The sequence below is a fragment of the Segetibacter sp. genome (assembly GCF_025963695.1).
Taxonomy (GTDB): domain Bacteria; phylum Bacteroidota; class Bacteroidia; order Chitinophagales; family Chitinophagaceae; genus Segetibacter.
The window spans coordinates 1-55353 of the sequence record NZ_JAOQAH010000051.1; the positions used below are offsets into that span (position 1 = coordinate 1).

38 protein-coding genes are annotated in these 55353 nt (G+C 39.8%); 16 read left to right on the forward strand and 22 right to left on the reverse strand.

Annotated elements, in window-relative coordinates:
• The coding region (locus JWR87_RS08690; RefSeq protein WP_297818387.1) for an ABC transporter permease at nucleotides 1-540 on the reverse strand (540 nt) is incomplete at its 3' end.
• A gap of 936 nt (nucleotides 541-1476) precedes the next feature.
• Between JWR87_RS08690 and JWR87_RS08695 the strand changes: the two genes are divergently transcribed.
• Nucleotides 1477-1602: a hypothetical protein gene (locus JWR87_RS08695; protein ID WP_297818389.1), complete on the forward strand. Its 126-nt coding sequence runs from the start codon at nucleotides 1477-1479 to the stop codon at nucleotides 1600-1602.
• The gene (locus JWR87_RS08700) at nucleotides 1592-2002 is read left to right on the forward strand and encodes a putative toxin-antitoxin system toxin component, PIN family (protein WP_297818392.1); all 411 of its coding nucleotides are present in this window, start codon (nucleotides 1592-1594) and stop codon (nucleotides 2000-2002) included. The genes JWR87_RS08695 and JWR87_RS08700 overlap by 11 nt, the downstream gene beginning before the upstream one ends.
• A 53-nt stretch (nucleotides 2003-2055) precedes the next feature.
• Here the strand turns inward: JWR87_RS08700 and JWR87_RS08705 are convergent, their stop codons facing one another.
• The 4 genes from JWR87_RS08705 to JWR87_RS08720 all read right to left on the reverse strand — a co-directional run bounded on the left by JWR87_RS08705 (nucleotide 2056) and on the right by JWR87_RS08720 (nucleotide 6973).
• Nucleotides 2056-4479 carry an ABC transporter permease gene (locus tag JWR87_RS08705; RefSeq protein ID WP_297818394.1) on the reverse strand — a complete coding sequence of 808 codons (2424 nt, stop codon included), beginning with the start codon at nucleotides 4477-4479 and terminating at the stop codon, nucleotides 2056-2058.
• Between the two features lie 249 nt (nucleotides 4480-4728).
• A complete protein-coding gene (locus JWR87_RS08710; protein ID WP_297818396.1) occupies nucleotides 4729-5406 on the reverse strand; it encodes an ABC transporter ATP-binding protein in 678 nt (225 codons plus the stop codon).
• Between the two features lie 33 nt (nucleotides 5407-5439).
• Entirely contained in the window at nucleotides 5440-5640 is a 201-nt protein-coding gene (locus JWR87_RS08715; RefSeq protein WP_297818399.1) for a hypothetical protein, read from the reverse strand.
• A 67-nt stretch (nucleotides 5641-5707) separates the two neighbouring features.
• The gene (locus JWR87_RS08720; protein WP_297818402.1) at nucleotides 5708-6973 is read right to left on the reverse strand and encodes an HlyD family efflux transporter periplasmic adaptor subunit; all 1266 of its coding nucleotides are present in this window, start codon (nucleotides 6971-6973) and stop codon (nucleotides 5708-5710) included.
• A gap of 528 nt (nucleotides 6974-7501) precedes the next feature.
• Between JWR87_RS08720 and JWR87_RS08725 the strand changes: the two genes are divergently transcribed.
• The gene (locus tag JWR87_RS08725; RefSeq protein ID WP_297818405.1) at nucleotides 7502-8899 is read left to right on the forward strand and encodes a sigma-54 dependent transcriptional regulator; all 1398 of its coding nucleotides are present in this window, start codon (nucleotides 7502-7504) and stop codon (nucleotides 8897-8899) included.
• A 128-nt stretch (nucleotides 8900-9027) separates the two neighbouring features.
• The gene (locus JWR87_RS08730; RefSeq protein WP_297818407.1) at nucleotides 9028-10371 is read left to right on the forward strand and encodes a HAMP domain-containing sensor histidine kinase; all 1344 of its coding nucleotides are present in this window, start codon (nucleotides 9028-9030) and stop codon (nucleotides 10369-10371) included.
• A 124-nt stretch (nucleotides 10372-10495) separates the two neighbouring features.
• Here JWR87_RS08730 and JWR87_RS08735 read toward each other — a convergent pair whose 3' ends face one another.
• Both JWR87_RS08735 and JWR87_RS08740 read right to left on the reverse strand, forming a co-directional pair.
• Nucleotides 10496-13003: a TonB-dependent receptor gene (locus JWR87_RS08735; RefSeq protein ID WP_297818410.1), complete on the reverse strand. Its 2508-nt coding sequence runs from the start codon at nucleotides 13001-13003 to the stop codon at nucleotides 10496-10498.
• Nucleotides 13004-13963: 960 nt separating this feature from the next.
• Complete coding sequence (locus tag JWR87_RS08740; protein WP_297818413.1) at nucleotides 13964-17086, reverse strand: SdrD B-like domain-containing protein; 3123 nt, start codon at nucleotides 17084-17086, stop codon at nucleotides 13964-13966.
• A 1045-nt stretch (nucleotides 17087-18131) separates the two neighbouring features.
• Here JWR87_RS08740 and JWR87_RS08745 point away from each other — a divergent pair.
• From JWR87_RS08745 to JWR87_RS08765, 5 genes are all read left to right on the forward strand, one after another.
• Nucleotides 18132-22775 carry a T9SS type A sorting domain-containing protein gene (locus JWR87_RS08745; protein WP_297818416.1) on the forward strand — a complete coding sequence of 1548 codons (4644 nt, stop codon included), beginning with the start codon at nucleotides 18132-18134 and terminating at the stop codon, nucleotides 22773-22775.
• Nucleotides 22776-22903: 128 nt separating this feature from the next.
• Nucleotides 22904-23152 (forward strand): hypothetical protein, encoded by a 249-nt coding sequence (locus tag JWR87_RS08750; protein WP_297818419.1) that lies wholly within the window; start codon nucleotides 22904-22906, stop codon nucleotides 23150-23152.
• A gap of 293 nt (nucleotides 23153-23445) precedes the next feature.
• Nucleotides 23446-24267 carry a purine-nucleoside phosphorylase gene (locus JWR87_RS08755; RefSeq protein WP_297818422.1) on the forward strand — a complete coding sequence of 274 codons (822 nt, stop codon included), beginning with the start codon at nucleotides 23446-23448 and terminating at the stop codon, nucleotides 24265-24267.
• 129 nt (nucleotides 24268-24396) lie between these two features.
• Nucleotides 24397-26463 carry a putative porin gene (locus JWR87_RS08760; RefSeq protein ID WP_297818424.1) on the forward strand — a complete coding sequence of 689 codons (2067 nt, stop codon included), beginning with the start codon at nucleotides 24397-24399 and terminating at the stop codon, nucleotides 26461-26463.
• A gap of 251 nt (nucleotides 26464-26714) precedes the next feature.
• Complete coding sequence (locus JWR87_RS08765; protein ID WP_297818427.1) at nucleotides 26715-27194, forward strand: TlpA disulfide reductase family protein; 480 nt, start codon at nucleotides 26715-26717, stop codon at nucleotides 27192-27194.
• Nucleotides 27195-27312: 118 nt separating this feature from the next.
• On the opposite strand, the gene JWR87_RS08770 is transcribed toward JWR87_RS08765, so the two are convergent.
• The 5 genes from JWR87_RS08770 to JWR87_RS08790 form a co-directional block, all read right to left on the reverse strand.
• Nucleotides 27313-28509, reverse strand: coding sequence for a hypothetical protein (locus JWR87_RS08770; RefSeq protein ID WP_297818429.1), 1197 nt, complete (start codon nucleotides 28507-28509; stop codon nucleotides 27313-27315).
• 73 nt (nucleotides 28510-28582) lie between these two features.
• The gene (locus JWR87_RS08775; RefSeq protein ID WP_297818431.1) at nucleotides 28583-29422 is read right to left on the reverse strand and encodes a GMP synthase; all 840 of its coding nucleotides are present in this window, start codon (nucleotides 29420-29422) and stop codon (nucleotides 28583-28585) included.
• A 70-nt stretch (nucleotides 29423-29492) separates the two neighbouring features.
• Nucleotides 29493-29990 carry an OsmC family protein gene (locus tag JWR87_RS08780; RefSeq protein WP_297818433.1) on the reverse strand — a complete coding sequence of 166 codons (498 nt, stop codon included), beginning with the start codon at nucleotides 29988-29990 and terminating at the stop codon, nucleotides 29493-29495.
• Between the two features lie 247 nt (nucleotides 29991-30237).
• On the reverse strand, nucleotides 30238-31494 hold the full coding sequence (locus JWR87_RS08785; protein ID WP_297818436.1) for a TRAFs-binding domain-containing protein: 1257 nt from the start codon (nucleotides 31492-31494) through the stop codon (nucleotides 30238-30240).
• Between the two features lie 1141 nt (nucleotides 31495-32635).
• A complete protein-coding gene (locus tag JWR87_RS08790; protein WP_297818438.1) occupies nucleotides 32636-32878 on the reverse strand; it encodes a hypothetical protein in 243 nt (80 codons plus the stop codon).
• Nucleotides 32879-33077: 199 nt separating this feature from the next.
• Between JWR87_RS08790 and JWR87_RS08795 the strand changes: the two genes are divergently transcribed.
• The gene (locus JWR87_RS08795) at nucleotides 33078-33392 is read left to right on the forward strand and encodes a hypothetical protein (protein WP_297818440.1); all 315 of its coding nucleotides are present in this window, start codon (nucleotides 33078-33080) and stop codon (nucleotides 33390-33392) included.
• Nucleotides 33393-33424: 32 nt separating this feature from the next.
• On the opposite strand, the gene JWR87_RS08800 is transcribed toward JWR87_RS08795, so the two are convergent.
• From JWR87_RS08800 to JWR87_RS08815, 4 genes are all read right to left on the reverse strand, one after another.
• Nucleotides 33425-33856, reverse strand: coding sequence for a hypothetical protein (locus JWR87_RS08800; RefSeq protein ID WP_297818442.1), 432 nt, complete (start codon nucleotides 33854-33856; stop codon nucleotides 33425-33427).
• A 107-nt stretch (nucleotides 33857-33963) separates the two neighbouring features.
• A complete protein-coding gene (locus JWR87_RS08805) occupies nucleotides 33964-36063 on the reverse strand; it encodes a TonB-dependent receptor plug domain-containing protein (protein WP_297818445.1) in 2100 nt (699 codons plus the stop codon).
• A 588-nt stretch (nucleotides 36064-36651) separates the two neighbouring features.
• Nucleotides 36652-38241 carry a PAS domain-containing sensor histidine kinase gene (locus JWR87_RS08810; protein ID WP_297818448.1) on the reverse strand — a complete coding sequence of 530 codons (1590 nt, stop codon included), beginning with the start codon at nucleotides 38239-38241 and terminating at the stop codon, nucleotides 36652-36654.
• Nucleotides 38238-39527: a competence/damage-inducible protein A gene (locus JWR87_RS08815; RefSeq protein WP_297818452.1), complete on the reverse strand. Its 1290-nt coding sequence runs from the start codon at nucleotides 39525-39527 to the stop codon at nucleotides 38238-38240. The genes JWR87_RS08810 and JWR87_RS08815 overlap by 4 nt, the downstream gene beginning before the upstream one ends.
• A 54-nt stretch (nucleotides 39528-39581) precedes the next feature.
• Here JWR87_RS08815 and dacB point away from each other — a divergent pair, with 54 nt between their 5' ends.
• The gene (gene dacB / locus JWR87_RS08820) at nucleotides 39582-40958 is read left to right on the forward strand and encodes a D-alanyl-D-alanine carboxypeptidase/D-alanyl-D-alanine-endopeptidase (protein ID WP_297818455.1); all 1377 of its coding nucleotides are present in this window, start codon (nucleotides 39582-39584) and stop codon (nucleotides 40956-40958) included.
• 122 nt (nucleotides 40959-41080) lie between these two features.
• Here the strand turns inward: dacB and JWR87_RS08825 are convergent, their stop codons facing one another.
• On the reverse strand, nucleotides 41081-42805 hold the full coding sequence (locus JWR87_RS08825; protein WP_297818458.1) for a M14 family metallopeptidase: 1725 nt from the start codon (nucleotides 42803-42805) through the stop codon (nucleotides 41081-41083).
• A 30-nt stretch (nucleotides 42806-42835) separates the two neighbouring features.
• Between JWR87_RS08825 and JWR87_RS08830 the strand changes: the two genes are divergently transcribed.
• Nucleotides 42836-43525 carry a response regulator transcription factor gene (locus JWR87_RS08830; RefSeq protein WP_297818461.1) on the forward strand — a complete coding sequence of 230 codons (690 nt, stop codon included), beginning with the start codon at nucleotides 42836-42838 and terminating at the stop codon, nucleotides 43523-43525.
• A gap of 100 nt (nucleotides 43526-43625) precedes the next feature.
• On the opposite strand, the gene rpsT is transcribed toward JWR87_RS08830, so the two are convergent.
• The 5 genes from rpsT to JWR87_RS08855 form a co-directional block, all read right to left on the reverse strand.
• Nucleotides 43626-43886, reverse strand: coding sequence for a 30S ribosomal protein S20 (rpsT, locus tag JWR87_RS08835; RefSeq protein ID WP_297818464.1), 261 nt, complete (start codon nucleotides 43884-43886; stop codon nucleotides 43626-43628).
• 150 nt (nucleotides 43887-44036) lie between these two features.
• Complete coding sequence (locus JWR87_RS08840; protein WP_297818466.1) at nucleotides 44037-47291, reverse strand: T9SS type A sorting domain-containing protein; 3255 nt, start codon at nucleotides 47289-47291, stop codon at nucleotides 44037-44039.
• A gap of 219 nt (nucleotides 47292-47510) precedes the next feature.
• Nucleotides 47511-47924, reverse strand: coding sequence for a thiol-disulfide oxidoreductase DCC family protein (locus tag JWR87_RS08845; RefSeq protein WP_297818469.1), 414 nt, complete (start codon nucleotides 47922-47924; stop codon nucleotides 47511-47513).
• A 94-nt stretch (nucleotides 47925-48018) separates the two neighbouring features.
• A complete protein-coding gene (locus tag JWR87_RS08850) occupies nucleotides 48019-48729 on the reverse strand; it encodes a YebC/PmpR family DNA-binding transcriptional regulator (RefSeq protein ID WP_297818471.1) in 711 nt (236 codons plus the stop codon).
• Nucleotides 48730-49016: 287 nt separating this feature from the next.
• Complete coding sequence (locus JWR87_RS08855; RefSeq protein ID WP_297818475.1) at nucleotides 49017-50705, reverse strand: amino acid permease; 1689 nt, start codon at nucleotides 50703-50705, stop codon at nucleotides 49017-49019.
• Between the two features lie 290 nt (nucleotides 50706-50995).
• On the opposite strand from JWR87_RS08855, the gene JWR87_RS08860 reads away from it, so the two are divergent.
• From JWR87_RS08860 to JWR87_RS08875, 4 genes are all read left to right on the forward strand, one after another.
• Nucleotides 50996-52252, forward strand: a complete 1257-nt coding sequence (locus tag JWR87_RS08860; RefSeq protein ID WP_297818478.1) for a dicarboxylate/amino acid:cation symporter — start codon at nucleotides 50996-50998, stop codon at nucleotides 52250-52252.
• Between the two features lie 5 nt (nucleotides 52253-52257).
• Nucleotides 52258-52953 carry a VTT domain-containing protein gene (locus JWR87_RS08865; protein ID WP_297818481.1) on the forward strand — a complete coding sequence of 232 codons (696 nt, stop codon included), beginning with the start codon at nucleotides 52258-52260 and terminating at the stop codon, nucleotides 52951-52953.
• Nucleotides 52950-54176 (forward strand): MFS transporter, encoded by a 1227-nt coding sequence (locus JWR87_RS08870; protein WP_297818484.1) that lies wholly within the window; start codon nucleotides 52950-52952, stop codon nucleotides 54174-54176. The genes JWR87_RS08865 and JWR87_RS08870 overlap by 4 nt, the downstream gene beginning before the upstream one ends.
• Nucleotides 54177-54529: 353 nt before the next feature.
• Nucleotides 54530-55353, forward strand: an 824-nt coding sequence (locus JWR87_RS08875) for a glycosyltransferase family 9 protein (RefSeq protein WP_297818486.1), incomplete at its 3' end; no start/stop codon positions are given.

Consider the following 55353-nt stretch of genomic DNA (forward strand, 5'->3'; position numbering starts at 1 on the left):
GGTTACTTTTGCAGGAAAAGCATCTCCTGTCAGCAGCAGGGTTTGGCCCATTGGGTCAGCTTTGCCAAAATACTTTTTTGCAGCCGTTTCTGAGAATACAATACTAAACTGCTCTTTTAAAGCTGTAGTCGGATCTCCTTTTAATAGCTTAAAATCAAACACTTTAAAAAACGCAGAGTCTGCCCATGCAGTGTTTTCTTCCTGAAATTTAATGTCTCCTTTTCTTACCAGCATATTGTCATTACCAAGCACCCGTACAAACGATTCTATTTCAGGAAACTCATCTTTTGCATTTGGGGCCACTGCCCATGCAGGGCCTCCCGCATTAATTACCTCAGTAGGTGTTTTTATATCACTTACTACCCTGTAGATACGATCGGCTTTGGTATTAAATGAATCATAACTCAGTTCGAAGCCAACATATAGATAAATTAAAAAGCATGCAGTCATACCGACTGCTAACCCCATAATATTTATAAGCGAAAAGGCTTTGTGCCGCCACAGATTACGGAAAGCAATTTTAAAATAGTTTTTGATCATATGTTGTGTTTAAGAGTTGTTTTGCGACCCACATTTGTTTTTTATAGTGTCATCGTTGCGTCACATTACGTTCATCGTGGTAACCGTTAGGCAGCTTTAGTTTCCCCTAAAACATGCTGCATGTTGATTTACAGTATAAGTGTGCGACGCAACCAAGGTTATATTCTTGTACGAAAGCCCACTTCATAAAAAAGTTCTTATTTTCTTAATCATCCCTAAAACATCGTATAAATACTGGTTCTGGCTATTCGGTTCTCAAACTCTTCACAGGGTTTGCGATTGCTGCTTTTATTGCCTGGTAGCTAACAGTTACAATGGCAATGATTACCTATACCATTCCCGCCGGCGCAACACAATCTTTTTTAGCATAGGTCATTTAATCAATAAGAAAGGAATATTGATACTTTCTACATCATCTTCTGGTGGGGCAAACGTGCAGCTGCTGACAAATGCAGGAGCTTTATTTGTCATTTATATCGTATAGACATTCCTTTCTCAGCTTATTGTTGAGCACACCTCATACAACGGAAATATAGGTTAGCGTTCCTTTAATTTTTGCTCCAATAGTATTAAAGGTTAATGACGGATGTTGCCGGTATATGATCAATGTTAATGGTTGAAAGGCGTCTTAAAATAATTCGTAAACAAACATGTCAGCCACTCAATACTGATTGTTTTACTGGTCGTTTTTCGAACTTAGCTTTTTGGTTCTTCACTCTACATTGTTGTGTCACTGACTTGTACTTTTTGCTATATGAGCATCAAAGTCTACTTCCAAATTGGTCATCCTAAAAACATATTTTGTAAATGTGGTGGTAATCTAATTATCGAAAGATGGAACGAATTGTAATAGAAGTAAATGATGCTACGGCTAAAAAATGGCAGGATATTTCTCCTGAAATTAAGGGGCAGCTTGAGCGAAATATTGAAAAATAAATGGAAATTCTTTGCCGTGGCGTGAAAGAAGATGAGTTTATGGCCCTGCTTGATAAAATCAGTGATGAAGCAGTAAAAAACGGTCTTACAGAAGAAATTCTTGAAAAATTGCTGAATGAAAAATAACCTGGTTGTTATTAATGCCAATACATTAATCAGTGCTTTTTTATTCAAATATTCTAACCCAAGAAAAGCGTTTGAAAAGGCTATTAAAAAAGCAAAAGTTTCTGCAAGCCTTAACACGTATGATGAATTCAGTGAAGTTTTATTACGCCCAAAGTTTGATAAATATATTTCTGCCGAAGCAAAATTATTAGCATTAAAGTATTTTAGAGAACTAGCAATCTTTGCTGAAATATCAGAAACGGTTGCAGTTTGCTGCGATCCAAAAGACAAGAAATTTCTTGAGCCAGCCACTTCTGCAAATGCCTCTTGCATTATTAGCGGCGATAAGGATCTACTCGTACTGCATCCGTTTAAAGGCATTCCCATTTTTAACGCAATTGATTTTATTAATAATTTTTAACGGTCAATTTTAATATTTCCAGCAAATCTGTTGCAATTCAAAAAATCCCGGTTCTATTCGCTTCTCAAGCTTTTTACAGGATTTGAAATAGCTGCTTTTGTCGCCTGGAAACTAATGGTAACAAATGCGATCACTGCCGACAGAATAGCCGCAACTATAAATACCCACCAGGGAATATTAATACGGTAAGCAAAGTCTTCAAGCCATTGATGCATGGCATAGTAGGCCACGGGAAAGGCAATAATTGCTGCTACCAGCACCAGTTTTAAAAAATCTTTTGACAGTAAAGCGACTATGCTGCCTATGCTTGCACCTAATACTTTTCTGATGCCTATTTCTTTTACCCGTTGGGTAATGGCAAAAGCTGATAAACCAAACAAGCCAAGACATGCAATGAAAATAGCTATGGCGGCAAACACGGTAAAGATGGTTCCCTGCTTCAACTCTGCTTCATATAATTTGCCGAAATTCTCATCAAGGAAGGTGTATTGAAAAGGAACTTCAGGCAAATATTTTTTCCAGATTTGCTCGATGTAAGCTACACTTGAACTGATGTTTTGACCAGTTAACTTTATAGACAATCGGCCGTAATTAGGTACTGCAGGATGGAAGAGCACAAGAGGAACGATCTTTTGATGAAGCGACTCAAAATGAATGTCCTTCATCACGCCAATTACCTCTCCATTTATGTTGCCATACCTGAAAGGCCTGCCAATAATATCGTGAGGATTTTTAATGCCTAGCGAAGCCAGGGAGGCTTCATTCAAGATAAAAGAACCGGTATCATTTGTGTATGCACGCGAGAAATTTCTTCCGGCAGCCATTTTTATTCCGTAAGCCGGTATAAAGTCAGCATCTACAGCCAGGTTTTTAATTGTTGTCGTCACCGGCATCATAGAGTCTCCAACGGCTGCAGACGCATCGCGCGAATCTAGCAACCGACCCGAAGGTATGCGTGAAGAACGGGCAGCTTCTTTGATTGCAGGATTTTGTAATAAATCGTTTCTAAAGCTTTCGAATGAGTCGTTCAACAACGGGTTACTTCTCATCGTTATCATGTAGTTTTTATTGTAACCCAAATTTTTTTGTTGCATGTACTTCAATTGTTTAAAAACAATAGCAGTACTAATGATCAAAATAATGGAGATGGAAAATTGTGTAACAACCAATACTTTTCTAAAAGAAATATTAGCCGAACCAACTTTAAATAAGCCTTTTAAAACCTGGATTGGTTTAAAAGATGACATGAACAAAGCAGGGTAAATGCCGGATAGAATTCCTACGATAAAAGGTACGAGCGTTAACGGTACGAGCACCTGCCATTTTAGTAACATGCTCAACGATAACTCCTGGCCGGATAAAGCATCTAGTGCCGGCATGGCAAGTCTTGCAAGAACCAACGCGAGTATAAGCGCCACCCATGTAAGCAGAACTGACTCAAAAAGAAATTGGGCTATTAATTCACGCTTTTGTGCACCTACTACTTTTCTAACCCCGATTTCCCTGGCCCTTAATGCTGATCGGGCAGTAGAAAGGTTCATATAATTAATGCAGGCAATCAACAGAATAAATAAAGCGATAACAGAAAAAATGTACACCCGTTTCATATCTCCGTTCTGCTCAAGCTCAGAGTCAAGATGAGAGTTTAAATGGATGTCAGTAAGCTTTTGAAGAGCAAGCGCAGTACCGGCTGACGTTTTTTGTTTCCCATTATTATCCATTGGCATCACCTTATCAATAAAAGCAGGAAACTGTGCTTCCATGCTTTTTGTATTGTAATTTTCGGGAAGCAGCAAATAGGTGTAGAAAGAGTTGTTACCAAAGTTGGTTTGTAAGTTTCTTTCTCCGTAAATGGCGGTGTCTTTTAAAGTGCTGAAGGATAATAGATGATCCGCATGCCAGTGACTGTTGGATGGAAGTTTTTCAAAGATGCCTGTTACCTTAAACTGGAATTGCTTATCAAGCCCGATAACTTTATTGATTGGATCTTCGTTTCCGAAATATTTTTTGGCAACATCAGGAGTAAGCATGATGCTGAAAGGATCCAACAATGCTTTTGCCGGATTGCCTCTTAATACTTTAATATTAAAGAATGAAAACACATTTTCATCCGCATACATTCCATTGTTCTCGTTAAATATCTTGTCTTCGTATTTAAAAGTGCTGGTACCGTCAGGTAGTAAACGGGTAACTTTTTCAATATCAGGAAAGTCATTTTTTAAAAGCGGACCGAAAGGCGGAGCGACTGCACCAAGATTTAAGGAAACATCTCCGGATGGCCCAAACCACGAGCGTGTTACCCGGTAAATTCTGTCCGCTTTATCATTGTACTTGTCGAAACTTATTTCATTTAAAATATATGTTAGTATCAACAGGCAGCAGGCGAGGCCGACTGTTAGCCCAAACAAATTAATAGCTGATATAAACTTGTGTTTCAACAAGTTTCTAAAAGCTATTTTAAAATAATTACGGATCATAATCGATGTTTTAACCTTTCCCTCCTCATCTGGTTACGGAAAGGAGGGGCTTTTAGAAAAAGCTTGATGAGGCACTTTTGGTGCTGTAACGTTTGCTGTGCGCTGCTCTAAGTTGTAACGGTACAAGTGTGCGACGCAACGAATGCGTAATAATGATTCAGTTGCCAGGTACAAAAAAAGATCTCTTGTTCTTAATGACTTATTAACAGAAGACCAATGACTTGTTTCATTCTCCCCTTCGGGCCGGCGTTACACCATGATGTTTTCCAACACAGTTTGCCCATCCAACATGCGGATAATGCGATGGCTATAACGGGCATCGTGCTCCGAGTGCGTAACCATTACTATCGTGGTTCCGTGTTCGTTAAGGTCTGTAAGCAATTGCATTACTTCGTTACCATTAGATGAGTCAAGGTTACCTGTAGGCTCATCGGCAAGTATCAGTTTCGGGTTATTTACAACCGCCCTTGCTACCGCAACACGCTGTTGTTGTCCGCCCGATAACTGCTGAGGATAGTGGTTGCGACGGTGCATGATCTGCATCTTATCTAACACAGCTTCCACACGCTGTTTTCTCTCAGGCGCTTTTATGCCCAGGTAAATCAAAGGAAGTTCAACGTTTTCGAAAACTGTCAGCTCGTCAATCAGGTTAAAACTTTGAAACACGAAACCGATATTGCGTTTGCGCAATTCAGCGCGTTTACGCTCGTTGAACTTTGCCACTTCTATTCCATTAAAAAGAAAGCTGCCATCATCAGGATCATCTAATAATCCAAGTATATTAAGCAAGGTAGATTTGCCGCAGCCTGAAGGTCCCATCACAGCCACAAATTCGCCTTCCTTTACTTCAAAAGTTAGTTTATTAAGGGCCACCGTTTCAACGTTTTCGGTACGGTATACTTTTTCAAGTTGCTTAATCCTTATCATATTTTTTGTGGTTTGAGTTGTACTGGTTTTGGTTTAACGAAATCTAAATGCAAGTATATCGAGTGGATGAATTTGAAATTCGACCTCCTTTTGGGTTTGTATTTCATACGTGGCAGAAACGTACGTTTTGCTGATATTTGGGGCTTTTACCAGGCAAATGCAACTGTTAGGAGTGGCAGAACTAAAGCCAAATAATAATACAGCAAGTAGCAAATTTGTAAACAGCTTTTTCATGATGTTGTGTGGTATTGTACCCCTTGTAAGAGTTTGATTTTTAGTTTTGGTTTTCCTCAAGGTTGCTTTATTGCGGGTTACCAGCCTTTAAAATCAGTTCCTGCATGTTTCCGTAATTCTCGTAGCTGGATGTTATTACTTTATCTCCCGGCTTTAATCCTTGTAAAACTTCATAGTAATCCGGGTTTTGTCTTCCCAGCTGTACATCAATCTTGTAAGCCACGTTGCCATTTTCTGATACTTTAAATATCCAGTTGCCCCCGGTTTGTTGAAAGAAACCTCCCTTAGCAAGTAGTATTGCCTGTGTTTCGTCTCCAAGTGCAAGCCTGATTTGCAGGGTTTGTCCGCGGCGTATTCCCTGTGGAACAGCTTCGGTAAATTCCATATCTACCTGAAAGCGACCGTTGGTAACCTGCGTATAAACCTTTTTTATTTTCAGCTTATATGTTTTGTCCGACAAGGTAAAATCGCCCATTAAGCCAGGAAATATTCTTGAGATATAATGTTCGTCAATATCAGCTCTCACTTTAAAGCCACTCGTAACGTCCAATTGACCAAGTCGTTCACCTTTGTTTTTATTCTGACCAATTTCCGCATCCAATGAAGTTAATTGTCCATCTACCGGGGCGCGAACAATTAGGTCGCCTACTTTTTTACGCATTACATTCAGCGCATTTTGAGATCCCTCGTACGATTGCCTCGCTTGTGTTAACTGTTGCAGGTTCGATGAAGAGTCTTGCTTAAGAATAGTCATCGTCAGGCTTTTCTTCTGAGTGTAATAATTATAGTTATTTTCTGCTTGCTTAAATTCCTGCAGCCCAATAGCCTTTTGTTCGTACAGGTGTTTGTTCAGCCTGTATACGCGTTCTGCCTCCTTCAACTGGCTTTCCACATCTGTCATCTGGTTCAGTTTATTCACTGTGTTTTGCTGTGCCGCATTTCTCGAAATTTGCATTTGAGTAAGCAGGTTGTACACGTTCGTTTGCTGCGTTACAAGGCCGAGTTGAAGGTCAGTATTTGAAAGGCGTAAAATGGGCTGGCCTTTCTTCATTTCTGTACCATCGTCCACATATTTTTCTTCCACCCGTCCGCCTTCCATAGCATCAAGGTAAATTGTTGTAACAGGCAACACAATTCCGTTTACGGGTATAAACTCCTGGAAAGAACCTTTTTTAATTTCAGAAATGGAGATTCTTTCTGTATCTACGTTTAACCTGCTTTTGCCCGATGTGAAATATAAACTTGCTGCTATCAATCCGCACACTGCCACAATACCTGCGATTGTTAGAATTCTTTTAGTTCCCCACTTTTTTTTCTTAATAATTCTATCCACTTTCTCGATTATTTTTTAGTTAGTACGATCGTTATTGTTTGCCAACACTTGTTCTTTACGCGGCCGCCGTTGTGTCACTCACTTGTACTAAATTTCTTTATGCGCCTTTTACATTGCCGGCCTCTTCCGTTTGCCTGTACAAAAACTCCTGATTGCATATACTCTGCAATAGCGTGCCGATTCCGTAACTGTCTGATATTCACCTTGCTTCAAATCTTTTGTCAACCATCTTATGTACGCTTGTGTTACAATAAGTGTTCGCTTTTGATACACCCCTTCAGACTTTGTTTTAGGTAGTTATTTAGTTATTACTGTCTTAAGTATGTGGTATGTTAGTAGTACCGCCTAACGCCATTGCAGCAGAAAGCGTTGAAGTTTAAAATAAAGTCGAAAGGGATTTTAAAATGGCGCTGCCGGGTTAATCATGGTGCTCTATAATCGTTGGAAGCTTTCAACATTTCACCTATTATAATTTGTTAGTAATGAAAAGGTTATTTAATAAAATTTAAGAAAAATCCTATCGAATTTATGGTAAACTTGCAGTCAACAAACCAAGGCAACTTCAAAGACATGCTGCTCAAAAACGCTTCGATATTAATCATTGATGATGACCCCGATGTTCTGACTGCAGTAAGGTTAATGTTAAAGACCCAGGTAAAGGAAGTGCTTACCGAAAAGAACCCTGAAAACCTGCGCGCCATACTTGCCAAACAAACTTTTGATCTTATCCTGCTTGACATGAATTTCACAAGCTCGATCAATACTGGTAACGAGGGGTTGTTTTGGCTAAAAAAAGTGAAGGAATTTAAGTCTGATGCAGAAGTCATTATGATTACAGCATATGGAGATATTGATCTTGCGATCCGTTGTTTAAAAGAGGGCGCTGCGGATTTTGTAGTAAAGCCATGGCACAATGAAAAGCTGTTGGTAACTATAAAAGAGGCTCTTAATAAAAAGACCACCGGCAAGTCAAACACAACTCCTGCCGGAGACGGCATCATCAACAAAGAATTGTTGGGGGAGTCTTCAATTATGCAGGATATCTTTTACAAAATTCAAAAGATAGCCCCTACAGATGCCAACATTTTAATATTAGGTGAAAATGGTACGGGAAAAGATTTAATCGCAAAAGCCATCCACCAACAATCACTAAGGTCTAATCAACCTTACGTGAAAGTAGATGTTGGTGCGCTGGCCGACTCACTGTTTGAAAGCGAATTGTTCGGGCATAAAAAAGGGGCGTTTACCGATGCAAGAGAAGACCGTGCGGGCAGGTTTGAAGCGGCTAACGACGGCACTCTTTTTCTTGATGAGATTGCAAACATTTCGCTGCACCAGCAGGCGAAGCTTTTAAGCGTCTTACAAAACAGGCAGGTAATGAGGTTGGGCGATAACCGTGCTATACCCATTGATATCAGGTTGGTCTGTGCTACCAACGTTCCCCTGCAGGAGCTGGCCAATGAAAGCCGTTTTAGAAAAGACTTGATTTATAGAATAAATACGGTGGAAATAATGGTACCGCCATTACGAAAGAGAGGAAATGACATTATTCTCTTAGCAAATCATTTCAGTAAATTTTATTGTACCAAATATTTAAAACCATGTCTTCAGCTCGATCAAAGCGCGATTGATAAAATGCTCCATTACAATTATCCGGGGAACGTAAGAGAGTTGCAATACACAATTGAGCGAGCGGTGATAATGGCTGAGGAAGATGTATTATCAGGAAATGATATTATTTTCTCGCCTATTGAATCAAGTCGCTCTCTGGAAGATGAGCCCGACGAATTGAATTTAAGCCTGGTAGAAAAAAACACTATTTTAAGGGTTATCGAAAAACATAGTGGAAATATTTCAAAAGCAGCGAAAGAGCTAGGTCTTACACGCACTGCATTATACAGGAGATTAAGTAAATATGATATTTAGGGAGAGTTTAGAAGGTAGGGCTTTGAGTATGTTGATGAGTTTAGAAGCCCTTCATAAACAATCAAACACCTTGTTGAAATCTTAAATCTCATATCTCAATCCTTTAACCATCACATTTAAAAATATCGATGTTTTTTAAAACTACTGAATGGCGGATAGTAATAAGGGTGCTCCTGCTTCTGATAACCCTGTGCGCAGAGGCGTTTTGTCTTGTTAAACAGTGGTACCTACCCGCCGCCTTATTGTCACCTGTAATTATTTACCTGGTGGTAGATTTTTTTAATTTTCATCGTGAGGCACAGCAGGAGTTGAGCCAGTTCGTGGAGGCCATTCACTACCGTGATTTTTCGCGCAACTTCGATGTTAAACATGCACCGCTCGATATTCAACCTCTCAGGAAAGGATTTAATGAAATTAATTCAACGTTTAAGGTTATCAGTAAAGAAAAGGAAACCCAATATCAATATTTGCAGAAAATACTTGAACTGGTTGATACAGGAATATTGTCGTACAAACACGACAACGGCGAAGTGGTCTGGATGAATGAGACTTTGAAAAAGATGCTGTATTTGCCTTATTTGAAAACCATTCATTCGTTAGGTAAAAGAGATGAAGATTTATACAACCAGGTAATTGCATTGAGGCCAGGTGAAAGTAAAATTGCTACAGCACATACAGAAAAAAAATCTTTCAAAGTGCTGCTGTCTGCTACTGGTTTTCAAACTGACGGAGTGAAGTTTACGCTCATTGCTTTTCAAAATGTGGACGAAGCTTTAGATGAGACTGAATCTAAAGCATGGCAAAAATTGCTTAGTGTAATGACGCACGAGATTATGAATTCTATTGCACCTATTTCTTCTCTCGCTGACACTCTAAAAAATCGATTAGATGATTCCGTCTCAGGTCTGAATAATAACGAGGGAAGTGTGGATGATTTGAAATTAGGTATAGATACGATTAAAAGAAGGAGCGAGGGTTTATTGAAATTTGCGGAAACTTACCGAAACCTTAATAAGATTACAACGCTTAACCTGAAGAGGGTTTACGTTCGCGACTTGTTTGAGAACCTAAACACTTTGATGGAACCGACCCTCGACAAGAAGAACATCGACATGGAAATTGTTCTTAAAGATCCAAGCCTGGTTGTTGATGCTGATGTTACCCTGGTAGAGCAGGTTTTGATAAATCTGGTAGTAAATAGTATCGATGCAGTAAAAGATCGGCAGGATGCAAGGATCGTTCTTACAGCAGAGGTAAACAGCAATAAAAAAATTATTATAAAGGTTGGAGACAACGGCCCGGGCATGAGCGGAGAGGTGCTTGATAAGATTTTCATTCCTTTCTTTAGTACTAAGAAGAGCGGCAGTGGTATTGGTCTAAGCCTTTGTAAGCAAATTATGATGCTTCATCATGGAAATATTCATGCTCAGTCAGTAGAAGGACAGGGAACCACCTTCCTGCTTCAATTTTAGCAACCTGTTATTTTCTTTCGCGCATGTCTGCAACATAAAACCTCAATTTTTCATAATTGAGGTTTTATACATTTCTACAGATTTTCAAACGCTACATTCAAAGTGATAAAGCTAAAGTATCGACTTACTTCCTTTTCAAGGATAGCGGGAAATTTAGCTTGAAACTAAGATTTCTTCCCATATTATAAATGCCATTGTATCTTCTTGAACTGCCCGGGTAGGGTTCAAAATATTTTAGTCTGTTTAAATGAGATTGATATACGACGTTAAATAGATTATCAGCTATGATCGAAAAAGTAAGAATTGTTTTTCCTTTTCCGGTTGTTAGGTCGGCTCCAAATCCCGCATTTACCAATCGGTACCCCGGGGTGGAAGTTTCTGTATCGTAAGCCAGGTACGCCCTTTTTTGTGCTAAATAATTCTCCAATTGCATCTTTATAAAAACGTTTGAAAAATGAGTGGAGAGTTTTTTAAAGTTTCCTCTCAGTTCAGAGAAAGTATGTAGGGGCGGTACAAATGGAAGATATTTCGAACTGTCCGATATGCTCTTTTGATTATTTACACCCTTGTTGTTTCCATAGACCAGTGACAACGAATTTTCGAAGTGCAGCCAGTCAAGCGGATGGGGGTGAATGTCAATACTTATTTCTGCTCCATACAGATGTGCTCTTGCGGCCTGAAACTGGAATGTACGATTGCCTGCCACTATCACAGAGTCTTCTCCCTTGTTGTTTAATACTTTTTCGTTGAAAATAAAGTTCGAGATGTTGTTGTTAAAAAATTCGGCATTGATGGTTATATGAGGAGTATTATAATTGACGCCAATATCTTCCTGCAAGCTAAACTCGGGTTTGAAGTTGAGATTGCCCAACTGATAAATACTGGTACCCGGATGAACCCCATTAGCAGAAATTTCTGAAATGTTAGGCGCTCTAAAACCTCTGCCAATATTAAATTTAGCCGTTAAGTTTTCTGAAAAACGATAGGATAGACCCAGGCTTCCACTAACTCCCGAGAAAGTTTTCTTGTAAGCGTAGAAGGGTCGGTCAGCAGTGGCTGTGTTTGCGCCGGAAACAGCATATGTGAATCCTGTAGCAACATCTTGTTTCGTGTACAACGCCTCATTAGTGAAATTGCGTATGTCATATCTAAAGCCGCCTGCTATCTCCAGCTTGCTTAATGATTTTTTTACAAAAATAAAAGGGCCGGCATCAATTTGGCGATAGTTAGGAATAATAAAGTCTGTTCCTTTTGTTACATTATTAGTCTGATGCATCCCATTAATACCACCAGTAAGGCTGAAACCTTTTTTCTCGCGGAAGTAATACTTAACGTCGTAAGAATAAGTATTTAGTATAAGGTAAAGACCAGCGACTTTAGGCACTTCGGGGTGACTAAACTCCTGCCTCACGCTTTTTTGATAGGCCAGATTAAGAGCAATTCTCCCTCTTCCCACGCTAAAACTGTTTGCGCTGTACAGCCTATAATGTTGTACCCGTTGGTGCAAAGGAGTAATTGTGTAAGATCGCAGCTCCTTGTCCGATACTATAGGCCTCACGGTATCTGCTTCTGTAATTTGCTTTGTAAACCTCCTGGTTGCAGAGTCTCTGCTTCCATCAGGTATCTCCTGCAAATTGTTATAAGTTGAAAAACCAAGGTGAGAATAACCCCAGTTACGGTTTAATCCTATCAGACCGCTAAAATCCGTCTCTCTAAAACCCGTTCCATACACCCTGCCGTCAATTTTATTCCGGTAATTAGTTGCCATTTTATGAGAGAAGGTACCTCTCCAGCTAAATGAATTTTTGTTACCGGCGAGTGTGGCGGAGTTAAAAATTAAGCCGTTGTTAGTTTGATATTCATTTGAAATACTTCCGGCTATTGAACCAGGTGAGGGAGGATTTAGGGGGATAAGGTTGATTACGCCAGCTACAGCATCAGACCCATAAATTAGACTTGCAGGACCCTTTACTACTTCGACTCTATCAACAGTACTCTGATCTATTTCAATGCCATGTTCATCGCCCCATTGCTGGCCTTCCTGTCTTACGCCGTCATACAATGTGAGAATGCGATTGAAACCCAATCCGCGAATGAACGGCTTGGAAACATTAGGGCCTGTGGTAACCGCATTAATACCGGGAACATTTGATATCGCATCAATAATATTTGTACTAAGGTTTTGCTGAAGATATTGCCGGTTTACAGAAACAATTGGAATAGGACTTCTCCTTATTGATGTTGCTTTTGACGAGCCTGTAACAACTACTTCCATTTCTTCGGTGATAGATTCTATCAATACAAAGTTTAGAGTAGTGTTCTCTGTCAAAGAGATATTTTTTACGTTGCTTTTATAACCAATATGACCAGCCTGAATGATGTAATCACCTGCAGGTATATTCTGTAAAGTGTAATTACCATTGTCATCTGTAGCAACGCCGGTTTTGAGGTCAGGAATATAAATACTGGCGCCAACCATAGCGCTATCATTTTTTTGGTTTATAACCCGGCCCGTTATGGAAAACCTGGATGAACGGCCTTGGGTAATAGCAGTAATTGCTTGGGCCTTTGCATAATCAGGGACTATACTGTATAGAAAAAGAAATAGAATTAAGATTAAAAGTGATTTCATTAAACTTTATTAAAGCATGACGGAAGGCAAAAAATGCACCATTCAAAAAATGTTTTGCAACAGGAAGATTAATCATTATGTTTTTGAATAATGATTATGAGGAGTAAAATATTAAGCGTTTGCTGGCGGCCCTCGGAGTTCTGCGTAAAAATGATGTTGAGAATAGAAGTTTTCAATGTCAGGAACGACGAAAGTGAAAACTATAGTTGAAGTTTGAGATGTGGAAGGAGTAGAAAAGTGGATGAACTGCTTTTGACAAACAAAGCAATCAAAATGACAATTGATGCCTGCTTGTGCCACCTCATTTGTTTGTTTATGATGGTGTACAACTGTATGGTCAGTATGACCTAAAATTAGATTGTGAAATATAGTAGCAGGGGTAATACTGAAAGCAAGTATGCAAATCAGTAACACGTTTACTATTTTACGTAATATGGTTTTACCTTTTACCAATGCCGTTTATCCAGCTACAAAATAAGTAAATAAATTATTAGATAATTTATTTTTACTAGAAATGGTAGCCTTTAACTTCTACTCTTTTCATTCAACCAAGTTTACGTATACCTCCCGATAGTCTTAGCCGCTTTATAAATCCTTGGTTTATTTGCTTATCGCGGTTATAATTATTTCTAACAGTATTTTTTCTGCCACTATGACTCGCCAGTTTTTGCTATTTACGCAGCAAAAACTTGGTTTGTTTAATGCACCCCGCGGTGCTTATTCAAACCAAAAAAATAAAAAAGGTATTGCAATGAATGCAGAGATGCTTCTTCTAACCAGTTAGAGGCAGTGATGCATTGGTCGAAGGCTTAAACGAAAAAGAGACTGCCTCTTTCTTCTGAGACAGCCTCTTCTAATGTTCACAGGGGTTATAAGGTACTCGTTTCTTTGTAAACTTATTTGTCTAGAAGGAAACCGAGGTTTTTTCTTTAACCAAGACGGTTGTTGGCGCGGGGGTTATTACTTAACCACGATCAGTTGCTGGTTGTAGATGTGGTAGTTGAAGTGGAGCTGAGCGTAGTACGTTCCTCCCCTTAAGCCCTCTAGCCTATCAAATTTTATTAAATTCATTCCATGAGATATAGTGACATTTTGGGTAGCGACGAGTTTGCCTGATAAGTCAGTAATTCTTGCCGATCCCTTTCCTTCTTTGACCGCCATTACTTTTATTATAATGTAATCTTTAGCCGGATTTGGAAAAACTGTTACCGCAGTAATGCTAAGCTCAGGCCTTGTAATTGTGTTGGCAATGCTTGTTGTTCCTTCTACGCTTGAAGATCTTAGCGACTCATTATTTTTTCTGCTGCAGTTTTTGTGTTTGCAATCAGCGTGTTTGCAATCGCTTTTACAACTATTGTGTCCACAGTTTTTATCTCCGCAATCAGAATGTTTACAATCATTTTTGCAGCTGTTGTGTCCGCAATTACTATGGCCGCAGTCAGTGTGGGTACAATCATTTTTACAATCACAATGAGTTGTACATGGAGAGGCTTTTAATTTTAAACCAAAATCAAGGGTTAGATTACTGTTGTTATCTGAACCATCGTTTACGGGTTCATCACCTGCAGAAAGAGTGATTGTATTACAAAATACTTCACCATTGATGGTTTTTATTCCGTTGTTGTCATTGTTTTTGTCATCATCAGGGTTTGTGCTACCAATCGTAACCGGGGCATAAGTATTTCCAGTAGTAACACCCACGAGGTATTTGCCGGCAGCAAGATTACCAAAGTAATAAGTACCGTCGTCGGCAGTTGCTAAGGTAGAGATAGCCGTGCCATCAGCCACATTGTTACCATCCTCATCAGCGTATAATTTTACAGTCAATCCACCGATACCTGGTTCATGTATTTCCTTTGTTCCGTTGCCGTTCAAATCGATGAACACCATATTTCCTACACTCAGATTAGGACAGCTTGGAGGGGGTGGTGGAGGTGTAAAATCGGTAAAGCCAGCATCAATAGTAAAGTCGCTTTTGTCGGCTGCAAGAATAACGGTTACCGGTGCACCATTTACAGGGTCGCTGTCTTTTGCATCATCATTGCCCTTGTTTGAGGGACTTGGGTGTAAACCGTCTGGAGTTTCAAAGGTTATTTTGTAGGTTCCTGGTCCAAGGTTAGGGAAATTATAATAGCCACTTAAGATCGGGGCGTTCGGATTATTATCTCCCTTATACTCATGGGTTTTTGCATACGCAGTTCTGCCATCAGAGAAAGTTATGGTAACCATTACGTTGTCTATGCCGGGCTCGTTTGCTTCCTGGATACCATTTCCATTTAAATCATTCCATACAAAATCACCGATGTAAGCATTACCACACTGTGCAAGGTCAAATGTATTGTTTCCGTTTGTGTCATCGCCGTCAACAGCATCTGTTGGCTCTTCTCCTGCATCAAGCGTAATTGCGTTTGTATAAAGGATGCCTTCTCCCGCCTTATTGTTTCCTTTTAATCTAACCAGGTTATTGTCGTCATCTTCATTATTATCAGGAAAAGGACTTGTAGCCTGCGTAGTCGTATTGGGGCTTTGCTGATAGCCGGGTAAAACCGGCATCGAAGCTATATACCGTCCTTCAGCCAGATCTGTGAACTTGTAGAGGCCCTTTGCATCACTTAACGTAGTCTTAATAGCTGCTCCGTCAGGCATGTCATCGCCGTCCGTATCCCTATACAAACTAATAGGTGCACCCGGAATGCCCGGCTCGCCAACATCTCTTTTTCCATCACCATCAAAGTCGTTCCATACCTGGTTGCCTAAACTGAGGGTTGATATAATTACTGCCCTGGTATAGAAACCTGCATCAATGGTAAGATTGCTTGAGGCCGCCGACACTAGCACGGTTACACTGCCGTTCGCAGGATCACTGTCTTTTGCATCACTGGTTCCCTCGTTTATAGGAGATGGTGTAAAGCCGGCAGGAGTACTAAAGCTTACTTTATAGTTACCTGTCGATAAAGATGAAAACAAATATTTGCCGCTAGCATTTGTTGTCGTTGTACGGGTGGTAACACCATCAGGGAACGTTAATTTCACTGTTACCCCTTGTATACCGACCTCGTTTAAATCCTGAATACCGTTTGCGTTTTTGTCGTTCCAAACAAAATCCCCCATTTGACTGTTGCCACAGAGAGGGATGTCTAGTGTGAGGTTTGAATTTAAGTCATCCCCATCTGTTGCAGTTTCGCCTGAAGCCGATAAGGTAATCGCTTTAGATCTTACTTCGCTTCCGGCCTGGTTTGTACCAATCAGAGTAACCCCGTTGTTATCGTTATTCACATCATTGTCAGGATCAATCGTTGATACTGGACCCCGTGTATATCCCACCGGAATGATTACACCTACAATATAATTTCCTGATTTAAGTTTCGAAAATGAATATATACCAAGGGAATTGGTAGTGGTGGTTGCAACAGCACTGCCATCAGCTATGTTGTCGTTATCATCGTCTGCATATAACTTAATAGTAGCACTGGATACACCTGGCTCATCTGCTTCTTTTGTTCCATTGGCATTAATGTCGTTCCATACAAGATCTCCTAATTTTAAAGGAGGAGTTCCACCTGAGCAGTAAGTAGCGATATTCGAACAATCAATACCTGTTAAAACATGAAGCTTAAGGCTTTTATCGGTACCATAGACAGGAAAAGTAGGTTTAGCGGCGCATGGCGAAACATTTGTTCCATCAGCCATCACAATCCTTACATCTATATCACTTAACGCAGTGGTAGCATTTGTAATGGTAAGCGTTGGTGCAGCGGTCAGCCGCCCTTTTGCAGTTGCATTAGAAGCAGTGAAAGTAACACCGTTAATAGTATTGCTTCCGTTTACGAAACACTTCCACGCGCCGGACTTATCGCGGAACTGCCAGTTGTAATTTGTGTTAGTCGCTGTAGCACTTAAATGTGCATTTACAGTAACGGTATTTCCTGCGCAAACATAGCCACAAGATGAAAAGTAATCAACAGTATGGGCTTTTAGCGAAACTGCATTAGAGAAGATTAACAAGAGTAAAAAGAGTGTTTTTGCAAACAAGGCATACCTCCTGGTTTTAAAACAAAATTGATAAGTAGAAAGATGATGCATAAGCGTTTTATATTGAATATTAATGAATAAGAAAGCATTAGCCTATAATTAAAGCGTCTGAATCTGTAAGTGGAAACCTATCAATTTCTAAAACTTTATTGCAAGGGAAGGACACTGCATGCGTCGAACCACGAAAAGAATAGCGCTTATAAAAATGATGATCGACAGCTCACAATCCGGCTACATTAATGTCACAAGGGGTACGGAGGAGGTAATTGTTGTATGAATATTGGATTTACTACGTAAGGGTATACTTATAAATTGAATGATCTTACATAAGTAATCCTTCTACACATTGTATTGATGAATGATGAATAAGAAAAGTTGCAAGAGAACCTACTTGTGCTTCTTTTTCCCTCACCCACTTTTAATTGCACAACCCACGGAGAGGCCTTCAGGTTTTATTCCGGTGTTTACGACCTGTGTTGTATATGAAACGCACCTGAAGAGTTGGGACTCTTAGAACCCGTTCGTTTGCATTTCCCGGTATAGGATTTTTACTTCCAGAAATGAAACCTTTTGCTTCAACCGTGAGAAAAAAAGTTTACATGAGTTTTTTAAGCCAGCAGTTATATTGATTTTTTAAACTAATTAAATAATTGGCTCACAGTACCGATACTTAACACCTGCCATCTTTTCTTATTTAATCCGATTGAAAATATACAACAAGATGCAAGTGGCATAAGGTTCGCCTAAAGGGAGGTCTATACTTTTGATCGAACCTGGCCATAATAATTGGTTTTTGGGTACGCGGATTAATAGTATCAACCGATTATGTATGGGTTTTAATAATAAACGTTGCACAGAATCGTTGTTAACATCATTATTTTATTCATGCTATAACAAAATCAATATTTAGTCTCAATTGAGCTTTTTATTTTAATTACCAGAGACTGAATTTGCAGGATGCCGATCGGGGGTTGAAGAAACGTGACTAATAGCGTGGGTGCGTAAGTGAGTTATGATTGTCAAAAATATAAAGACGTTCTCAAGAGGTGAACGTCTTTTCGCTCAATGTCTTTGCTCTGACATTTAAACCAATATTATGAAGAATCTTTACCATAAAGCAGCGGAAAAATCTAAAAAGTATTTCAAAAACCTTTTTGTTCTCTTTGTTTTGATCACAGGTTCTTTGTTTTCCTCAACTATTTATGCTCAAACGTATAGGAGTAGTTCTCAAAGTACAGCCCCATCGGGGGATAAAACGCTCGATGTTTCTAAACCTGCTAGTTTACAAGTGGGAGACGTTATGATAGCAGCGATAAGTGTAAGACCCTGGAATGTTAATATAAATGGGGTGCCAACGGGATGGGTATTTGTAAGAAATACAGCTGCGGGAAGTACGGGAGAAGGCGGGGACAACCAGCAAAGCATTTATTATAAAATAGTAACCGCTACTGATTTGCTTCCAACTACGACCCTTTACCAGTGGAAGTTCAACCAGAGTGAAGGGTCCGCAGGCGGTATCATTGCATTCTCTGGTGTAGAAAATAGCTACAGTCCTATCGATAAGCATGCGGGTGCTCCATCTGGGTCAGGTCTTACTTTTTCTTCGCCCAGCATCAACACTACCTACCCCAATGAAGTTGTTATCGGCATTCATGCATATGGTTCCAGTGGAACCTGGACTAACCCTGTAGGCGCTACTTTTCCTATGGTTCAAAGAGTAGACATAGCGTCGAGGACGGTTCCAAATGTGTATGGTGTGTCGATGGAAATGAGCCATGGAGTAAAAGTTACTGCGGGTGCGACTGGCAGCGTATCAGCAACTGCTTCTAACGATGCGGAGGTAGGAGTATCGCAAATTATAGCGTTAATGCCCAATACTCAGATTTCTTATCCCGGCACACCGTACTGCAAAAACGAAGGAACGGCACCGGTAACGCAAATAGGTATACCGGGAGGAGTGTATTCGTCTACAACAGGTCTTAGTATTAATTTAGTGTCAGGTGCCGTTGATCTGTCTGCAAGTAACGCCGGAACTTATGTCGTCACTTATAAGTACGGTATTACTCTTCAATATTCGACAACCACCTCCATAACGGTAAATCCAGTTCCAACTGAAGAAATGAGTGGGAGTGTTACCATTTGCCAAAATTCGGCTGCACCAAATATTACTTTTGCAAGTGACAATGGCACCGCTCCTTATACATTCACTTATAAAATTGGTGGAGGAGCAAATCAAACGGTTACTGCAAGTGGAAATTCTGTTACAGTTTCTCAAGCCACTGCAATAGCCGGAACTTTCGCCTACACATTAGTAAGCGTTGCAGATGCTAATGCCTGTACTTTAACTCAAAGTGATGTTGAAACCATAACGATTAGTCCGTTGCCAACTGCTACTATTGGCGGAGCGACAACTGTTTGTCAAAATGCTACTGCGCCAAACATTACATTTACAGGAGGGGGAGCAACAGCACCTTATACTTTTACTTATAAAATAGATGGGGGATCTGACCAAACAGTAACAACTACGTCAGGGAATTCGGTAACAGTAGCCCGACCTACAACAAACGTAGGCACTTACACTTATACATTAGTTAGTGTATCCTCGGCTAACTCCTGTTCACAACTTCAAAGCGCCAGTGCTGCTATAACTGTTAACCCCTCGGCTGTAGCCAGTATTAGTGGCGATGCCACTGTCTGTCAAAATTCCACTGCTCCAAGTATAACATTTACCGGCTCGGGAGCAACGGCGCCTTATACATTCACTTATAAGATTAATAGCGGAGTTAATCAAACTGTTACAACTACTACAGGAAATTCTGTAACACTAACTCAACCAACAACAACAGCGGGCAGTTTCACTTATACCCTGGTAAGTGTTTCCTCACCGAATTCCTGTTCGCAACTTCAAAGTGGAAGTGCGGCAATAACCGTAACAGCTCCTGTAGGAACACCTGTATTTACCGCCGGTTCAACATCTAGCCGTTGTCAAACGGCTGCCACAACTACCTATGCTGCATCAGCTTCAAACGCTACTTCCATTACTTATAGCCTCGATGCTATAAGCACATTGGCCGGCAACAGTATAATAAGTTCTACGGGAGCAGTGACTTTTGCAGCAGGATGGACAGGTAATTCTACCATCATCGCTACGGCAACAGGATGTTACGGCCCTACGACTGCTACGCATACTGTTACTACAGCGATAGCGCCTTTAGCCAGTTTTAATTACACAGCTAATCCCTACTGCACTAACGGAGGAAACGCTTCTATAAGTTTTTCAGGTACTGGCGGCGGAACGTTTTCTTCTAGTCCTGCCGGCTTATCCATTAATGGAACTACAGGTTTTGTAGTTGTTCAGGCTAGTACCCCTGGTGCATATACAGTTAATTACACCATTGCGTCTACAGCTAGTTGTCCTACCTATGTGGTAAGTGCGCCGCTTACTATAAATATTCATGCAATCTGGAATGGCTCCGTGAGCAGGAACTGGCACGACCCAAACAACTGGTCTTGTGGAGGAGTACCAACGTTGACTTCAAACACGGTAATACCATCAGGTATGCCTCGATATCCAATTATTTATTCCGGAATTGGAACAACCAATAATTTAACTATTCAAACTGGCGCTTCGATTGTAGACTCCGCTTCCTTAAAGGTTGGCGGTATCATTTATAACAGTGATAATGGCTCTGTTGATGCCTTAGCGGGAAAAGTTGAATTTGCTTCTAATTCTTACCAGGTCATTCCTTCTAAGATTTTTAACCTGAAAACGATTAAGGATATTGTCATAAGTAATGCAGGGGGAATAAAGTTATCGGGTCCACTGAGAGTAACAGGATCTGTAGCGTTTGGTAATGTAAATAATACTGTCTTTACAACTGGGGACTCGCTAACACTTGCTTCTGTTGCAACTTCCGACGCTCAGATAAAGGATATTACGAATGCTGGAATAAATTCAGGCAATACCATAAGCGGGTTGGTCATTGTTGAAAGGTACATGCCGGCAAAAAGAGCTTACCGCCTTGCAACTGCCCCGGTAAACTCTACGAAGAGTATAAAATTTAACTGGATGGAAAATTCGCTCAATCCGGATCGGTACAACAGGGTTGCTCCTTACCCCGGTTATGGTACTAACATAACCGGCATGGGCGATACAACTAATGGGTTTGATCCTACCCAAACGCATAACCCTTCTATGTTTACTTTCAACAACGTAGGGCAGGCCTGGGTACCAATACCAAATACCGGCGGAGTAATGACCGCAGGAAATGCGTATAGAATTATTGTAAGGGGTGACAGAAACATTGATATGAATAGCAATACGCCAACGCCGACACCCACCACGTTAAGGGCGACAGGAACAGTTGTTACAGGCAATTTTACTGTAGTTAAATCAGGCTCCGCCGCTACAGCCAATCTTGCTAATCTTTCAGTAACACCGAATGCATACAATCTCATAGCCAATCCTTATGCTTCTGCTATTAATTGGCTCACTGTTAATAAAACAGACATTGGAGGTACGATTTATATTTTCGACCCAACCATAGCCGGCAGTGGAGGAAGGGGAGGGTATAGTGTATACAACTGCATTGTTGGAGCAGTAAGTAACAACGGTTCAATTGCGGATAATTACATACAGTCAGGACAATCATTCTTTGTTCAGTCATCTGGTCCAAATCCTTCTATCACTTTTAAAGAAACAGACAAAGCTGGTTTGCACAGACCTGTTTTTAGAACAGGAAGTGAATTGCCAAATGTTTCTGTGCAAATATTATTGCCAGCACAGCAGCAAACGTCTGAATCAGCCGACGGGGCCAAAGTTTATTTTTCTGAGGATTTTGATAATTCAATTGGAAAAGAAGACTCTTATAAGTTTGCAAACCAAGACGAAAATATAGCAATAATAAGCAGTGGAAATCTACTTAGTATAGAGGCGCGTAGACCGGTAGCAACAGGAGACTCAATACAATTAAAACTGTGGCAGTTAACTCAGAAAAATTACCTGTTAAAACTCAATTTTAATAATTTCTCTTATGGGCTTGAGGCATACCTGAAAGATAAATATTTAAGTACTATCACCCAGCTTAATACAACTGGTGAAACCGTGGTTCCTGTTACAATTACTTCTGACGCTGCCTCTACTGCACCAGACCGTTATAAGATTATTTTTGAAAAATTTACAACACTTCCTTTACACCTGTTAGGTATAAAAGCTGTAGAAAAAAACGGCGGAGTTGAAGTGGGATGGATTGCCGAATCAGAGAGTAATATGGATAGATACGAGATAGAAAAATCTGTTGATGGGCACCGGTTTGTAACGGCGGGAACTGTAAAAGCTAAAATAGACCCGGGAACATCATCAAACTACACCTGGTTCGATTTGATGCCTAACAAGGGAGATAATTTTTACAAGATTAAGTCTGTTGATAAAGAGGGTGCCATAAAATATAGCAACGTTGCCAAAGTGAAATTGGAAAAAGGGGTTTCAGTCATAACACTCTTTCCAAACCCTATTCAGGGAAAAGTGATAAGGCTTCAGTTTACCGGGATTAAAAAAGCAAACTATAACGTTAGTCTGTTTAATAGCTTGGGCGACAAAGTACACAACGGTACTATTTCCCATGGTGGCGGTTCTGCAAATCATTCAATCGAACTAAAAACATTTTTACCAAAAGGAGTATATCAATTGCATGTTTCTGATAATTTAGATAAAGAAACAATTTCAGTATTAGTCCAATAATTTCAACAAGGAAAAGGCTGATTTATAACAAATATCCAATTTAGGTAGAGGCGTACCCGAAGAAGTCTTTTATAGGTATATTTTACACTACTGTTCTTTTAATATACGTTATTAAGTAAAGAAAAGAAATGAGTAGTCGAGACTTACAAAAACAAGTTGCTTTGCCGTTGGAAGAAAAACTTAGCCCATTGCAGGTAGTTAAAGGAAAGGATAAACTTGAAATGGTGTGGAGTAACATTGAAAAAATACTTGACGAGTTTGAGGAAGACCTTTTGAAAGGTAAAGAGGAGTTGATGTTTATTAATAATTTGTCGACAAACAACGACTATTTTAGTTGGGATATTGAAGCTGAAAAAAACAACAGGATATCTCGCTAAAGTATGATTTTTAAAAGAAGGGTTAAAAATAAATAAGTAATCGTTGCGCAAATTATTCAGCGATTTGTTTCACGGCAGTTTCTATAAAAAATCTCCCTTCTTCAAAAGCAAAGCGTCGTGGCAATATGAGATGGCGAAAGAGACCGGGGCGAACAAGAAATTGGATTAACACCGTGTTCTCGCAGCTTTTCTAAAAAGAGTTATTTCGCAACTTTCTAATGCAGGCCTGCTCATACTCTCCTTTCTTTTACCGTACACTTTATCAATTATATTTGCGCCGTTAATAAAATAATATGTCCCTGCTCATAGATCAATTGAATGAAACCACTGCTTTCATTCGTCAACAATGTACTTCTACCCCAACAATAGGTATTATACTTGGCAGCGGTCTGGGGAATTTTATAGGGGAAATGGAAGTTGAAATTGAAATTTCTTATAGCGACCTTCCTCATTTTCCTGTTAGTACGGTTGAGGGGCATTCCGGTAAACTGATTTTTGGAGAAATGGGTGGCAAAAAGGTAGTTGCAATGGCAGGGCGTTTTCATTTCTACGAGGGGTATACACCGCAACAAGTAGTCTACCCTGTTAGGGTGATGAAAATGTTGGGCGTTGACACTGTACTTATTTCAAACGCGGCAGGTGGAGTAAATAAGAATTTCGCTGTGGGCGATCTTATGATAATCAGGGATCACATCAGCTTTTTTGCAATCAACCCACTTTTAGGAAAGAACGAAGATAAATTAGGCTCCCGTTTCCCCGACATGAGTGAGCCCTATTCACACGCTTTAATTGCAAAAGCAAAATCGGTAGCAGAAAGACTTCAAATTCCCTTACAAACAGGGGTGTATACAGGTGTAACAGGACCTACATTTGAGACAAGAGCTGAATATCAGTTAATACAAATTTTAGGCGGTGACGCTGTTGGAATGAGTACCGTTCAGGAGGTTATCGCAGCAGTGCATGCCGACATGCGGGTTTTTGCAATGAGCGTAATAACCGATATAGGAATACGGGAAGAAGAAAACACCATCACCCATGAAGAAGTACTGCAGGCGGCACGCGATGCAGAGCCTAAGCTCACAGCAATCTTTACTCAACTTATTGCAGAGCTGTAAGCCCGATGGCTGTCGCAACGTTATTGTTTTAAATTAGTAGCTAGCAGTAAGGGCTGGTAGGTAGCTTTTCGATTTATCTTTTTGTTGACACCATTACTTTACTTTGCGTGCTATTTTTAGCCGTACTCAATGAATCGAAATTTTCTTTATCGTTTTTTTCTTATAGCCATAGCCTTGTTGTCATTATTTGCCAGCAGTGCGCAGGCCCAGATTAATAGGCCAATCCGGCCACCAATCGGTTCAGGAACTCCCCCTATTTACGATGCACAAGGACGGGTTGTTCCAACTACACCTTCACAAAATCGTGCTGGTGGAGACTCGCTTAAGCACAGGGACAATACTGACGACTCCATAACTATCTATTTCCGTTATTTTGACTCAACACGTATTCGGCACTTAGACTCTTCAATAAATGATTTCACCAGGCGTTACCCAATACCTGCCCAGTTTGTTACATTAGGAAATTTAGGTACTGCTGCACGTTCCTTACTATTCAATCCAAATCTAAAACCTGGATTTGATCCCGGTTTTCATGCCTTTGATATTTATCGCTTTAAAGTAGAAGACACCCGTTTCTTTCAAACTACCCGACCGTTTACAGAACTCGGATATATGCTGGGAAGCCAGGCAGAGCAGATGATTAATATCATTCATACCCAAAACATAAAGCCAAACTTTAATATGGCTTTACAATATCGCCTCATCAATTCGCCCGGCTTGTTTCAAAATCAAAATACAAGTCTTAATAGTTATCGTGTTAATGGCAATTATCAAAGCAGAAACAAGCGATACTCTGTTTACGGTGTTTTTCTATCCAATAAATTTCTTGCTTCAGAAAACGGCGGCATTCAACGTGACACGTTATTAAATGACAGCCGGTTCACTAATCGCTTTGTAATACCTACCAGGTTATCGGGCGACTCGAATCTTCTCAGAAATCCCTTTAATACAAAAGTTACCACTGGTAATGTATACAACGAAACGGTGTTCTTTTTAAGGCACCAGTACGACGTGGGGCAAAGTGATTCATTAATTGTAAATGACAGTACTGTTGTTCGTTTGTTTTATCCCCGTATCAGGTTTCAGCATAGCTTGACGGTGACCGGTCAGCAGTTCGAATTTCGCGATTTGTTTTTGGGAACAAATAAAGCGCTCGATTATCTCCGATATTTTGGTACACCCATCTTTAATGATACTGTCACTTTTCGCGATAAATACCGCATTATTAACAACGATTTCAGCATTATTTCTTTTCCTGAGAAAAACAATTTAAACCAATTTCTTAAAGCTGGCGCAGGTTACGAATTCATAAATGCCACTTTCGATTATGCACGGCGCAAGTATCACAATATATATGTGGCAGGAGAATATCGTAACAGAACGCGCAACCAAAAGTGGGACCTTGAAGCAATCGGCAAGTTGTATTTGAATGGACTTAATAATGGCGATTATTCGGCGCAGGCAAGTTTAAAAAGAGAGATCAGTAAGAAACTGGGCTATCTTGAACTGGGTTTTCAAAACGTGAACCGTTCTCCGTCTTTTCTTTTTCGTCAGGAAACAACCTTTCCCACCACCGTTTCGGGAAGTTATAATAAAGAAAATATTACCAAACTTAGCGGGTCTTTAAATAACGACGCATTGCGTTTCTCACTTACCGGCGAGTATTACCTTGTTAGCAATTATATGTATTTTGATAATTTCTTTTCGCCGGCACAAACGGGTACACTGTTCAATATTTTGCACGTATCGGCGAAAAAGCAGCTAAAGCTAACCCGCGTACTTAATTTGTTTTCTGAAATCCATTTTCAACAGGCGGTAGGCAATCCTCCACTTAATCTTCCTTTAATTTACACAAATAACAGAATTTCGTTTGACGGTGTTTATTATAAGAATATGCATTACTCTATCGGTCTTGAGTTGAGATATAATACTCCCTATAAAGCTGACAATTATTCTCCTTTTATCGGGCAGTTCTTTTATCAAAATCAGTATACAATAAGTAACCGACCCGAAGTAACAGGCTTTTTTAATTTTCGCATTAAAAGGTTTTCAGCTTTTATACGGGCTGAAAATTTAAATACATTCGGAACAAATACAGGATCTCCAGGTTTCACTAAACACAATTACAATGCACCATTTTACCCTGATAGGGGTTTTTGGTTTAGGCTAGGTGTGTGGTGGACATTTATTAATTAGTTTTTAGGTTCTTTGGTACCTGCCGAAGTATTTCATAGCATCATCCTTGCGACGCATTTCGTTCATCTGTTGGTTCTTTTTGCTACTTTTTTGTTGCGAAAAAGTGGCTACTATATAAAAGAGTATAATAATTCCGTGTGGAGAACAATAAATCAGACGTTATCAGCATTATGAGATAATTATTTCATAAATCCTATTTTTACTTGGCTTTGGCCCTAATGCTTAGCGCAATTCTTCTTAACTTAATTCTCATGAAAATATTTTTGATTGGCCTTTTCCTATCTTCCTTTCTTACCAGTGTAGTTGCTCAACCGCCTGTTGGTAGCAAGGCTCCCGACATATCGCTGCCAAACAACAAGGGCGAAATAATTAAGTTATCGTCTCTGAAGGGAAAAGTAGTGCTGCTGGACTTTTGGGCTTCGTGGTGCGGACCATGCAGACAAAGCAATCGTAAAATGGTATCTCTTTATAAGCAGTATAAAGACAAGGGGCTCGAGGTATTTGCCGTATCAATAGACGGTAATAAAAATGCATGGTCTAATGCAGTACAACAAGACAAAACGGAGTGGCTACAGGTGATAGATGTAAAGGCAGAAAGAGGAAATGAACTAACACAAACGTGGAACCTTCAATACATTCCATCAACTTTTCTAATTGATAAGGAAGGTACAATTATAGCAGCAGGGCCGCAAAAGGATGAGCTGGAGAAGTGGCTTAAAAGGTTATTATAACTAACATTACATACCAAGGCGGTTGTTTCTATTCTTGTATTTATCAAAGATCTTTTTAGAGGAAGAGTGCTGTAAATAATATCTATGCACTCTTTTTTATTATCTAAAAGTCTCGATACTATTTTTCAAAATACGCCAGTGTTCCTCCAACCCATGTCTTGTCTTTATTATACCTGACACCAATCATTTTCCCTTTACTTATACGTGCCAGGTTATTAGTGGCAATAGGTCTTGGTTCTCCATCTTTCCAGAAATAAAAAATCCGTATTTCAGCTTTCGCCGGTCCGTCGGGTGTTACTATTACGTCTGCGTATTTTACTTTCTGTTGTAGTATCCAGTTTTCCGGGTCGGTTACTTTGTCTATATCATCCTTTGTTAGGTCTATTACAACTCCCTGTCCGGCAAATGAGAACAAAGGTTTTAAAACATAATTTTCAAGATCTGATGGTATTTCCCCAATCTCATTTAAAAACCTTGTTTCGGGTACAAACTGGTGTCTCAGAAAGGGTAAAGTGTATTTGCTGATACGGAAAAACCAATTAGGATGCGGCACCCATTCTACGTCCAAGTCTTCAAATAAGATTTTACCTTTTTCCTGCACTTCAGGTGACTGCTGTTGTAGATCATCAAATATCACACGATTATAGATTCTCTTGATTTCGGTTTCAACACCATTATTACTATAAAATAATTTATTCCCTTTTTTAATCAAACTTGTTAAGCAAACTTGCTTTACACCTGTATAATCCTTGGTAAAAAAGAAATCTATTCTTGTCTTTTGCTTCTCGGGGAAAATTTCGAGCAATATAACATTTTCCGACGGGTGCCCGTTTAGGAGAATTTCCTTTAGTAATTGAGTATAAGTATCCTTGTTAAATCCATTTAAATAACTTTCATAATTCGCCGGTATGTCAAATACTTTTCTTGCAGCTTCGTCTTGCCAAAGCTGAAAGGCAAACATAGTAGGGAAGCCCTGCATTTCAATTAATTGTGGCTCCAATTCTCCCCGTTCGTTTTCGCATAGGCCAAAATCGAAAGCAATGAAATTGCTTATTGCACTTTCGCCCGGTACATTGAGTTCTTTTGGGATAGCTTTTGCAGACTCCTCTTTAAATGTCGGAGACACAATTACATCTACAATATGTTCACAAGCCGATAGTATTTTTTCTTTAAAAGCTTTATCGCAAAAAACCGGCGTTTCGGCAACTCTAAATTCAAGTTCGTTAGGGTAGGGAGCATTCAATTCCTTTATATATTCCTGGTATTTCTCTTCCGTAAAATTTGAGTTGAAAGCACTTCTAATTGAGGAAACCATTTAATTGAGTTTGTTTTATTTCAAATAAAAAATCCCGGCCATGCAGCAGGGATTTTAAATAATTATATTCTTCTTATGCTGCAACCAGGTTGTCAACTGCATGATTTAAGAAATTCGGCAGAATATGCTGGTAGGTGAATAAGATTTTATCAGGATCGTTGAGTTGCTCTAACATGCTGCTCCATTTGTGTTCGCCAAAATTTTCTATTATACCTTTCTTTTTGTCTTCTCTCTGCAGGTACATACTCATGCCAATAGCATCTGCTTCCGGATGAAATTGTGTTCCTATAAAGTAGTCATTGAAACGAATTGCCATTATTGCTCTTTCCAACGGTACATGAGGCCTCTCTTTTTCAAGCGCTAAAATTTTTGCCCCCATTTCTTCCATCTTTTTATAGTCAGGTTCTATTACCTGGAAATCGCGACTGTCAACTGCATAAAATGGGTTCTTCAATCCGTCAAAAACAAATTCTTCTGATGCGTCATCCATTAAGTGCATGGGAAAAACGCCAAACGAATTTTTATTTCTTTTACAAACATTAGCAATATTAAAAAAACGGGTAATCAACTGGTAACTGTGACAGATAAAGAAACTATGCTTCTTTGTATAATTATAGGGGTTGTTGTTCCAATTCTCTATGTTTCGAATCCATTCAAAGTAAAGATTTTCCCATTCGCTGCCCTCACTTTCAAGCGGCGACCCGGGGCCCCCCGAGGAAATGTAAATGTCAAAATCAGTTCCCGGAGTTTGATGTTTTACCCGAACTTCAAATTCTTGCAGTACAATTTCCAAACGATTTGCCTCGCCCCACTGGTTAATGATTTCTCTTATACAACGCATACCCTGATTCTCTTTTCCCTCATTCATATCAAGAATAGCTATACGTATTATGCGCTTTTCATTCCAATCCATAGCCCGCAAAAGTACTCCTTCTGCCCCAAAGGAATGGTTAAAGGCGGTTTAAATGATTTTTTAAGGAGCACTACAGCTTTGCTATTTCGCCCTGTTCCAGCTTTACACTACAAGATGGTTGGTGATGGACAGGAAAGTTAACAGACTTTGCTATGAAGCACATTTCGTTTGCTTTTTTATGCAACTCATTAGCTTTGTCAACCATTGAATCCGTTAGCACAGTAACGGTTGGTTGAAGTGTAACTTCTGTGAAATATCCGCTTCCGTCTTTTGTTTCAACCATTGTGCCTGTGGCATTATCAAAATAAGCTACTACAACAATTCCTGCTTCTGAGCATAAGTGCAGGTACCAAAGCATGTGGCATCCGGCCAATGAAGCCACTAGTAATTCCTCGGGTGTATATTTTGTTTTATCTCCCCGAAAGGCAGCATCGGAGGAACATTGCAAAGGCGGTTTTCCTTCAATAGACACAATATGACTACGTTCGTACGATCTGTAGTTATTCGTACCCTGCCCCGTGTTGCCTGCCCATCTGATTTCGAGGCAATAGTTATGTTTTTTATGCATCAAGGTTAAAGATCACGATATTACTAATGCTTATGCAGGAAAAGTTGCTCAGGGAACTGTAGTACAAGTGAGTGACACAACAGTGCTAAATAAGAGTGATTCAGCCAGGTAATAAAAATAATTACTAAATAATTATTAATAAGAATTGTGGCCTTGCCAAGACAAACGTTTAGATCTTTCAAAGCTTTGAATTATTCTCTGCGGCTTGGGTTTTCATCTTATAAGTTTGTAAAACGCCTGCTATTTTTTATACAACAGGTGCCGTTTCCAACAATTGCTTAAGTTTTTCAAGCTGCTCATTTAAGGTTTCTTTCATCCATGACTCTGGTGCTTCTTTTACTGCAGAAGCCAGCGCTTCTTTTGCTTTTTCGTTTTCGCCTATTCCTGTCAGCGCTTCTGCAATGGACGCGTGTAGCCAGAACAGTTGCTCCTTATCGGGGTTGCCTTCATCATCTTTCATCCCCTTTTTTAAAAGATCTTCACAAATTGCCAATACCTTTTTGCGAACCCGTTCTGCAATTACAATGTCGGCAATTGCCTCTTTTCCTGCTGAAATGGTAGCACGCACATTCAGAAGAAAGGCGAAGTTGATGCCATTGTAGTAATCGTTTTTAAGGTAGAAACCTTTCTCGTATGCCCAAATACCTTCGTCCAGGTATTGGCGATCCTGTTTCAATTCCCATAAACGTTTATGTATCGCACCCCAAATTCCTAATGTTTCGGGGTCTGCGGTCTGCTGAGGGTTAAGGCTTTGAAGTATCTGTTTTGCTTCTTCAAGAGCGGTTAAAGCATCGGGATCTTTGCCTTTATAAGTTGCGAGTGCCAGCTGTTGAATTATATAGTCATCCTTTGGCCGTTTTTCAAATAGCCGTTTTAGGTTCCGTTTAGCTCCTTTCCAATTTTCGTCGGCGCGTGCTTCCTTAAACAGCTCCATCAACTCGCTTGTATTTTCGTCGGCCTTAACTGCCGCTTCTTCTATTTTTTCCTGTAATTTGTCTATCAACTTTGCCATTGCAAGATTAGGAAGGAAGGTAAAAACAGGACTGTCAACATCTTGTTTCTCAAGCACCGTTTGTATCGCCTTTTTTAATTCTGCTCTTACCCGGTCGGCCTCTTCAGCATCAATTCCTTTGCCCAAATGCTCGTAAGGACGAATAAGCAGGTGGCCAATATCGAAAGGGAATTTAAATTGTTTCTCAGCAATAACAATGGTGGTACAAGGTCTAAGCGCATGGCGGACACCAAGCTCATATATTGCATTTGCATTAGAAGTTGAAAGATCGGCAACTACGACATCGGCAGCAAAAAGTAGTTCATACATTGGCTTGTCTATAATGCCTGAATGAATGATGTCGTCAGCCCTTATGCATTCCAGTCCCGCTTCTTCAACCGCCTTCTTAATAATAATCCGGTACGTCTTGTCAAGGTCTAAAATTCTGCTTGTGGCAAGGTCTGTTTTCTCACCAAATCCCATTATAACAAAACACTTTTTCTTGTCCGGCATATTTCAGTTTTGCTGTTATTGAAAGATTGGAATAGTTGCAATACTTCACTTCTTTTAAGCTGGAAGAACCTCGAAAGGGTATTATCTTGAGACTAATATACGCTGACAATATGAGCATTAAAAGAAAGGATTTGACTGCAGTTTAATATTAAGAACGCTTCCAAAAAAGAGGATTAGTTGAGAGAACTACACGTGTTCATCTTGTTTGCACAACTGAAAAAAGGATACCCTGCGAAATAATAGCTAGGGTTATATTAAGGTTGGTTTTGTACACCAAAGGAATTATTACTTTAAATAATTATGATACTTGAAGAAAATTTAAATTTTCAGCGCACGTGATAGTAATGCGGGTAAGAAAATGAAGAGATTTTAAGGTTTTCTTTAGGTGAATTTGTCACTTTTAGCCTTAAAGCGAAAGATGTTTAGCTCAAAAAGCTACTGTAACAGTATATAATGATTGAAGTGGCGGGAGCAGTCTTCTTCAAATTCAACTTAAGTATTTCCATGGAACAGATATAGAAGTTGTTTAACGTACCTAAAATAACCGCACCGATGATAACAGGGATAAAGGTGAAGCAGAAAATAATAAATATTACGATCAGTGGTATTGCTTTCATAACGAGTATTACTATAAATCTATACGTACTAACCTCCAGAAACAAGAGCTTAAACTTTTTTTAATAAATCTTCATTCTGACAATGTAACTAGTTGAGGTGTTTCTATTACAGGTAGCGCAATATCGGCATGGTAAAAAAAAGTATCGATTACACACTCAATCCATATAAGTAGTGAAGCAATAGCTTTATAAAGCTTAATAAAAAGACTTGAAGTCAACAATCACTGACAGAGGACTGTAATGTCTTTCTATCGATTTTCTCTGGGAAAAGTAATAGAAAATAAAGCTGAAAATCATAAAAGAAAGCAGAAGACTTAAAAGCAGGACCCACAGTAAAGCAAGGATTGAAATGATAAAAGGTATTTTAATTGTATGCATAAGAACCCAGATATGCTGGATATTGTGTAATGTACAATAAAATTAATTTTAGTAACACCGATTCAAACGAATGCAAGTTTTCAATGAATATCGCTATAGGAAAAAGAGCTGTCGCGTAAGATCAAGACCCTTTTTTGGTGAGACCGTTAGGGGTAAAAACCTGTATCGGCTAAAAGATATTTCAGCCTATTTTCGATTACCTGGTAAAAAAGTATTTCTTTTCTGTAAAGTAATTTTATCGTTTCTCTTATCGATACGATAAACGATGCTGTACATCCTTTAATAACGGCATCGTGATACCTTTTTTCTTGTTGGATAATTTCTTCTTCAACAGCTACTGCCTTTTGACAAAGCTCAAATAACTTAGTCTCGCTACTGATGGTTATCATTTATAATAAATTTTATAGGACCGTAAATCTTTGCCTTGCTGAGAAGATGAATAGATAGAACAAACAATGCAAGTGTTGATAAACGCTATAGTGACCGAAATGAAAATAAAAACAAAACTTAAAGTCGTCAATAGGGTATATGAGTTAATCGGTAAATTCGCTTTTTAAAGGTCTGAAAAGAATATTTAAAATAATTTTTATGAACGTAGAAGATTTTAAGGCAATAGCTGAAGGACAAGTAGATACCTCTTTCCTCGATAGTTCGATTGAGCACTTACAGGAGAACTATGGAAAAATTATTTATGAAGCTAAAAAAGAATGCTTGCAAAGAGAACCGACACAAGCCGACGAACAAAGATTTTCTTTAAAATCGGTGGAAGGAAGCAATCCAATAAAGCAGGAGTTTATTTTTGACGGCAAGTTAATAGGGCATATTGAACAGAAACAGTTTGAAGGCTTAGATAGCGTTGGTAATAACACTACGATCGCTATAGAATTTACTCCAATAAAGTAGCATTAGCTTTTTGAATGTAAGGCCTTATCTATTTATCGTTTCACATATTCTTTATTTAATCCGGCATCAGATGCAAAGCATCCGGAGAGAAGAGATAAGGTGTCGTTTTTAATTTGGTAAAAGACTTTACTACTGTTATCGTCATTATTATAAATTATTCTCTGCCGATACGTGTTGTCCGGTAGAACGAGGCACAGTTCCCTTTCGGCAAAGGGATCGTTAATTACGGCAAAGCTGCCGCTTTTTGCCGGTCGACCATTTTCAAAAGCCTCATATTTTGAATTAGTGAATTTTAAAATATTGCCATTTCCGGCAGGGTAATATATTTCAGCTGCCCTTCCTCCCTGTACTCTTACTAGTTCCCACTTGCCTTCAATGTCACTTTTGGGTTCACTATTGTCTTTCTTACAACCTATTATAAAAATAACCAAAACAGTAAAAGCAATTAATACAGCACTTTTCATATAGCTTGGCTTTTTAATTCTGCACCCTATGGTCTTAAAAGCTAATCTCAATTTTATTGCCACAAGTTAGAGGCGCAACTGTTTGCTAATTGTTCAACAGCTTTTTGTTATTGTTGTCGATTGCCGGCAAATTGTATTGCTAATGATGCATAATAATTCCTTCCTGCAGCGGCGTTGTAATAACGGCCACCAAAACCGTTTGCATCATTTCCCAAACTGTACTTCTGATCCAGCAAATTATCTGCTCCAGCGGCTATTCTCATTTGCAGTTTTCTGCCTAACGGGGCTTGATAACCGATTCTTAATCCTACCAGGTGGTACTTATTCGCGTAGGCTGTATTAGCATCATTCAATGCAATCTTATCACTAAAGTAATAGTTGATTGAACCGAGGATGCCAATTTTAGTAAGGAAATCAAAACCAGTTGATATGGTATGAGGAGCCACAGCCGGCATCTTGTTACCCGAGAAATCGTTGTTCAATTGTTTAAATTCTTTGTACTCGAAGTCGTACCAGGTATGACTTAACCAAAAATTGCTTCTTTGCATAAAGGTCGCTGACTGCAGAAAAGGGTAATTTATTGAAGTTTCAATACCGCGTTGGTTTGTTTTGCCCGAGTTGATATAAAAGTCTCCACCTCCCGCTGTTCGACGCTGTACAATAGCATTGTCTAAAGAGAAAATAAAAGCATTTACATCAATTGTCATTTTACGGGCAATCGTTCCTTTTATGCCTAAGTCATAGTTTGTTCCTTGTTCGGCGTTTAGGTCAAGGTTTGCGGCGCCACCCGTTGGAATAAGTTCTGCTGTGGTAGGTGGCGAGAAGCCACGGGATATACTGGAGTAAATATTTATTTGTTGAAACTTTTTTAAGACAGCAAAACGAGGTGCCACCTGGTTACTGAAAGTACGTTTTTGTTTACCTGAAGAGGCTGGCGAAAAACGTTCGAAGTTGACTTGTAAAAAATTAAGACTTGCACTGGCAGTAATTGTCCAGTCCTTATTATCGAATGATGCTTGCGTAAACACCAATCCCTGCCTATTAACAATTTCGTCGAAAGTGCGTAGAGAGTCTGCTCTGCCTAAAGCATTTTTGTAAATACTTATTGTGGTAAATCCTTGTTGTAATTCTGCTCCCAAATCAATATGTAAAGCTGACCTTTTAAAGGAGTCTGTAAAATTAAAAACCGTACGACCTCCGAAATGCGGCTCCGAATTATGGCCATAATTTTGAATTGCAGGATTACGGAAGTCAGTAAACATTCCGTAAAAAACCGTCTTATTTGTCAGCTTCGATAATAATTGTTGAGAGTAAGAAGCGCCGGCTATCACCTGCTTTTGCATCACGGCAGCCTGTGCACCTTCAGCTCCGGGAAATGCGCCTGCTGCAGGGCGGGCAGCTTTTGGGTTAAGACTATATTCTGCTTGCGTTAATGCTCCCGGTGTCTGGTAATAGAGGTTGCCGTACAAGAATGTGGTTTTTAATTGCTTGTTATCGCCTAAATTAAATTGGCCATTCCAGCTAAAAACATCTCTCTTCATGGCCGAATGATTTCTGAAGCCATTGCTTTCCTGGTGCTGCATGCCCAGTCTGCTTGTCATTTTATCTGAGGCTGTTGTGGCGGCTATGTGCATGTTTTGCATGTGGTAACTGCCAGCGGTATATTCTGCCTCTACGGCCGCTTGTTCATTTTCCCGCATGCTTTCTACTAGTAAAACACCCCCGGTTCCTGCACCGTATAAGCTGCTACCAGGTCCTTTAATTACCGTAAGAGAATTTATGTTATAATACCCTAATTGATTGATGTAGGTAATTCCACCCGGATCAGTGATCGGAATATCATTGAAATATACTTTCACATTCCTTACTCCAAAAGGCGAGCGTAGCGAGCTGCCCCTAATGTTCATACGGTAACTACCCGGAGATCTTTCTTCCAACCTAACGCCCGGCGTTGAGTTTATGGCCTGTACTATCGAGGTAGGACCAAATCGTGCTAAAGCGGATGGACCTACGTAGTTAATTGCCGCCGGTATTTCTTTTAACCGCCTGTTCTGCTCATAAGCTTTAACTACAACTTCTTGCAGCGTACTTTCTTTGATGGTATCTGTCGTTTGTCCATTTAAGAAAAAAGGTAATAAGGCAAAAAGATAAACAAGAAATTTTCTTGCCTGCGTCGCTACACAAATAGATGTGGTTTTATAATCCATAGTTCAAAGAAATGTAAAATTTTGTATCAACTTTCAATTAAAATGCATTTGGTAGCAGGCACTGCAGGTAGCATGGCAAAAACAAAGGGTGAATTGATTTTTTGAGATGGTAGTATTTGAAGTCTTTTTCAAAGTCGACTGAACAGCGGTTTTTGTTTAACCAGAAAATTTTCTGCTTATGGCCTTGCTTCATCCATACCTATGGTCTTTACGCCAGCGCTATAAATTTTATAAAAGTAAGATTTCCCAATCCCTGGCATTCCTTTGTAGGTAATAGCTCATTGTTTAACTTTTTAGTTTATTTTTTGGGTAGCCAGCTCCGGTAATTCACTCAACATCGTTGTGTCACTCACTTGTACACTTTGAATGTTTTTCAACCCGTTTCAGAGCTTTCAGTTATTATTTAGTCCGTTTACATTGAAGCCGCAAAAATGTTGCTGGTAGAAAAAATAGTTCAAGGGTGTGACACAACAATGTTACTTGAAAAACAACTGATCGTTCAACAGAAAAAAAAGTAAAACTATACAGGAGGTTTGTAAAATTGCAAGTGAAAGCTGTATACTTCGTCTATTTAAAACACGTAGTACGTTATGGTTGAGGCAGTATGATAGTAAAAGTAGCTCCCTCGCCAAATTCTCCCGAAGCTTCTATTGTGCCGCCATGATTTTCTGCTACTTTTTTGCAAATGGCAAGTCCTAATCCCGAACCTTCGAATTCTTTTTGTGTATGCAGTCTTTTGAATAATGAAAAAATTTCATGCGAATGATTCTTTTTAAATCCAATCCCGTTGTCGGTAATGCAAATTTGCAGGTAGGTAAATGCCGGCGCTATCTTTTTATCAGCCACCTTTTTCGGGTCTAATATTGTATGGGTGATATTGATAACAGGAGGCTGGTCTTTTTTAGAAAACTTAATAGAATTTGAAATTAAGTTTTGAAACAACTGTTTTATCTGCGACGGAAAAACGCTTGCAGCAGGAAGATTCTCTGAATGTATTACGGCTGCTTTTTGAACGATCAAATATTCCAACTCTGTCTTTACCTCTCTCAACAACTCTTCGAGGTTAACCTTTTCTTTTTTCTGCTCAGGGTTGATAGTGGAATAAGTTAAGATGTCTTTTATAAGGCGTTTCATTTTAGATGTTGAGCTTAGTATTTTCTCTAACAATCCTTTGCCTCTCTCTGACAACCGTTCTTTTTCTGAATTTATGAGCAGATCTGTATGCATCAGGATTTTTCTCAACGGTTCCTGTAAATCATGACTGGCTACGTAAGCAAACTTTTCAAGGTTTGAGTTCGATACTTCTAACTCAATTGTTTTTTGCAGCAGGCTCTGTTCTGTTTTCTTTCGCTCGGTTATGTCCTGCACTGTTCCGGTCATCAATACCGGTTTTTCATCTTCGTAATGAATAACGGCCTTTGTCCATAATACCTTTTCTTTATTGTTAACCAGGTATCGAAACTCGCAACTGTAGCTTCCGTTAACTAAAGATTGTTGTAGTGTTTTTATTACTTTCTCTTTGTCCTCAGGATGCACGTGTTCAAGCATCTCTTCGTAAGACTGGGGCTTTTCGGTCTCGAAAATTTTTCTCATCTCAGGGCTGTTATCCCTGCTTGTCTCAACAAAGTTCCATTCGAAACTGCCCACCTGTGCTATTCCCTGTGCTTCAAGTAATTGGTTGCTTTTTCTTTCTAACCGTTCGGTTAAAATGTTGATATAGGTGTTTGTGCTTAAGGTATTATTAGCAAAAGTGTAATCATCAATTTCATTATTAAGTGCGATAATTTCTTCAGGATTGGCGGTGTATTTTAATATCCACTTTTTTAATCCTTTTTGCCTTATGTGATTTAGCAGTGTTATGTCTTCGGCTACTACATCAAATCTGCCGATCATTTCGTGTTTATTGTTGGCCCATTTCGCAAGCGCTTCATCTAAATGTTCTTTTGCTTTATTGCTAATAAGAACTAGTAGTAAATCGGTGCTGCTTTTTTTTGTGATTTCAAAAACTTGTTCGTTGTTTAAATTACTAAAAAGCCTTAGCAGCGGAAGGCTGAATTCGTAGCACCAGTCAAGTTGTTCCCTCGAGAATTCGTCAAGGTGATTTTCTAAAATAAAGCGGCCCAAACCCGGAAGGTGTTTGAACTTAAGCATGTCCTGCGCGCTCATCGCTGCTTTCATTTATTGTTGTCTGAAAAATTGTTTTCTAATTCGGTTATAATTGTCTGCCTTAGCAAGTTTAAAGCGTGGATGGCAGTAACCTCAATATTTTGGTGTCTGCCGTACCTTGTCTGAAACTTTTTAGTGATTGTTCCTGACTTTGCGGCAACTGCAACCCACACTGTGCCCACAGGTTTTTCATCGGTGCCGCCGTCTGGTCCCATAACGCCGCTTACAGCTATAGCGAAATCTGTTTTAATTAGTTCTTTAGCCGCAACGGCCATTTCAAACACGGTTTCTGCGCTCACAGCTCCATGGTTGTCCAAAGTGTCTGCATCTACGCACAAAATATTTTCCTTTACAGTATTATGGTAGCTAACGATACCACCTTTAAAATACTTTGATGAACCCGGAACGCTGGTTATAAGGTGAGAGATATAGCCGCCTGTACAGCTTTCTGCAGTGGCCACTGTTTTGTTGTGTTTAGCCAGCATTAATCCGATAGCTTCCTCAAGTGTTTTGTCTTCGTTTATTACCATAACATCCTGCAGCTGGCTCTGTAGATTCAGGAACAAGTTGTCCACTTCAGCCGTTATTTCTGTTTCATTTTTACCTGTTGCAGTCAACCTCAGTCTAACCATTCCAAAGTTTGGCAGGTATGCCAGTTTAATATGTTCTGGCAAATTTGTTTCAAAGTCCTTTATTCTATCCGCAATGTAGGATTCCCCAATTCCTGCAGTTAGCAATGTTCTGTGAACTACTGCCGGTAACGAAAATATTTGTGGAAGGCGCGGCAAAACAAAATCACTCATCATTCCTTTCATTTCGTTTGGTACGCCAGGCATGCTTATAAAAACCTTTCCATCTTTTTCAAACCACATTCCAGGCGCTGTACCTCTTTTGTTTTGAATAACTGTACACACATCTGGTACTTCGGCCTGCTTTAAATTCACATCAAGCATTTGCCTTTTTATATATTTCTCAAAAATGTCTTTTACGTTTCTGAGTGCTGCTTCGTCAATAACCAGTTTGCCTCCGAAATACTCATTTAATAAAGGCTTTGTAATATCATCCGCCGTTGGACCCAATCCGCCCGTAATTAAAATAACTTGCGACTGCTTGCTTTCTTCGTCCAGAGCGTTCCATATTTCATCCCAAAGGTCGCCAACGGCAACGCGGCGTTTTACCCAGATACCAAGTTTATTCAGTTCCTGTGCCATCCAGGCGCTGTTGGTATCAATCGTCTGTCCAATCAAAAGTTCATCACCTATTGTTATTATCGATGCGTATACCCGGTCGTTAGTCATACAGTTGGTGGCATTAAGTGGAAAAGCTAATTTTAGCGCAATGTAGTTACAAGTATGAAAAAATTAGTTCAGTTTATTACGTTATTAATCGTTTTTGGGTTCGCTAATGGTCAGGGAATTTCTAAAAAATTACAGGATGCAGCCCAAAGTCTAAAGGCTGATGACCAATTGAAGAGCGGAATGTTAGCATTTTATGTACTGGATCAAAAGACAGGAACTGTTGTGATAAACGAAAACGGAACAATAGGTTTGCCCGTGGCAAGTAGTCAAAAAGTGTTGACTAGTGTGGCATCTCTCGAATTGCTGGGAACAGCTTACCGTTACCAAACCTCGCTTGCGTATAGCGGCATTATTCAAAACGGAACATTGAACGGGAATATTTACATCGCTGGTTCAGGTGATCCTACCTTAGGAAGCTGGCGTTATGATGAAACAAAAGAACAGGTAGTTTTGAATAAGTGGATTAAGGCAATTAAACAAGCCGGAATAAACCGAATAAACGGTTCCGTTTTTATTAATCATAATTGGGGTACATACTCCGTTCCCGGCGGCTGGATCTGGGATGATATAGGCAATTATTATGGAGCTGGTGCAACTGGAACGAACTGGCGCGAAAACCAGTATGACATAAAGCTGAAATCGGGAAATAGCATCGGCGATAAGGTTAGTATTGTTACAACCATTCCAAAATTATATGATGTCAATCTTACAAGCGAGCTTACAACGGGAAAGCCGGGCAGCGGCGATAATGCATACATTTACCTCGCACCTTACAGCATTACTGGTTATATCCGGGGTACTATTCCACCTAACGAAAATGCTTTTACTATCTCCGGCTCCTTTCCCGATCCTTCTAAACAATTAATCAATGTTTTTTACAACGCACTAAGAAAACAGGGAATTGAAAGTAACTCTGTCAACCTCGTTGCGGGTGGTCAAAATAACATAAAGACTACTGAACTCGTCACCCATGCATCTCCACCTTTAGATAGCATTAATTATTGGTTTTTAAGAAAAAGCATCAACTTATACGGTGAAGCGCTGGCAAAAACGGTGGGTTTCGAAAAAAGTAAAGAAGCTACTACTGAGGCCGGTTTGGATATTATTAAAGCCTTTTGGAAAGAAAGGGGGATAGAGCCAACTTCTGTTAATATGAAAGATGGTAGCGGGCTTTCTCCCCAAAATCGAGTTACGGCAGAGGCGCTGGCTAAAGTAATGCTGTATGCAAAGTCACAGCCCTATTTCAATTCTTTTAATAACGCCTTGCCCGAGTTTAATGGAATTAAAATGAAAAGTGGTACGATCGGTGGCGTCAAAAGTTTCACAGGCTATGTAAATGGTTACACCTTCGCAATTGTTGTAACTAATTACAATGGTTCAACAAACGAGATTGTTAGAAAGATGTATAGACTGCTTAATTTATTAAAATAAATTTATTGCCGAATAAAAGTAGGTAGCCGACTCTCGCAACAGCATTCTACATCGTTGCGTCGCACTCTTGTACGTTTTTTTATATATGCAACAATTGCAAAGGCCTTAACGACCCGGAGATGTTATAATAATCTGTATACAGGATATCTCATGTGTTCCGGTTCATAATAAGGAGACTTTTTATAAACAAAATTCAGTTGTGCATCTGCCGACGCTGCAAATGCACTATCCGTTTTCTTTCTTTCTTCCAGTTGTTGTTTTACATCAGGGTGTTGCTTTAAGTATTCTGCCGCCACGTCTTCCCAACGATAATTGCTATAGCCTTCCTTCTGCTGCAAAACAGCATCAAAAAAATTCCACGAAAAGAAACTGTCATCACCGGTGGGTTCAAGCATCTCTACCAAATATCTTTTAGCAGGTTGATTTGTATAAATAACAAAATCACCCTTCAAAAACATCGAAGTAATATGTCTACTGGTGGCAGTAACATCAGTGTTCTTATGATGCTTTTCATAAGGTCTTGCCAGACTTTTAAAATCTTCGATCCTATACTCCTCTACGTCCATCAACGTGTCCTTATCCAGCCGCTGCATTCGTACATTGTTCAGCTTTAAAATATCTATCACCTCATGCCATCCCTGTGGAATAAGGTAAGCTTTTGGGGCGGTAACAATATTTACGCCTTTATAATAATTATAGAATTCAACGTCTTTTTCGAAAGGTTTAGAGCGATTATAATACAATCGCTGCTGACCTGTGACTTCGCTTGTTTTATAGGAAGCTGTATATCCTTTAAAATGAATCGTGTCAAACCGGCTGCTGTCAACTATCCACCGCAATGGGAATTCTGATTGTTGTATAACCGCTTTCTCACTTGCTCTTTTCGCTTCCAATAGCTCTTTTGCCTTTTTTGAACTTTCTTCAATCATTGCTACCATTAAGTCGTAGGTGGATTCGACTCTTTGCTTAAAGGGCTTAAGCATATGCGTTTCAGCAACAAAGCCTATTGTTTGAAATAGACTTGTATAACCCGAACTGTATCTTGGAGGGTCGTAAAAGGCTGGCCAACCTTTTTCCGGGCTCCCGGCTTCGAAGTTCACATACGGACACATTGACCATTCTTTCTCTTCCATGTTTTTATACAAAGCAGGTTCAAAAGTTGAATGAAGAAATGCTCCGGCGGCACCTCCTAATTTGCTCTGTTGTGTGGTAAGTAACGTCATGGTGTGCTGGTAATCGGCACCGTCACTTACGTGATTATCAATAAAAATGGTAGGTTTAAGAAGATGGAATATGGTTGCAAAAGCTCTTGCATTGCGCGAGTCGTTTTTTGTAAAGTCTCTGTTTAAGTCCAAATTCTGTGCATTTCCTCTAAAGCCATAACTTTCGGGCCCGTCCTGGTTAACCCTTGAGAAGCTATTTCTGTCTAACGCCCCACCAATATTATACAATGCAATAAATGCAATTGCTACATTATCCGGTGCCTTTATTTTTCCTGTGGCTAAGTCTCTTGCCAACATCATACTCGCATCTATTCCATCAGGTTCACCGGGATGGATGCCATTATTTACGAGAATGATCACCTTATCTTTTTGCCAGTTTTTGAGATTGAAATTATTTTGCTTCGAGAATAAAACCAGGTGCAGGGGATAGCCGGCATCTGTTGTATTAATTTTCTTTATTAAGATTGAATTAAAATTCCTATCAAGTTTTTCGTAATATTTTATACATTCGGAGTAGGTTGTGGTTTTCCTTCCATTTGTTTTTTCAAATTCTGTAGTGAGAGGTTGCGATTTAGCTAATAATGTAGATAATAATATACCTGTAACTAAGAAAGTTTTTTTCATTAATTTGTCCTTATAATTTTATTAAAAGTAATGGAGTCAAATCACAGAATTCTTTTAGCGGAAGACGAGCCCAAGTTAGGTCAAATCGTTCAGGAAGAACTTACACGGGAAGGTTATCAAACGGATGTAGCCTATGACGGACTTGTGGCAGAGAAGCTTTTTAAGGAACATCAATACTCATTAGTATTACTCGACGTAAACCTTCCTTATAAAAATGGGTTGGCTTTATGTAAAGAATTTAGAGAAGCAAAAAAACATATTCCAATTATTATGTTGACTTCTCTCGGTGAAATAAATGACAAACTAGATGCTTTTAATCTTGGTGCTGATGACTACATAGTAAAGCCTTTCCATTTTAATGAGCTTTTTGCACGAATTAAAGTATTTCTTAAAAGATCAGACCCGGGTGCAGAGCCATCAGATAAATTAAATATTTCTAATTTAGAAATTGATCTGCTAAATAAAACTGTTGTACGCGGAGACACTAATATCAATTTAACTGCAAAAGAATTTGCGCTACTTGCACTGCTCGCAAAATCAAAAGGTAAGGTTATCTCCAAACAGGATATACTAGAAAAAGTTTGGGGTCTCAGTTTTGATACCGGAACTAATACAATAGAAGTGTATATCAGTTTTTTAAGAAATAAAGTTGACAAACCTTTTGATACCAAACTCATACATACAAAGCCCGGTTTTGGCTATTTTGTAAAAGAACTGTAAAATGAGTTCGCCACTTTTACAGGTTTATCCTTTATTTGTCTCCAAACAATAAAAAATCCCGCGGTTTAGCGGGATTGATAATTTTTTATATGAGCAGATGCTATGCAGCCTTAGTTGCAGGTACTTTCTTAGCCAGTTTTCTTTTTAAGTTAGATGCTTTGTTCTTGTGAATAACTCCGCGTTTAGCTAACTTATCAATCATGGAAACAACGTCAGGCATTTTTTCGGTAAAAGCTCCCGGTTCAGTAATTTCTTTTATATCACGAATAGCGTTACGGGTTGTTTTACCATAGTAACGGTTTCGATCTCTACGTTTTGCCGCCTGGCGCACATCTTTCTTTGTAGCTTTATGGTTTGCCATAATTTTCTTTTTAAGGACGGCGAAGGTAACAGTAAGTAATAAGAATTACAAATTTTTATTACCATTATTTGCATTTCCTTATCATATAGTAGCAAACAGGGAGTGTGTGGTTAACAACTACACTCTCCTTGTTTGCTGCTAATATTTTCTTTATTGAATTACAATCTTCTCAGTCCAACTTCTTTTTTCATCAGTAATGGTTAGTAGGTACATTCCTTTTGAACGGATACCAGGTACCAAAACATTTAGTACGCCTGTTCCTTGCTGTGATACCGTAGTTGGTATTGCCCGGCCTTCCGCGTTTAGCAATGTTATGCGGACTTTTCCTTTTAAATCTCCTTCGACTTTAATTGAATTACCTGTTAACGGATTCGGATATACCTTTATTCCCGTTGAGGTTATAGCGTCACGGGCGCTTTCTAATCTACAACCGCTATTTACTATTACCGAAGCCACGTTGGTATAAGCAACAGCAGCGCAAGTGGTACTTCGTACCATTAAACGATAGTACATATTGGCTGTTGAAGCCATTGGCTGATAGTCTGAAGCAGTGGCACCTGCAATATTACTCCACGGGCCACTCAAACTAAGTGCGTTTTGCCACTGGTAAGCTACTGGTCCGTTGGTATAATGGCAATCCGTCATCAGCCTGATTTTTCCAGGGGCCTGGTTTAAACAAACTATTTGTGTAGCAGTACCGATTACGCCGGGTTCAATTGGGGGATAGACAAATATTTCGACCTGGTTGCTAAATCCCAGATTACCGCATGCATCATAAACCCTTCTGCGATAGGTGGTGTTTTCAGTAATAGCACCGGGAGCATAGTTTGCTGAAGTTTCGCCGGCAATCATTTTCCATACTCCATCTTGTAGCACTTCCCAACGATAGTGGAGGGTGCTGCCACCTCCACATGCTTCCAAAACACTTTTAATTGTACCGGGTGCAGTACCTGCGCAGGTAATGAAAGGACCGTCAATGAGGCCAGCATGCAATTTTACCATCATCGGCAAATCATATACGACTTCATTTGAAGTTGCTGTACGAGTTACCCCGCCACAGGCATCAGTTGCCACTCTACGGAAATAGGCTCTTTCTGTTAAATTAACTGGTTGGTAGGTTTCTTCATTTGCACCAGCAATACTTAACCATTCACCTGCTTCTTTTTTCATTTGCCATTGATATTGAGGATTTTCGCCGTAACCCGATACTCCTGAAATACTTTCAATCAAACCTGGTGCTGAACCTGCACAAACTAGATGTGAAGACTTTATAGCAATAGTGCCGGGATTCAATGCTGCGGTGTGGTACTCAATAGTAAAAGGATCACTGTAAGCAAAGTCGCCAACTGCATCGCTAACTTTTCTTCTGAATTGTGTGCTTTGGATAATAGTTTCTGGTTGATAACTTTCTGAAGTAGCACCCGATATTACTTTCCATGAACCTGCTGTGATCCCTTTAGTTTCCCATGTATAAGTATATGGAGGAACGCCCCCTGTCACTTTCATATCACCGCCATCAATTAAACCAGGTTTATGACCTGGGAAAACGCATTGTGATCCACCAAGGTGACATGGATCAATTGGAGGAGCATTATTCAAATACACCTCTACTACATAAGTGTACTTAGTTGCAAGACAGTTATTATCAGTTACTACTCTTCTATAATAAGCAGATGTAGTAAGTGCAGGCGGCTGATAACTTGGTGAGTTTTGTGAAGGAATACTTGCCCAAGGGCCTACTGCAAGTTCAGCATTTTCCCACCTTACCGTGTAAGCGCCAGTGCCGCCGGAAGGACCGGTGACAGATTTAAGTGGAACGGGTGTTCTTCCGGCACGAATTGTTTGAGAGGTAGGTTCTATATCTCCTGCGATAAGTGCTGGTCGTACATCTATTGTCACTTCGTTAGACGCCACACTTCTTTTGTTTGCACCACATTGATCTATCGCTAATCTTCTAAACGTAGTTTTTTCTGTTATTGGTTCGGGTGTAAAACTTGCCCGCATTTGTCCAACTATATCTTTCCATCCGCCAGAACTTACATTCATGTACTGCCACTGGTAATACAATCCTTCGCCGTACCCGGTAGGGGATCCGGTGCTTGAAATCTCCGCGGGAGACGAGCCAAGACAAGCTACGTTACTTGCTGCTTTTATGGTACCGCTTGTAAGTGGAGCTTCAATCATTGTTATTTTTTCTGATCTTGTATATGCAATGCTTCCTGTAGCATCAGTAATTTTTTTACGGAAATAGGTAGATTGTGTTAAAGGGCCTACCTCGTAAACTCCTCCTGTCTGGTTTGCAATGCTCACAAAATTTATATCGTCGGTGCTCGATTGCCATTCTACTATGTAGGGAGGAACACCACCTGCCGGAGCATTATTAGTCGTAAACCGTATGGGAGTTGTTAAAGGATAATCTTTGTAAAAACAACTGGAGTTTAATGTGTAAGTACCGGGCAGAAGTGGTGCGTTAACAACAAAAATTGTTGCCACGGAGGTTGCCGCAGTAGTGTAACATCGTAGATCTGTAGCTATTCTTTTATAGAAGGTGGTTTGGGTTAAAGGCCCTGGCGAATAATCTGCCGAAGTAGCTCCTGCAATGTTGGTGAAAGTGGCATTCTGGTATAAAGAAGATTGCCACTGATAAGAGAAATTTCCACTACCTCCACTTGCAGCAGTAGTCGAAGTAATTGGTAAAGGTGTTGCTCCACCTGCGACTGTCTGAGACTTTGGACTGATTAAGCCGGAAATAACATCGCGAGCCGTGGATAAAGTGACAATATTTGAATAAGCTTTATTACCGCAATTATCATTTGATATACGACGAAATTCGGTGGTTTTAAAAAGGTGTGCTACAGTAAAGTTTTGTGCAGAAGCATCTTTAATGGCTGTCCAGCCACTATTGGCCTCATTTCTTTCCCAGGAGTAAGTGATTATTCCTACATCTGCTCCCGGCACCTGGGTGCCTTCAATCAAGCCACCTGGCTCTCCCTGGCAGATCGTTGTTTTAGTTGCTGCAGTAATTTTTCCTCCTTCAGGAGTTATCCTGATGACAGAAGTGATACCAGACGTGTCAACACATAAGCCGGTAGCGATGTACACTCTGTAGGCTCCAAGGCTATTAATTGTATAAGTAGCACCTGTGGCCCCTGAAATGCTCATAAAAGGACCTCCTGCTGTGGTTTGCACCTGCCACTGAAAAGTGAAGCCCGGATTTGCAGGCTCTGCTGCCAGTAAAATTGATGAGCCACTACAAAGGTTGAGGACCGAACCATTTGTAACCTTCGCAGTGAAGCCTGCACATTTTGCCGCCGATCTCTGTGCAATCAGCGAGTAGCTGAATAATGTTGAGCATAGAAAAGCAAGAATGTAAATCCATCTCGGGGATGTAAACATTGTTTTCATAATTGATATTTAAATTGTAAGGAACTGACGTGTTACATGGTATGGAAGGAATACCATCATATTTGCTTTTCAACAAAAAATTGGATGTAGCATCTGTAAAATGCTACGGAAGATTTTCAGAAATAAATGGAGTATGAGGCTTGCGTTAGAATATTTGGAAGAATCAAATCCTTATGCAATAAAGTAAGAAGTAAAATGTAGGGGAAATGTTGCTTAGTGCTAATCCAAAAATCTGTTTTTAATTGCAGGGGAAGCAATCCAGCAGGTTTCTTTTTTGCCAAACCATCTGTAACGGTTACGGGCAATAAAGTTGTAAACAGTATTCCGTATAAAAGCGGGGATGATAGAAAAAACATACAATATCGGCCAACCTCCTGATAGCTGCTTAACAACCCTTAGCGCTGCTGCAGACTTTGTATAAATGGTTTTGTTTTCAAGCAATATAAAAGAATCGAAGCCAGTGGATGGAAGGCGATACTTGTTCAGTAATTCCTGGCCGAAAGAAGATTGTAACGAGGCAAACCAGAACAAATTTTTTTTATCTCTTTTTATAACAAACTGTACGGCATTGCTGCAAAGGTTACAAACACCATCAAACAAAATAACGGGATGCTGATCGTTTATTTGAGACATAAAAAAAGGCCGGAAAAGATCCGGCCATCAAAGTTAATGCTATTTGTATTTTTATTGTAACGCAAAGCCTTGGTCTGGTACAGAAAAACAGCTCTTATTTTAAATTGTGATATACTTTTTGAACGTCTTCATCCTGTTCTAGCCGATCCACCAATTCCAACACTTCCTTAGCCTGGTCTTCAGGCAGCTCAACAGTTGTTGTGGGTATGCGGGTAAGTTCAGACGAAATCGGAGTAATTCCTTTGTCTTCAAGTGCTTTTGCCATAATTCCAAAATCGTCATATTCTGTTCTCAACACAATGTTACCTTCTTCATCTTCGCCTATTTCCTGAAGGCCATGATCGATGAGGTCAAGTTCAAGTTCTTCAAGATCTTGTCCTTCGCTTTTAATTTTAAATTCGCCCATCCGGTGAAAAGTAAATGCTACTGAACCGCTTGTTCCAAGGCTTCCTTCACCTTTTCTAAAATGCATTCTAACGTTGGCTACAGTACGGGTTGGATTGTCAGTGGCGGTCTCAACCAGAACTGCAATTCCATGAGGAGCATAACCTTCATAAATCACTTCCTCATAGTTGGTCATGTCTTTTCCCTGCGCCCTTTTTATCGCCGCTTCCACCCGGTCTTTAGGCATTCCAACGCCTTTGGCATTTGCAAAACACCTGCGTAAAGAGGGGTTTGTTGCAGGGTCGGGGCCGCCAGCTTTTACAGAAATGGCAATCTCTTTTCCAATACGCGTAAATTGTTTCGCCATCCGGTCCCAGCGGGCGAACATAGTAGACTTACGAACTTCAAATATTCTTCCCATAATTATGAATTCACTTTTGATAATTTTTTCTTTTTGTCAGACCTGCTTTTTCTCTTTACCAGGCTTTTGTTGTGTCACTCACTTGTGCTGCCATTCTTTGTTCATCGTTTTACTGTAGTTGAAGAGTGCGACGCAAGAGAAGAATCATTGAAAATCAAAAGCCGGTAACAAAAACATCGAATGAAAATGTGGCAAATTTAGGAGAACCCATTCAGCCTGCCAACCTAAAAATAAAAAGCCTTTCTGCTGTGCGCAGAAAGGCTTTTTATTTTATTCGAAACCTAAGTTTAGATTCTCTCTTCCAAAGGATTAGCTGGTTCATGATCGTCTTTTGGTTCAGGTCTTCCAAGCCTGTTGCCGAATACAAAGAAGTGAACCAAAGCAAATATTATTGAAATATATAGCAGCGTTCTGTCTTCGTCGAACCCGATACCATATTGGTGCAAAAGGCCAGCAATAATTAATAAAGCAGCTAATACAAGGCCGGTGTAACGGGCTACTTTCATCCCTTTTCTGGTTGTGGTACCATTACCTAAATGGCTGTGTTTGGCGCCATAGGCAAGATAAATATCCATACCAATTAACATCCAAACCAATAGACGGATCCATGTATCCATAGGCAAGAATACCATCATGAATAAACAGGTGAAGATGCCAAGTATGGGCACTAACGGCACCATTGGCGTTTTAAATGCTCTTGGTATTTCGGGCATTTTTCTGCGCATTACCCATATACCTATACAAACAAGAATGAAGGCAAATAAAGTTCCTATGCTGGTCATCTCGCCAACTACTCTTGCAGGCACAAAAGCCGCAAAAAGACTTACGAACAACATGAACAGTAAATTGTTTTTTGCCGGAGTTTGGGTTACAGGATTAACGGTAGAGAAAATTTTAGGGATTAGTCCATCTTTACTCATGCTAAAGAAAACACGGCTTTGTCCCATAAGCATAACAAGAATAACAGAAGAATAACCGGCAAGTATAGCTACAATGATGGCACGGTTCAACCAGGGATAATCTGGTTGTATCACACCGGCAGCATCGGGAGTACCCATTTTATCAATTGCAAGTGCAACCGGGGCAATTCCATCTTTACCGGCAAAAGTTGAGTAACTGGTTACCCCTGTCATAACATGAGCAAACAATATGTATAGCACAGTACAAATAGCCAGTGAACCTAATATTCCCCATGGCATGTCCTTCTTGGGGTTTTTTGCTTCCTGTGCTGCCGTACTTACGGCGTCGAAGCCGATATAGGCAAAGAATACGATTGCCGCAGACCTTATAATTCCACTAAAACCAAATTCACCAAATTTGCCTGTATTATCGGGAATGTAAGGATTGTAGTTGTCGTTATTAATGTATTTCCAACCGAGAATTATAAACACCAATACTACCGCCACTTTTAATGCAACTATAATAGCATTAACCAGTGCACTTTCCTTAGTTCCTTTTATTAATAGTAAACTCATTAAAACGATAATAAAAACCGCGGGAAGATTAATGATCCCGCCATCCCAGGGTCCCAGGGTAAGAGAGACAGGCAGATGAACGTCAAATCCTTCTAAAAACTTCACGAGGTATCTGCTCCAGCTAATGCCTACCGTTGCTGCACCTACTGCGTATTCCAAAACAAGATCCCATCCAATAATCCATGCAATAAATTCTCCCATCGTTGCATAAGAATAAGTGTAAGCACTTCCGGCAACGGGTATCATCGATGCAAATTCTGCGTAACAAAGACCAGCGAACAAACAGCCAAAAGCGGCCACAATAAATGAAATAGTAATAGCCGGACCTGCATGGTTAGCAGCAGCCATACCTGTAATTGAAAATAATCCGGCCCCAATGATTGCTCCTATTCCCAGTGCTACAAGTCCACCTGCGCCTAATGTTCGTTTAAGGGTGTGAGTACCTGTTTCCTGCGCTTCATTTAGTAACACATTCATTGGTTTTCTTACAAACAAACTCATAATATTATTTTAGTTATAGGTTTTATTTAGGCGGAAAAGTAGCGATTTATTTAAAAGCAACTTCAAATATTTGAGAAGTTTAGGTATGAAAGCCAATGTTCTGCATTCTAATGGAACAATAAAACTTGTTACTGGGTTTGTGCGTTTTAAAATACAAATTTCCTCATTAGAGTTATTTATATGAATTGTGTGTTGCGTAGCTCAGCAACTTTTATTGTCATTAACCATTTTGCAGTCAATCCTATTTCCTTATTAGTCTTATATTGCACCACTAACAAATTTTCGTCTTAATGCCCAATGCATCGCCGCCGCCTAAAAGTAGACTCACGCTTTATATTTTGATTGCTATGGCTCTCGGCATAATTACCGGTTATCTTATAAACCGTTATTCACCTGTACCTACAAGAGGCGCTTTCTCTACTAACATAAAATTGCTGACGACTATTTTTTTAAGGCTGGTGCAGATGATCATTGCACCTTTGGTCTTCTCAACTTTAGTTGTTGGTATTGCAAAACTAGGCGATCTGAAAACGGTTGGAAGGGTAGGGGGAAAATCGCTTTTGTGGTTCGTAACTGCCTCACTTGTTTCGCTTATGTTAGGTATGGCACTGGTCAACTTTTTCAAGCCGGGCGAAAGTATTCATCTTGGCTCAACAACTTCAGACGCAGCAGCAAAAGAACTTATTGGAAAAACCACAGGTTTCTCACTTCAGAATTTTGTAGAGCATGTGGTTCCGAAAAGTGTTTTTGAGGCAATGGCGGGAAATGAAATATTGCAGTTAGTGGTTTTCAGTATTTTCTTTGGTGTTGCCACTGCTGCGCTGGGTGACTATGGTAAAATTGTAATCAGGGGTTTAGATGCAGTTGCCCATGTTATTCTTAAGATGGTTACGTATGTTATGAACTTTGCTCCCCTTGGTGTATTTGGAGCCATATCAGCAGTAATTGCCACCAATGGTTTGGAAATCTTCAGGTTTTACGGTCTCTATTTTAGCCAATTCATTTTAGGCATTGTTTTGTTATGGATAGTATTGTTAACAGTTGGCTTTATTGTTTTAGGCAGAAGGCTACCAATACTTTTACGTCGCATCTCTAGTCCGCTTTTAATTGCCTTTAGCACTACTAGTAGTGAAGCGGTATTTCCAAAGCTTACAGAAGAGCTAGAGCGGTTTGGATGTAAAGATAAAATTGTTGCTTTTGTGCTTCCGCTGGGTTATTCTTTCAACCTCGACGGAAGTATGATGTACATGACATTTGCAAGTGTTGCCATTGCCCAGGCTTATGGTGTTCATTTGGATTTTGGTACTCAGGTTACAATGTTGCTGGTTCTTATGCTTACAAGTAAAGGCATCGCCGGCGTTCCAAGGGCATCATTGGTAGTGGTTACTGCAACGTTGGCTATGTTTAAAATACCGGCAGAAGGCATTGCTTTAATATTGCCGATTGATCATTTTTGCGATATGTTTCGCACTGGTACAAATGTTTTAGGAAACACCTTAGCCACAACTGTGGTAAGTAAATGGGAAAATTCTTTAGAAAATAATTAAGTAGTATGGATAAAGGTTTTGTACAGCAATTTATCGAGTGGATAATCCATAACGGCGGACTATATGTACTGCTACTGGTAATTTTTGCAGAGACAGGTTTATTTGTTGGTTTCTTTCTTCCTGGTGATTCTTTACTGTTCGCGGCGGGCATATACGTAAAGGATTTATCCAAGGCCTTTTACGGAGTGCATTTCAGTGTCATCATTCTTTTAGTCATTGTAGCTTCCATATTAGGAAATATGGTAGGGTACTGGTTCGGTTACAAATACGGGTCACAGTTATTCACGCGCAAAGACTCTTTTCTTTTCAGAAAAAAACATTTGCTAAAAGCAAAAGACTTTTATGAGAAATACGGTAAGGCCACCATTTTCATTGCCAAGTTTCTTCCTATACTTCGCACGTTTGCGCCAATTGTGGCAGGAATTGTAAAAATGGAGAAACCCGCTTTTACATTATTTAATGTTCTAGGTAGCGTTGCCTGGGTTTTATCCATGATGTTGGGTGGTTATTATTTACAGCAATGGGTGGAGACACAGTTTCACTTTAGTTTAAAAGATCATATAGAAGCGATTGCCCTTGTCATCATACTAATAACAACACTACCGGTTTTATTTAAACTGTTTTTTGGAAAAAAAGACGACGGAATTGCGGCGGCAGAAGAGTTGGTAAAAGATATGGGTAAAGACAAAAAACTGCTATGAGCCGAAATGACCAAGCTTCCGCAGGTCTGTTTTCCATTCCTGTTTTGGTTGCTGCCCTGGGCTACTTTGTAGATATCTACGACTTACTTCTATTTGGCATTATCCGTAAAACAAGTTTGCGTTCTTTAGGTTTGTCCGAAGAAATGGTATTGACCAGTGGCGAATTTATTATCAGCATACAAATGGTAGGTCTGTTGCTTGGTGGTATACTTTGGGGAGTAATGGGTGATAAGAAGGGCAGGCTAAGCGTATTATTTGGATCAATTATTTTATACTCTCTTGCAAATATTGCAAGCGGCATGGTTCAAACAGTTAACCAATATGCTTTGCTCAGGTTTATTGCAGGGGTTGGGTTAGCCGGAGAATTAGGCGCAGGCATTACACTTGTGTCGGAATTATTACCTAAAGAGAAACGTGGGTTAGGTACTTCCATGGTTGCAGGTTTTGGTCTCACAGGCGCTATTGTTGCCTATTTTATCTCGAAACAGTTTGACTGGCGCATCTGCTATTACATTGGAGGCGGAATGGGGTTGCTTTTATTGCTGCTTCGCATTAGTGTTTTCGAAAGCAATATGTTCAACCAGGTAAAGGAAACGAATGTTAGTCGGGGTAACTTTTTCATGTTTTTTACAAATAAGGATAGATTTTTTAAGTACATAAAATGTATCCTCATCGGTTTGCCAACATGGTATGTCATCGGGATACTTGTAACCTTTTCGGACCAGTTTGGCAAGAACATGGGAATAGCAGAACCAATAGATCCCGGTAGAGCAATCATGTTTGCCTACGTTGGTATTTCGCTTGGCGATATCGCCATCGGCTTTGTTAGCCAGGCACTCAAAAGCCGCAGAAAAGCGCTCTTTATTTTCTACATCATGACCATGATCTGCATTGCGCTGTTCTTTCTTCAGCGAGACTCATCTGCATCTGTCATGTATTTAATCTGTGCTGCCCTCGGTTTCTCCACAGGTTTTTGGGCCATTTTTGTAACGATGGCAGCAGAGCAATTTGGCACTAATTTAAGAGCAACCGCAGCCACCACGGTTCCTAATATGGTCAGGGGTGCATTGCCTCTAATGATACTCTTGTTTAAATCGCTTCGTGAAGGCGCTGGTTTTATAACAGGCGGAATAATTACCGGAATTATTATAATGGTCATAACCCTTGTAGCCGCATACTTTACCAAAGAAACTTTTGGAAAAGATCTTAGATACGTTGAGTAGAAAGCCCTGAACCTACCAGGGCACAACGATTTTTTTATTTTTTTTGCTGCAGCTTTCCCTCTTTGTGCAGCTTTTCTTGCGACGCTCCGTTCAAAAGTGGTTCATTGTTGTATCGTTTACCTTAGAACGTCTTTCTATTTTCTTCACCGCCCCACTCCAACTGAATCAATAAGGACCATTTGAAACCCAAAATCCGAAACCCAAAACAACCCACGGCAACCGCCAGCCCCTTTCCGCCAACCTTAAACCTTAAGCCTTAAACCTCCAACCTTAAACCTAAAGCCTCCAACCTTCAACCTCAATCTCGGCTTCAACCTTCAATCCCTTTCTCCAACCTCCCTTACCTTCGCCGCATGAAATTTTTGATAATGCGTTTTTCTTCAATAGGCGATATCGTCCTTACAACTCCTGTAATTCGTTGTCTGAAGCAACAGGTAAAAGATGCGGAAGTGCATTACCTAACGAAAAGTAGCTTTAAAGGAATAATCGAAAGCAATCCTTATGTTGATAAGCTGCATCTTTTTGAGAACAATTTTGATAATATGATTAAAATTTTGCAGCAGGAAAAATTTGACTACTTCATTGACCTACACCATAACCTTCGTACACTCAAAGTCAAAAAGGCTTTGAAAGAAGTGCCTGCTTTTTCATTTAATAAACTCAATATTAAAAAATGGTTGCTCACTGCTTTTAAGATTAACGTGATGCCTCACGTGCATATTGTAGATCGTTACCTTGACACGGTTAAGTCTTTTGGAGTGATGAATGATGGAAAGGGTTTAGACTATTTTATTCCCGACCACGATATTGTTCCCGATGAGGATATACCCGCTGCCCAATCTTTAGGCTTTGCTGGAATAGTCATCGGTGCTGCGCATAACACGAAAAAGTTGCCTTTAGACAAATTGAAAGAATTATGTGAAAAAATCAATTATCCTATAATTCTACTCGGCGGTCCGGAAGACAGGGCAATTGGCAATGAAATAGCTGCAATTGATCCAGTTAAAATATATAACTCCTGCGGCAAGTTCAATCTAAACGAAAGCGCTGACCTGGTCCGGCGGGCAAAAGTGGTTATAACACATGATACAGGATTAATGCACATTGCTGCTGCATTTAAAAAACCTATCGTAAGTATTTGGGGCAATACTGTTCCAGCTTTTGGGATGACACCTTA

Bases quoted from the DNA above. Each gene is read 5' to 3' on its own strand.
- JWR87_RS08695 (WP_297818389.1), top strand. From the start codon at position 1,477: ATGGAAATTCTTTGCCGTGGCGTGAAAGAAGATGAGTTTATGGCCCTG.
- JWR87_RS08700 (WP_297818392.1), top strand. From the start codon at position 1,592: ATGAAAAATAACCTGGTTGTTATTAATGCCAATACATTAATCAGTGCT.
- JWR87_RS08705 (WP_297818394.1), bottom strand. From the start codon at position 4,479: ATGATCCGTAATTATTTTAAAATAGCTTTTAGAAACTTGTTGAAACAC.
- JWR87_RS08710 (WP_297818396.1), bottom strand. From the start codon at position 5,406: ATGATAAGGATTAAGCAACTTGAAAAAGTATACCGTACCGAAAACGTT.
- JWR87_RS08715 (WP_297818399.1), bottom strand. From the start codon at position 5,640: ATGAAAAAGCTGTTTACAAATTTGCTACTTGCTGTATTATTATTTGGC.
- JWR87_RS08725 (WP_297818405.1), top strand. From the start codon at position 7,502: ATGGTAAACTTGCAGTCAACAAACCAAGGCAACTTCAAAGACATGCTG.
- JWR87_RS08730 (WP_297818407.1), top strand. From the start codon at position 9,028: ATGTTTTTTAAAACTACTGAATGGCGGATAGTAATAAGGGTGCTCCTG.
- JWR87_RS08735 (WP_297818410.1), bottom strand. From the start codon at position 13,003: ATGAAATCACTTTTAATCTTAATTCTATTTCTTTTTCTATACAGTATA.
- JWR87_RS08740 (WP_297818413.1), bottom strand. From the start codon at position 17,086: ATGCATCATCTTTCTACTTATCAATTTTGTTTTAAAACCAGGAGGTAT.
- JWR87_RS08745 (WP_297818416.1), top strand. From the start codon at position 18,132: ATGAAGAATCTTTACCATAAAGCAGCGGAAAAATCTAAAAAGTATTTC.
- JWR87_RS08750 (WP_297818419.1), top strand. From the start codon at position 22,904: ATGAGTAGTCGAGACTTACAAAAACAAGTTGCTTTGCCGTTGGAAGAA.
- JWR87_RS08755 (WP_297818422.1), top strand. From the start codon at position 23,446: ATGTCCCTGCTCATAGATCAATTGAATGAAACCACTGCTTTCATTCGT.
- JWR87_RS08760 (WP_297818424.1), top strand. From the start codon at position 24,397: ATGAATCGAAATTTTCTTTATCGTTTTTTTCTTATAGCCATAGCCTTG.
- JWR87_RS08765 (WP_297818427.1), top strand. From the start codon at position 26,715: ATGAAAATATTTTTGATTGGCCTTTTCCTATCTTCCTTTCTTACCAGT.
- JWR87_RS08770 (WP_297818429.1), bottom strand. From the start codon at position 28,509: ATGGTTTCCTCAATTAGAAGTGCTTTCAACTCAAATTTTACGGAAGAG.
- JWR87_RS08775 (WP_297818431.1), bottom strand. From the start codon at position 29,422: ATGGATTGGAATGAAAAGCGCATAATACGTATAGCTATTCTTGATATG.
- JWR87_RS08780 (WP_297818433.1), bottom strand. From the start codon at position 29,990: ATGCATAAAAAACATAACTATTGCCTCGAAATCAGATGGGCAGGCAAC.
- JWR87_RS08785 (WP_297818436.1), bottom strand. From the start codon at position 31,494: ATGCCGGACAAGAAAAAGTGTTTTGTTATAATGGGATTTGGTGAGAAA.
- JWR87_RS08790 (WP_297818438.1), bottom strand. From the start codon at position 32,878: ATGATAACCATCAGTAGCGAGACTAAGTTATTTGAGCTTTGTCAAAAG.
- JWR87_RS08795 (WP_297818440.1), top strand. From the start codon at position 33,078: ATGAACGTAGAAGATTTTAAGGCAATAGCTGAAGGACAAGTAGATACC.
- JWR87_RS08800 (WP_297818442.1), bottom strand. From the start codon at position 33,856: ATGAAAAGTGCTGTATTAATTGCTTTTACTGTTTTGGTTATTTTTATA.
- JWR87_RS08805 (WP_297818445.1), bottom strand. From the start codon at position 36,063: ATGGATTATAAAACCACATCTATTTGTGTAGCGACGCAGGCAAGAAAA.
- JWR87_RS08810 (WP_297818448.1), bottom strand. From the start codon at position 38,241: ATGAAAGCAGCGATGAGCGCGCAGGACATGCTTAAGTTCAAACACCTT.
- JWR87_RS08815 (WP_297818452.1), bottom strand. From the start codon at position 39,527: ATGACTAACGACCGGGTATACGCATCGATAATAACAATAGGTGATGAA.
- dacB (WP_297818455.1), top strand. From the start codon at position 39,582: ATGAAAAAATTAGTTCAGTTTATTACGTTATTAATCGTTTTTGGGTTC.
- JWR87_RS08825 (WP_297818458.1), bottom strand. From the start codon at position 42,805: ATGAAAAAAACTTTCTTAGTTACAGGTATATTATTATCTACATTATTA.
- JWR87_RS08830 (WP_297818461.1), top strand. From the start codon at position 42,836: ATGGAGTCAAATCACAGAATTCTTTTAGCGGAAGACGAGCCCAAGTTA.
- rpsT (WP_297818464.1), bottom strand. From the start codon at position 43,886: ATGGCAAACCATAAAGCTACAAAGAAAGATGTGCGCCAGGCGGCAAAA.
- JWR87_RS08840 (WP_297818466.1), bottom strand. From the start codon at position 47,291: ATGAAAACAATGTTTACATCCCCGAGATGGATTTACATTCTTGCTTTT.
- JWR87_RS08845 (WP_297818469.1), bottom strand. From the start codon at position 47,924: ATGTCTCAAATAAACGATCAGCATCCCGTTATTTTGTTTGATGGTGTT.
- JWR87_RS08850 (WP_297818471.1), bottom strand. From the start codon at position 48,729: ATGGGAAGAATATTTGAAGTTCGTAAGTCTACTATGTTCGCCCGCTGG.
- JWR87_RS08855 (WP_297818475.1), bottom strand. From the start codon at position 50,705: ATGAGTTTGTTTGTAAGAAAACCAATGAATGTGTTACTAAATGAAGCG.
- JWR87_RS08860 (WP_297818478.1), top strand. From the start codon at position 50,996: ATGCCCAATGCATCGCCGCCGCCTAAAAGTAGACTCACGCTTTATATT.
- JWR87_RS08865 (WP_297818481.1), top strand. From the start codon at position 52,258: ATGGATAAAGGTTTTGTACAGCAATTTATCGAGTGGATAATCCATAAC.
- JWR87_RS08870 (WP_297818484.1), top strand. From the start codon at position 52,950: ATGAGCCGAAATGACCAAGCTTCCGCAGGTCTGTTTTCCATTCCTGTT.